The sequence below is a fragment of the Streptomyces sp. NPDC050610 genome, assembly GCF_040654875.1.
Lineage (GTDB): Bacteria > Actinomycetota > Actinomycetes > Streptomycetales > Streptomycetaceae > Streptomyces.
Window position 1 is genome coordinate 112,856 of sequence record NZ_JBFAIV010000015.1, and the last position, 57,671, is coordinate 170,526.

Annotated in this window: 44 protein-coding genes (2 of these 44 running past the window's edge); 34 read left to right on the top strand and 10 right to left on the bottom strand. The window is 72.0% G+C overall.

Annotated features, from left to right (window positions below; genetic code table 11):
• The 5 genes from gdhA to AB0I22_RS20085 form a co-directional block, all read left to right on the top strand.
• A protein-coding gene (gdhA, locus tag AB0I22_RS20065) for an NADP-specific glutamate dehydrogenase (protein WP_363132228.1) crosses the window boundary here: on the top strand, positions 1 to 840 show its 3' portion. It extends 489 nt beyond the left edge of the window; the window shows 840 of its 1,329 coding nt (coding positions 490–1,329); its start codon lies off the left edge, out of view; the stop codon is at positions 838 to 840.
• Between the two features lie 208 nt (positions 841 to 1,048).
• Complete coding sequence (locus AB0I22_RS20070; RefSeq protein WP_363132158.1) at positions 1,049 to 1,588, top strand: TIGR00730 family Rossman fold protein; 540 nt, start codon at positions 1,049 to 1,051, stop codon at positions 1,586 to 1,588.
• 24 nt (positions 1,589 to 1,612) lie between these two features.
• Positions 1,613 to 2,302: an SDR family oxidoreductase gene (locus AB0I22_RS20075; protein ID WP_363132159.1), complete on the top strand. Its 690-nt coding sequence runs from the start codon at positions 1,613 to 1,615 to the stop codon at positions 2,300 to 2,302.
• Positions 2,303 to 2,491: 189 nt separating this feature from the next.
• Positions 2,492 to 2,938, top strand: a complete 447-nt coding sequence (locus AB0I22_RS20080) for a MarR family transcriptional regulator (protein ID WP_363132160.1) — start codon at positions 2,492 to 2,494, stop codon at positions 2,936 to 2,938.
• 97 nt (positions 2,939 to 3,035) lie between these two features.
• A complete protein-coding gene (locus tag AB0I22_RS20085; RefSeq protein WP_363132161.1) occupies positions 3,036 to 4,454 on the top strand; it encodes a DHA2 family efflux MFS transporter permease subunit in 1,419 nt (472 codons plus the stop codon).
• Between the two features lie 144 nt (positions 4,455 to 4,598).
• Here the strand turns inward: AB0I22_RS20085 and AB0I22_RS20090 are convergent, their stop codons facing one another.
• The gene (locus tag AB0I22_RS20090) at positions 4,599 to 5,045 is read right to left on the bottom strand and encodes a DUF3592 domain-containing protein (protein WP_363132162.1); all 447 of its coding nucleotides are present in this window, start codon (positions 5,043 to 5,045) and stop codon (positions 4,599 to 4,601) included.
• Positions 5,046 to 5,130: 85 nt separating this feature from the next.
• On the opposite strand from AB0I22_RS20090, the gene AB0I22_RS20095 reads away from it, so the two are divergent.
• From AB0I22_RS20095 to gatB, 7 genes are all read left to right on the top strand, one after another.
• Entirely contained in the window at positions 5,131 to 6,144 is a 1,014-nt protein-coding gene (locus AB0I22_RS20095) for a methionine synthase (protein WP_363132163.1), read from the top strand.
• A gap of 32 nt (positions 6,145 to 6,176) precedes the next feature.
• Positions 6,177 to 8,366 (top strand): NAD-dependent DNA ligase LigA, encoded by a 2,190-nt coding sequence (gene ligA, locus AB0I22_RS20100; protein WP_363132164.1) that lies wholly within the window; start codon positions 6,177 to 6,179, stop codon positions 8,364 to 8,366.
• Between the two features lie 196 nt (positions 8,367 to 8,562).
• Positions 8,563 to 10,734: a bifunctional diguanylate cyclase/phosphodiesterase gene (locus AB0I22_RS20105; protein ID WP_363132165.1), complete on the top strand. Its 2,172-nt coding sequence runs from the start codon at positions 8,563 to 8,565 to the stop codon at positions 10,732 to 10,734.
• A gap of 320 nt (positions 10,735 to 11,054) precedes the next feature.
• Positions 11,055 to 11,351, top strand: a complete 297-nt coding sequence (gene gatC / locus AB0I22_RS20110; protein ID WP_363132166.1) for an Asp-tRNA(Asn)/Glu-tRNA(Gln) amidotransferase subunit GatC — start codon at positions 11,055 to 11,057, stop codon at positions 11,349 to 11,351.
• Between the two features lies 1 nt (position 11,352).
• On the top strand, positions 11,353 to 12,846 hold the full coding sequence (gene gatA / locus AB0I22_RS20115) for an Asp-tRNA(Asn)/Glu-tRNA(Gln) amidotransferase subunit GatA (protein ID WP_363132167.1): 1,494 nt from the start codon (positions 11,353 to 11,355) through the stop codon (positions 12,844 to 12,846).
• A complete protein-coding gene (locus AB0I22_RS20120; protein ID WP_363132168.1) occupies positions 12,843 to 13,085 on the top strand; it encodes a hypothetical protein in 243 nt (80 codons plus the stop codon). The genes gatA and AB0I22_RS20120 overlap by 4 nt, the downstream gene beginning before the upstream one ends.
• A 14-nt stretch (positions 13,086 to 13,099) precedes the next feature.
• Positions 13,100 to 14,608: an Asp-tRNA(Asn)/Glu-tRNA(Gln) amidotransferase subunit GatB gene (gatB, locus tag AB0I22_RS20125; RefSeq protein ID WP_363132169.1), complete on the top strand. Its 1,509-nt coding sequence runs from the start codon at positions 13,100 to 13,102 to the stop codon at positions 14,606 to 14,608.
• 63 nt (positions 14,609 to 14,671) lie between these two features.
• On the opposite strand, the gene AB0I22_RS20130 is transcribed toward gatB, so the two are convergent.
• Positions 14,672 to 15,907 carry an alpha/beta hydrolase gene (locus tag AB0I22_RS20130; RefSeq protein ID WP_363132170.1) on the bottom strand — a complete coding sequence of 412 codons (1,236 nt, stop codon included), beginning with the start codon at positions 15,905 to 15,907 and terminating at the stop codon, positions 14,672 to 14,674.
• Between the two features lie 188 nt (positions 15,908 to 16,095).
• Here AB0I22_RS20130 and AB0I22_RS20135 point away from each other — a divergent pair, with 188 nt between their 5' ends.
• Entirely contained in the window at positions 16,096 to 17,073 is a 978-nt protein-coding gene (locus AB0I22_RS20135; RefSeq protein WP_363132171.1) for an ArsR family transcriptional regulator, read from the top strand.
• Between the two features lie 7 nt (positions 17,074 to 17,080).
• Here AB0I22_RS20135 and AB0I22_RS20140 read toward each other — a convergent pair whose 3' ends face one another.
• Both AB0I22_RS20140 and AB0I22_RS20145 read right to left on the bottom strand, forming a co-directional pair.
• A complete protein-coding gene (locus AB0I22_RS20140) occupies positions 17,081 to 18,586 on the bottom strand; it encodes a M81 family metallopeptidase (RefSeq protein ID WP_363132172.1) in 1,506 nt (501 codons plus the stop codon).
• Between the two features lie 99 nt (positions 18,587 to 18,685).
• A complete protein-coding gene (locus AB0I22_RS20145) occupies positions 18,686 to 19,852 on the bottom strand; it encodes an ROK family transcriptional regulator (protein ID WP_363132173.1) in 1,167 nt (388 codons plus the stop codon).
• Between the two features lie 233 nt (positions 19,853 to 20,085).
• Here AB0I22_RS20145 and AB0I22_RS20150 point away from each other — a divergent pair, with 233 nt between their 5' ends.
• From AB0I22_RS20150 to AB0I22_RS20180, 7 genes are all read left to right on the top strand, one after another.
• A complete protein-coding gene (locus tag AB0I22_RS20150) occupies positions 20,086 to 21,885 on the top strand; it encodes a peptide ABC transporter substrate-binding protein (RefSeq protein ID WP_363132174.1) in 1,800 nt (599 codons plus the stop codon).
• Positions 21,882 to 22,832: an ABC transporter permease gene (locus tag AB0I22_RS20155; RefSeq protein ID WP_363132175.1), complete on the top strand. Its 951-nt coding sequence runs from the start codon at positions 21,882 to 21,884 to the stop codon at positions 22,830 to 22,832. Before AB0I22_RS20150 ends, AB0I22_RS20155 begins: the two co-directional genes overlap by 4 nt.
• Positions 22,829 to 23,728, top strand: coding sequence for an ABC transporter permease (locus tag AB0I22_RS20160; protein WP_363132176.1), 900 nt, complete (start codon positions 22,829 to 22,831; stop codon positions 23,726 to 23,728). The genes AB0I22_RS20155 and AB0I22_RS20160 overlap by 4 nt, the downstream gene beginning before the upstream one ends.
• Positions 23,729 to 23,738: 10 nt before the next feature.
• Positions 23,739 to 25,769, top strand: coding sequence for an ABC transporter ATP-binding protein (locus tag AB0I22_RS20165; RefSeq protein WP_363132177.1), 2,031 nt, complete (start codon positions 23,739 to 23,741; stop codon positions 25,767 to 25,769).
• A gap of 433 nt (positions 25,770 to 26,202) precedes the next feature.
• Complete coding sequence (locus tag AB0I22_RS20170; protein ID WP_363132178.1) at positions 26,203 to 28,326, top strand: phosphocholine-specific phospholipase C; 2,124 nt, start codon at positions 26,203 to 26,205, stop codon at positions 28,324 to 28,326.
• A gap of 151 nt (positions 28,327 to 28,477) precedes the next feature.
• Entirely contained in the window at positions 28,478 to 29,164 is a 687-nt protein-coding gene (locus AB0I22_RS20175; RefSeq protein WP_363132179.1) for a hypothetical protein, read from the top strand.
• A gap of 419 nt (positions 29,165 to 29,583) precedes the next feature.
• The gene (locus tag AB0I22_RS20180; protein WP_363132229.1) at positions 29,584 to 32,661 is read left to right on the top strand and encodes an AAA family ATPase; all 3,078 of its coding nucleotides are present in this window, start codon (positions 29,584 to 29,586) and stop codon (positions 32,659 to 32,661) included.
• A gap of 64 nt (positions 32,662 to 32,725) precedes the next feature.
• On the opposite strand, the gene AB0I22_RS20185 is transcribed toward AB0I22_RS20180, so the two are convergent.
• The 3 genes from AB0I22_RS20185 to AB0I22_RS20195 form a co-directional block, all read right to left on the bottom strand.
• Positions 32,726 to 32,890: a DUF6191 domain-containing protein gene (locus tag AB0I22_RS20185; protein ID WP_363132180.1), complete on the bottom strand. Its 165-nt coding sequence runs from the start codon at positions 32,888 to 32,890 to the stop codon at positions 32,726 to 32,728.
• A gap of 127 nt (positions 32,891 to 33,017) precedes the next feature.
• Positions 33,018 to 34,190, bottom strand: a complete 1,173-nt coding sequence (locus tag AB0I22_RS20190) for a PQQ-dependent sugar dehydrogenase (RefSeq protein WP_363132181.1) — start codon at positions 34,188 to 34,190, stop codon at positions 33,018 to 33,020.
• A gap of 290 nt (positions 34,191 to 34,480) precedes the next feature.
• On the bottom strand, positions 34,481 to 35,473 hold the full coding sequence (locus AB0I22_RS20195; protein WP_363132182.1) for an aldo/keto reductase: 993 nt from the start codon (positions 35,471 to 35,473) through the stop codon (positions 34,481 to 34,483).
• Between the two features lie 75 nt (positions 35,474 to 35,548).
• Between AB0I22_RS20195 and AB0I22_RS20200 the strand changes: the two genes are divergently transcribed.
• The 9 genes from AB0I22_RS20200 to AB0I22_RS20240 all read left to right on the top strand — a co-directional run bounded on the left by AB0I22_RS20200 (position 35,549) and on the right by AB0I22_RS20240 (position 48,368).
• Positions 35,549 to 36,511 (top strand): 2-hydroxyacid dehydrogenase, encoded by a 963-nt coding sequence (locus tag AB0I22_RS20200; protein ID WP_363132183.1) that lies wholly within the window; start codon positions 35,549 to 35,551, stop codon positions 36,509 to 36,511.
• Between the two features lie 187 nt (positions 36,512 to 36,698).
• Positions 36,699 to 39,683 carry an EAL domain-containing protein gene (locus AB0I22_RS20205; protein ID WP_363132184.1) on the top strand — a complete coding sequence of 995 codons (2,985 nt, stop codon included), beginning with the start codon at positions 36,699 to 36,701 and terminating at the stop codon, positions 39,681 to 39,683.
• A gap of 211 nt (positions 39,684 to 39,894) precedes the next feature.
• Positions 39,895 to 41,787, top strand: a complete 1,893-nt coding sequence (locus AB0I22_RS20210; protein ID WP_363132185.1) for an acetolactate synthase large subunit — start codon at positions 39,895 to 39,897, stop codon at positions 41,785 to 41,787.
• Positions 41,788 to 41,831: 44 nt separating this feature from the next.
• The gene (gene ilvN / locus AB0I22_RS20215) at positions 41,832 to 42,356 is read left to right on the top strand and encodes an acetolactate synthase small subunit (RefSeq protein ID WP_363132186.1); all 525 of its coding nucleotides are present in this window, start codon (positions 41,832 to 41,834) and stop codon (positions 42,354 to 42,356) included.
• A 108-nt stretch (positions 42,357 to 42,464) separates the two neighbouring features.
• Positions 42,465 to 43,463, top strand: a complete 999-nt coding sequence (ilvC, locus tag AB0I22_RS20220; RefSeq protein ID WP_363132187.1) for a ketol-acid reductoisomerase — start codon at positions 42,465 to 42,467, stop codon at positions 43,461 to 43,463.
• A 450-nt stretch (positions 43,464 to 43,913) separates the two neighbouring features.
• Positions 43,914 to 45,506 (top strand): phosphoglycerate dehydrogenase, encoded by a 1,593-nt coding sequence (gene serA, locus AB0I22_RS20225; RefSeq protein WP_363132188.1) that lies wholly within the window; start codon positions 43,914 to 43,916, stop codon positions 45,504 to 45,506.
• Positions 45,507 to 45,781: 275 nt separating this feature from the next.
• Positions 45,782 to 46,714 (top strand): PRC and DUF2382 domain-containing protein, encoded by a 933-nt coding sequence (locus AB0I22_RS20230; RefSeq protein ID WP_363132189.1) that lies wholly within the window; start codon positions 45,782 to 45,784, stop codon positions 46,712 to 46,714.
• Positions 46,715 to 46,917: 203 nt separating this feature from the next.
• Entirely contained in the window at positions 46,918 to 48,135 is a 1,218-nt protein-coding gene (locus AB0I22_RS20235; RefSeq protein ID WP_363132190.1) for a cytochrome P450, read from the top strand.
• Between the two features lie 38 nt (positions 48,136 to 48,173).
• Positions 48,174 to 48,368, top strand: a complete 195-nt coding sequence (locus AB0I22_RS20240) for a ferredoxin (protein ID WP_363132230.1) — start codon at positions 48,174 to 48,176, stop codon at positions 48,366 to 48,368.
• Positions 48,369 to 48,426: 58 nt separating this feature from the next.
• On the opposite strand, the gene AB0I22_RS20245 is transcribed toward AB0I22_RS20240, so the two are convergent.
• On the bottom strand, positions 48,427 to 49,665 hold the full coding sequence (locus tag AB0I22_RS20245) for a helix-turn-helix domain-containing protein (RefSeq protein WP_363132191.1): 1,239 nt from the start codon (positions 49,663 to 49,665) through the stop codon (positions 48,427 to 48,429).
• A 287-nt stretch (positions 49,666 to 49,952) separates the two neighbouring features.
• Between AB0I22_RS20245 and AB0I22_RS20250 the strand changes: the two genes are divergently transcribed.
• Both AB0I22_RS20250 and pruA read left to right on the top strand, forming a co-directional pair.
• Entirely contained in the window at positions 49,953 to 50,879 is a 927-nt protein-coding gene (locus AB0I22_RS20250) for a proline dehydrogenase family protein (protein ID WP_363132192.1), read from the top strand.
• A gap of 68 nt (positions 50,880 to 50,947) precedes the next feature.
• A complete protein-coding gene (gene pruA, locus AB0I22_RS20255) occupies positions 50,948 to 52,579 on the top strand; it encodes an L-glutamate gamma-semialdehyde dehydrogenase (RefSeq protein WP_363132193.1) in 1,632 nt (543 codons plus the stop codon).
• A 69-nt stretch (positions 52,580 to 52,648) separates the two neighbouring features.
• On the opposite strand, the gene AB0I22_RS20260 is transcribed toward pruA, so the two are convergent.
• Positions 52,649 to 53,278: a Uma2 family endonuclease gene (locus AB0I22_RS20260; RefSeq protein ID WP_363132194.1), complete on the bottom strand. Its 630-nt coding sequence runs from the start codon at positions 53,276 to 53,278 to the stop codon at positions 52,649 to 52,651.
• A gap of 348 nt (positions 53,279 to 53,626) precedes the next feature.
• On the opposite strand from AB0I22_RS20260, the gene AB0I22_RS20265 reads away from it, so the two are divergent.
• Entirely contained in the window at positions 53,627 to 53,758 is a 132-nt protein-coding gene (locus AB0I22_RS20265) for a hypothetical protein (protein WP_363132195.1), read from the top strand.
• 73 nt (positions 53,759 to 53,831) lie between these two features.
• Here AB0I22_RS20265 and AB0I22_RS20270 read toward each other — a convergent pair whose 3' ends face one another.
• A complete protein-coding gene (locus AB0I22_RS20270; RefSeq protein ID WP_363132196.1) occupies positions 53,832 to 55,454 on the bottom strand; it encodes a metallophosphoesterase family protein in 1,623 nt (540 codons plus the stop codon).
• A 130-nt stretch (positions 55,455 to 55,584) separates the two neighbouring features.
• On the opposite strand from AB0I22_RS20270, the gene AB0I22_RS20275 reads away from it, so the two are divergent.
• Together AB0I22_RS20275 and AB0I22_RS20280 are read left to right on the top strand one after the other, a co-directional pair.
• Entirely contained in the window at positions 55,585 to 56,625 is a 1,041-nt protein-coding gene (locus AB0I22_RS20275; protein ID WP_363132197.1) for a 3-isopropylmalate dehydrogenase, read from the top strand.
• A gap of 406 nt (positions 56,626 to 57,031) precedes the next feature.
• Positions 57,032 to 57,671: the 5' portion of a branched-chain amino acid aminotransferase gene (locus AB0I22_RS20280; RefSeq protein WP_363132198.1), read on the top strand. It continues 449 nt past the right edge of the window; 640 of the gene's 1,089 nt are visible here — the first part of the coding sequence; the start codon lies at positions 57,032 to 57,034; its stop codon lies beyond the right edge, outside the window.

Below are 57,671 nucleotides of genomic sequence, written 5' to 3' on the forward strand. Positions count from 1 at the left end.
GGCGTTGGCGGCCGGGAGATCGGCTTCATGTTCGGCCAGTACCGCCGCATCACCAACCGCTGGGAGGCCGGCATCCTCACCGGCAAGGGCCTCCAGTGGGGCGGCTCCCACGCCCGCACGGAGGCCACCGGGTACGGGAACGTGCTGTTCACCGCCGAGATGCTCAAGCAGCGCGGCGAGGACCTCGACGGGCAGCAGGTCGTGGTCTCCGGCTCCGGCAATGTGGCGATCTACACGATCGAGAAGGCCCAGGCGCTCGGCGCCAACGTGCTGACCTGCTCGGACTCCGGCGGCTACATCGTGGACGAGAAGGGCATCGACCTCGCCCTGCTCAAGGAGATCAAGGAGGTCGAGCGCGGCCGGATCAGCGAGTACGCGGAGCGGCGCGGGGCCTCGGCCACGTATGTGCCGGGCGGCTCCGTCTGGGACGTGCCCGCCGACGTCGCACTGCCCTCGGCCACCCAGAACGAACTCGACGGCGACGCCGCCCGGACGCTCGTACGCGCCGGGGTGAAGGCCGTCTCCGAGGGCGCCAACATGCCGGCCACGCCGGAGGCGGTCGGGGTGCTGCGGGAGGCCGGGGTCGCGTTCGGGCCGGGCAAGGCGGCCAACGCGGGCGGCGTCGCGACCAGCGCGCTGGAGATGCGGCAGAACTCCGGGCGCGAGTCCTGGACCTTCGAGCGCGCGGAGGGCGAGCTCGCGGAGATCATGCGCGGCATCCACGCCACGTGCTACGAGACCGCCGAGCGGTACGGCGCGCCGGGCGACTACGTCACGGGCGCCAACATCGCCGGGTTCGAGCGGGTCGCCGACGCGATGCTGGAGCAGGGGCTCATCTGACCGGCCCGGCAGAAGGCTGAGCGACGGCGCTCAGCCGGTGAGAACGTGCAGAACTGTGCAGACGCGTATAAACCCATGCAGATATACGCAGGTATACGCAGGCATACGCGACCGTGTGCAGATGTGATGAATTCAGCCAGGGGCCGCAGCCCTTGTCGCCCGCAATGGCGGGGGCGGCAAGGCACGTGCCGCGCGTACCGTGGCACCCATGAATATCTGCGTCTTCTGTTCCGCCGCCGACCTCGACGACCGCTACACCGCCCCCGCTCGTGAATTCGCCGAGCTGATCGGGAAGGGCGGGCACACCATGGTGTGGGGCGGCTCCGAGTCCGGCCTGATGAAGGTCATGGCGGACGGGGTGCAGGACAACGGCGGGAAGCTGGTCGGCGTCTCGGTGGAGTTCCTGGCCGCGAAGGCGCGCACCAACGCGGACGAGATGATCGTCACCAAGGACCTCGCGGAGCGCAAGGCGCTGCTGCTGGCGCGCGCGGACGCGATCGTGATCATGGTGGGCGGCACCGGCACGCTCGACGAGGCGACCGAGATCCTGGAGCTGAAGAAGCACGGGATGCACACCAAGCCGGTGGTGCTGCTCAACGCCGCGGGCTTCTATGACGGGCTGAAGCAGCAGTTCCAGCGGATGGAGGAGGAGGGCTTCCTGCCGGTCCCGCTGACGGAGCTCGTCTTCTTCGCCGAGGACGGCGTGGGGACCATGGCGTATCTCGAAGAGTCGGCCGGAGTCCAGTAAGTCCCGTAAGGCAAGCTGGGTCCCATGAGTACGCACATGATCACTGGGGCCGGCTCGGGCATCGGGGCGGCCGTCGTCGAGAAGCTGCTGGCGCGCGGCGACGAGCTGTTCCTCTTCGCGCGCGACGCCGGGCGGGCCAAGGAACTCGCGGAGCGCTTCCCCGGCGCCCGCACTCTCGTCGCCGACCTGGGCAACCCCGACCGGCTCTCCTGGGCGCTCAGCCAGCAGTCGGTCCCCGACCGTGTCGACACGCTGCTGCACATCGCGGGCGTCGTAGACCTCGGCGGCATCGGCGAGCTGAGCACGAAGGCGTGGAACCGCCAGCTCGCCGCGAACCTCGTCTCCCCGGCCGAGCTGACCCGGCTGTTCCTGCCCCAGCTGCGCATCGCCCAGGGCCACGTCCTCTTCGTCAACTCCGGCGCCGGCCTCAGCGCGGGCCCCCAGTGGGGCGCGTACGCCGCGAGCAAGCACGGCCTCAAGGCGCTCGCCGACTCGCTGCGCGCCGAGGAGCACGGCAACGGGGTGCGCGTCACCTCCGTCTACCCGGGGCGCACCGCCACGGCGATGCAGGAGAAGGTGCACCAGCAGGAGGGCAAGGAGTACGACGCCGAGCGCTGGATCGACCCGGAGTCGATCGCGAAGACGATCCTGCTGTCGATCGACCTGCCGCGGGACGCGGAGATCAACGACATCACGGTGCGGCCGGGGCGCTGACGTCGTACGTGTCGGGGCGGTGACGTCGTACGTGCCGTACCGGGCCCCGATGTCTTACGTGCCGGGGCGGTGGCCTCGTACGCGCCGGGGCCGCGGGGCCGTAGGGTCCGGCCGGTCCGTCGGTTCCGGCCAGGTCGTACGCCCCGGGCGAACCGTACGACCTGGCCGCCTCGGACGTACGCTGGCCGGGTGAGCACCGAACTGAGCGAACCGACGGCCGTGACGGCGACGGCGTGCGGGGTGCGGGAGATCCGTTCGCTCGTCACCGAGCTGACGCACCGGATGGACGCGCACCGCCGCAGCCGCATCGCCGAGCTGGATCTCACGCCGACGCAGGCGAAGGCGCTGGAGGAGCTGGGCGAGCCGAAGACCGCCCGGGAGCTGGCGGCCGTGCTGTGCTGCGAGCCGCCGAATGTCACGTACGTCATCGACAAGATGCAGAAGCAGGGGCTCGTGGAGCGCCGGCCGCATCCGCAGGACCGGCGGGCCAAGCAGCTCGTACTGACCGACGCGGGGCGGGAGTTGCGCCTGGATCTGCTGCGGCGGATGGCCACGAACTCGCCGCTGGACCATATGTCGCACGACGAGCGCGCGGCCCTTCGCGACCAGTTGTTGCGGGCCCTGGACCGGGCCTGACTCTCGCGGGACCGACCGGGGGCGGGACCGTATGCCTTGAGTAAAGTTACAGCTGTAACTATTGTTGGCGGATGTAGATACAGCTTTAACTATCCGCATGCTCACCCCAACCCGCTCTCCCCGGGCCGCGAACGCCCCCGCGCGCCCCTCCGCTCCGGGGCGGCCCGGCCTCCAACTCCTCGCGCTCGCGCTGGGGTTCGTGATGGCCACCCTCGATGTGACGATCGTCAATGTCGCCGGCCCCCGGCTCCGTACGGACATGGGGCTGAGCCTGTCCGGCCTGACCTGGGTCGTCGACGGGTACGTACTCGTCTTCGCCTCCTTCCTGCTGCTGGCCGGCACTCTCGCCAACCGTTTCGGCGCCCGCCGGATCTACCTCGCCGGGCTGGCGCTCTTCACCGCGGCCTCACTGCTGTGCGCGAGCGCGCCCATCCCTGACGTGCTCGTCGCGGGGCGGCTGCTCCAAGGCGCGGGCGCCGCGCTCTTCATGCCCAGCTCGCTGACGTTGCTGCTCAACGCCTTCCCCGAACCGCGGCAGCGCTCCCGGGTCCTCGGGCTCTGGGCCGCGATCGTCTCGACCGCGGCCGGGCTCGGACCGCTCCTCGGCGGGGTGCTCGTCGGCTCCCTCGGCTGGCGCAGCATCTTCCTCGTCAACCTGCCCGTCGGCGCCGTGGGGTTCGTGCTCGCCCGCCGCGTGGTGGCCGTGCTGCCCGGCAGGCCCGCGCCGCTCGGCGCGGTCGGGCACGTGCTGGGGCTGGTCGCGCTCGCCGCCCTCAGCTACGGGCTGATCGAGGGCCCGGAACAGGGGTGGGCGTCGCCCGCCGTGCTGGCCGCCTTCGCCGTGGCGCTGCTGGCCGGGGCCGGTTTCGTCGTGCGGGAGCGGACCGGCGGGGCCGCCGGGCGGGTGCGGGTGCTGCCCGGTGACCTCTTCGCCGACCGGCGCTTCTCGACCGCCAACGCTGTCGGCTTCCTCTTCAACTTCGGCGTCTACGGCGTCATGTTCATGCTCGCGCTCTTCCTCCAGAACGCGCGCGGCGCCGATCCGGTGACCGCGGGCCTGGAACTGCTGCCGACCCAGTTGGTCTGGCCCATCGGCAATGTCCTCTACGCCAGGCTCGGCCTCCGCGTCGGCAATCGCACCGCCCTCGCCGGGGCGCTCGCCTACGCCGCCCTCGGCATGCTGGCGCTCGGCCTGATCCTCTCCCCGGACCTGCCCTACTGGGTGCTGGCCGTCGTGCTCGGCGTCCTCAACATCGGCGTCGGCATCGCCTCCCCGGCCCTGACCGGCGCCCTCATGGACGCCGCGGGTCCGCAGCACGCCAACATCGCCAGCGCCACGCTCAACGCCAACCGCCAGGTCGGCTCCCTCGTCGGCATCGCCGTCATGGGCGCGGTGCTCGCGGGCGCCGGCGACTGGTACACGGGCGCGGCGGTCTCCTTCGGGCTGGCCTTCGCCGCGTACGGGGCGGGGGCGGCCCTCGCCTGGGCGGGGCTGCGGCACGTACCGGCCGCGTGAACACCCTCACGTACCGGCTGCATGAACCGCGAACACCGTCGTGTACCGGCTACATGAACCGAGAACACCGTCCGTACCGACTGCATGAATCATGAATGCCGTCGCGTACCAGCTGCATGAACCATGAGCACCGTCACGTACCGGCTACATGAACACCGCCACGTACACCGCGAGGCAGCACACGAGGACCGCGAGGAGTGCCGTGACGACCGCCATCGACGCCGCCGCCGCGCGCAGCATCCCGGAGTTGTCCGGCTGGAGGGCGGTCGCCTGCTCGGGCTGCTCCGGTAAATAGCGGACGGTGAGCGTGTCGCCCGCCATCACCGTTGCCGGGCTGCCCGTCTCCTCGAAGCGCACCGGGCGGCCGTCGCGCGTCCGGTACTCGTACACGTGGTGCAGGACGGCGGGGCCGCCCTGGCCGCCCCGGGAGGTGGCGTACGCGCGCAGACAGCGCCCCTGGGCGGTGAGTCCCGTACGCCACAGGGTGGTGAGACGGCGGCGCCGTTCGGCGACCCTGCCGATGCCGTAGAGCGCGAGGCAGGCCATCAGCGCGGGGATGGCGAGCACTAGTGCGCTGGACAGAAAAGACATGGCACACACCTCCTGTATCTGGGACGGAGACTCCGCCCGGGGCCGTCGCGGTTCCCGCGTGCTCGTACTCTCGTACCCTTCCGGGGTGACTGAGAAGAGCGAGAAGAGCTGGACCGCGGGCGTGGCGACCGGCGTCGGGTCGATGCCCGGCGGTGACGCGCGGGAGGCCGCGAAGACCGTCACCGGGTCGCTGGAGGCATTCCCCCACCTGCCGGAACTGCCCGCGCGGGGGCCCGGCGCGGACATGATCGGGCGGACCGCGGGGCTGCTCGTGGAGGTGTACGCGCACGTCGAGCCCAGCGGGTGGCGGATCAGCGACCGGCCGGGGCGGGACACCAAGCGGGCAGTGTCGTGGCTGGGCGAAGACCTCGACGCGCTGGAGGAGTTCACCCAGGGGTACGAGGGGCCGCTGAAGGTGTCGGCCGTCGGGCCGTGGACGCTGGCCGCCGCCCTGGAGACGCGCGGCGGCGAAGTGGCGCTGCGCGATCCGGGGGCGTGCCGGGATCTGGCCGCGTCGCTGGCCGAGGGGGTGCGGGCCCACCTCGCGGAGGTGCGGCGCAGGGTGCCCGGGGCCCGCGTGGTGCTCCAGCTCGACGAGCCGTCGCTCACCTCGGTGCTGACCGGCCAGGTCCGTACGGCCAGCGGCTACCGCACCCACCGGGCCGTCGACCGGAGCGTGGTGGAGGGCGCGCTGCGGGACATGGTGGCCGCCGCCGGGGGCGCGCCGGTCGTCGTCCACTCGTGCGCGCCGAACGTGCCGTTCGGCCTGCTGCGGCGGTCCGGGGCCGCGGGCGTGTCGTTCGATTTCGCACTGCTCACCGAGGGTGAGGAGGAGGCGATCGGGGAGGCCGTGGAGGGCGGCACGGCGCTCTTCGCGGGCGTGGTGCCGGGCACCGACGGCCCATTGTCGGACCCTGCCGGTAGCGTCATGGGTGTCAGGACGCTGTGGCGCAGGCTGGGGCTGGCACCGGGGACTCTCGCGGAGTCCGTCGTGCTCACTCCGTCGTGCGGGCTCGCGGGCGCTTCGCCCGCATATGCCCATACGGCCCTCGCACACTGCGTCAAGGCGGCGAGATCGCTCGCGGACAACCCTGAGTGACGGCGCTCTTGGAGCAACGGGAGGACGAGACGGTGGCAGGCGAACAGGACGCAGCGGTACCCGCGGAAGCGCGGGAGAAGCACGCGCGGCTCGCTGAGCAGATCGAGGATCACCGCTTCCGGTACTACGTCCGGGACGCCCCGGTCGTCAGCGACGCCGAGTTCGACAAGCTGCTGCGCTCCCTGGAGGCGCTGGAGGAGGAGCATCCGCAGCTGCGGACCCCGGACTCGCCCACGCAGAAGGTCGCGGGCGCCTACGAGACCGACTTCGCCACCGTCGAGCACCGCGAGCGCATGCTCTCCCTGGACAACGCCTTCGACGACGAGGAACTGGCGGCCTGGGCCGAGCGCGTCGCCAAGGACGTGGGGGAGGGGACCCCGTACCACTTCCTGTGCGAGCTGAAGATCGACGGCCTCGCCGTCAACCTCACCTACGAGCACGGCCGGCTGACCCGCGCCGCCACCCGCGGGGACGGCCGCACCGGCGAGGACATCACGCCCAACGTCCGCACGATCGACGAGATCCCGCACCGGCTGGAGGGGGAGCGGGTCCCGGAGCTGGTCGAGGTGCGCGGCGAGGTCTTCTTCCCGATGGAGAAGTTCGAGGAGCTCAACGCCCGCCTGGTGGAGGCCGGCAAGCCGCCGTTCGCCAACCCGCGCAACGCGGCGGCCGGATCGCTGCGCCAGAAGGACCCGAAGATCACCGCGGCCCGCCCGCTGCACATGGTGGTGCACGGCATCGGCGCGCGCGAGGGCTTCGACATCGACTGCCAGTCGCACGCGTACGACCTGCTGCGCCAGTGGGGGCTGCCGACCGCCAAGCACAACCAGGTGGTCGACTCGCTGGAGGGCGTGCGGAAGTTCATCGCCCGCTTCGGCGACACCGAGACCCGGCACTCCATGGAGCACGAGATCGACGGCGTGGTCGTCAAGCTCGACGAGATCCCCCTCCAGGGGCGGCTCGGCTCCACCTCGCGCGCCCCGCGCTGGGCCATCGCCTGGAAGTACGCGCCGGAGGAGGTCAACACCAAGCTCGTCGACATCCGCGTCGGCGTCGGCCGTACCGGCCGCGTCACGCCCTACGCGGTGGTGGAGCCGGTCACGGTCGCGGGCTCCGAGGTCGAGTTCGCGACCCTGCACAACCAGGACGTGGTCAAGGCCAAGGGCGTCCTGATCGGCGACACGGTGGTGCTGCGCAAGGCCGGCGACGTGATCCCCGAGATCCTGGGGCCCGTCGTGGACCTGCGCGACGGCACCGAGCGGGAGTTCGCGATGCCCGCCGAGTGCCCGGACTGCGGCACGGAGCTGCGCCCCGCCAAGGAGGGCGACATCGACCTCCGCTGCCCCAACGCCCGTTCCTGCCCTGCCCAGTTGCGCGAGCGGATCTTCTATCTGGCGGGCCGCAAGAGCCTGGACATCGAGAACTTCGGCTATGTGGCGGCCACCGCCCTGACCCAGCCGCTGGAGCCCTCGGAGCCGCCCCTGAAGGACGAGGGCGACCTCTTCGACCTCACCGTCGAGGAGCTGCTGCCCATCAAGTCGTACGTGCTCGACCCGGACAGCGGGCTGCCCAAGCGAGACCCGGAGACGGGCGAGGAGAAGATCGTCACCTTCTTCGCCAACCAGAAGGGCGAGCCGAAGAAGAACACCCTGTCCATGCTGGAGAACATCCAGGCCGCGAAGGAGCGGCCGCTGGCCCGGATCATCACGGGGCTGTCGATCCGGCACGTGGGCCCGGTCGCGGCGGAGGCGCTGGCCCGGGCGTTCCGGTCGCTGGAGCGGATCGCGGAGGCGAGCGAGGAGGAGCTGGCGGCCACCGAGGGCGTCGGCCCGACCATCGCGGCGTCCGTGAAGAAGTGGTTCGCGGAGGACTGGCACGGCGCGATTGTGGAGAAGTGGCGCGCCGCGGGGGTACGCATGGAGGAGGAGGCGGGGGAGGATGAGGGTCCGCGGCCGCTGGAAGGCCTGACCGTCGTCGTCACCGGGACGCTCCAGTCGTACACGCGGGACGGCGCTAAGGAGGCGCTTCAGAGCCGGGGGGCGAAGGTGACCGGTTCGGTCTCGAAGAAGACCGACTTCGTGGTCGTCGGCGACAACCCCGGATCTAAATATGACAAAGCGATGCAGGTGAAGGTGCCGGTGCTGGAGGAGGACGGCTTCGCCGTACTCCTCGAACAGGGGCCGGACGCCGCACGCGAAGCGGCCGTGACCCCACCCGAGTAGCCCGATCAGGAGTCCCGGCATAGTCAGCGGGCATCACTCATAGAGGGCCCACCGAAGCGCATTACCAGAGGGTTGCGGATGGCCAGGCCGCAATCGGGAAACCGTAGCCGATCGCGGCCCGCCGCGACCCTCTGCGGCCTACTGTTGAGATGTGCGCCTGCCGTGGCGGGCATCGAAGGCTGTGAGAGGGACGGGCATGAAACCCACCGACAGCGCCGAACCGGCGTCACGGCTGCGCCGGCTGGCCCTGCCGGCGCTGCCGACGTCAGCGGTCGCCCTGGCCGTGATCGCACTCGCCATCGCGGCCTACCGGACACTCGACGCCGGACGGGCGCTCTTCCCCGGCGCCACCGTCGGCTGGGGACTCGCCGCCCTCACCGGCATGATCGTCGGCCACCTGGTCGCGTTAGGCCGCGACCGCTGGTGGGGCGGCACCGGCTCCGGATCCGCCCTCACCCTCGCGGTCCTGCTGCTCTACGGCTGGCTGCCCGCCGTCCTCATCAGCCTCGCCGTGGTCGCGCTGGTCGCCGCCGCCCGCAGACACCGCTGGCGACAGGCGACGCTGCACAGCGCCGTCGACATCCTGGGCATCGGCGCGGCGGCCCTCACACTCGCGGCGTTCTCCACCGTGCCCAGCGTCGAAGCGCCCTGGCGGCCCGACGACTGGACCCTGGCGACCGTCCCGGAGATCGCCCTCGCCGCCTTCGCCTACCTCGCCGTCACCCGCCTCCTGCTCTGGTACTGCATGGCCCCGCGCCGCGCCGGACCGCCCACCGCCGACCGCGCCGCCCTCGTCCGGCAGGTCCTCATCGGCGTCGCACTGCTCGGCCTCGCCCCGCTCATCGCCGTCGTCGCCGTCAGCGAACCGGTCGTGCTCCCGCTCTTCGCCGTCCCCCTCATCGCCCTCGACTCCACCCTGTGGATCGCCCGGGCCCGCGCCGAGGAGCAGCTGCGCGACCCGCTCACCGGGCTCCCCAACCGCCAGCGGCTGCTCCAGCGCACCTGGTCCGCGCTGGACGAGGCCCAGCGCGACGGCACGCGCACCGCCCTCGTCCTCATCGACCTCGACCGCTTCCGCTCCGTCAACGACACCCTCGGCCACCTCGCCGGCGACCGGCTGCTGCTCCAGATCGCCGACCGGCTCCGGCTCGCCCTGCCGCGCGGCGCGGAGGCCGCCCGGCTCGGCGGCGACGAGTTCGCGGTGCTGCTGCCCACCGTCGACTCGCTCACCAGCGCGCAGCGCGTGGCCCGTTCGCTCGTCGCGGGCCTCGGCACACCCCTCGACCTCGACGGGCTCACCCTGGTCCTCGAAGCGAGCGCGGGCGTCGCCGTCTACCCCGACCACGCCCTCGACGCGGAAGGACTGCTCCGCCGCGCCGACGTCGCCATGTACCAGGCCAAGCGGGACCGCAGCGGCGTCGAGGTCTACGAGGCCCGCCGCGACGGCAACACCCCCGACCGGCTCGGCCTGCTGGGCGACCTGCGGCGCGCCCTGGACGCGGGCGACGTCGAACTCCACTACCAGCCCAAGGTCGGGTTCGACGGCCATGTCGCCGGGCTCGAAGCGCTCGTGCGCTGGGTGCACCCCGACCGCGGCCGCGTGCCGCCCGACGAGTTCATCGCCATCGCCGAGTCCTCCGGCCTGATGCCCCGGCTCACCGAGTACGTCCTGGAGACCGCCCTCGGACAGGTCGCCAAGTGGCGGGCCATGGGGCTGGAGGTGCCCGTCGCCGTCAACGTCTCCCCCCGCGACGTCCACTCACCCGGCTTCGCCGGAGCCGTCGCCGCCCGCCTCGCCCGGCACGGGGTGCCGCCGGGGTCGCTGCAACTGGAGATAACCGAACACGTCCTGCTGGAGGACCCGCAGCGGGCCGCCGACACCCTCGAGGGACTCACGGGACACGGCGTGAAGATGTCCCTCGACGACTTCGGCACCGGCTACTCCTCGCTCGTGCACCTGCGCCGGCTGCCGGTGAGCGAGCTGAAGATCGACCGGTCCTTCGTGGCCCGGCTCGTCGTCGACACCGAGGACGCCGAGATCGTCCGCTGCACCCTCGACCTCGCCCACTCCCTCGGCCTCCTGGTGGTCGCCGAGGGCGTCGAGGACGACGAGACCTGGGAGCGGCTGCGCGACCTGGGCTGCGACGCGGTGCAGGGCTGGCTGGTCGCCGCCGCGATGCCGCCCGACGAGACCACGGCCTGGCTGCGGCTGCGCAGCGAGAGCGGCTGGCACCGCGAGAACGAGCCCCCGCTCGCCGCCGCCTCCGCGCCACCGGCCGAGCCCGCGCTGCCCCCGGACCCGGACCCGGCACCGGCCCTGGCCCCGGGCGAGGAGGCGGGAACGGCGTCGCGCCGCCCGATGCTTTAGCGCTGACCCGAGCGGGGGGCGGGGCCGTACGCGGGCGGGGCGCGGCCGGGGACGTACGTGACCGGGCCCGTACCCATGGCGCCCATGACGGGGGCCCGTAGCCGGGGGCGTTCTCGGGGCCGTACTCGACCGGGGCCGTGCCCAGGGCGCGGGCCCGTAGCCGGGGGCCGGGCCCGCGCCCGTATTCGGGCCGGTGAGCGGCCTCCCGCCGCCTCCGCCGACGGCCTCGGACCGGGGTGGGGGAAAGGGTTTCGCGGGCATCGCGTCCGGAGCCATAGGATTGGCCCCGAAACCTACACACCCACCCTGAGGATCGCTGCATGCCTGGCATCACGCGCGAGGAGGTCGCCCACCTCGCCCGGCTGGCGCGTCTGGAGCTCAAGGACGAAGAGCTTGAGCACTTCGCCGGACAGCTCGACGACATCATCGGCGCGGTCGCCCGCGTCTCCGATGTGGCCGACGAGGACGTACCGCCGACGTCCCACCCGCTGCCGCTGACCAACGTCATGCGACCGGACGAGGTCCGTCCGTCGCTGACCCCGCAGGAGGCGCTCTCCGGCGCCCCGGCCCAGGAGCAGCAGCGTTTCAAGGTGCCGCAGATCCTGGGGGAGGACTGACATGACCGATCTCACCAGGCTCACCGCCGCCGAGACCGCAGAGAAGATCGCCTCGGGCGAGGTGACCGCCGTCGCCGTCACCGAGGCCCACCTGGCCCGCATCGAGGCCGTGGACGAGAAGGTGCACGCCTTCCTGCACGTGGACCGGGACGGCGCGCTCGCGCAGGCCCGCCGCGTGGACGAGAAGCGCGCGAACGGCGAGCGGCTCGGCCCGCTGGCCGGTGTGCCGCTCGCGCTCAAGGACATCTTCACCACCAAGGGGATCCCGACCACCGTCGGCTCGAAGATCCTCGAAGGGTGGATTCCGCCGTACGACGCGACGGTCACCCGGCGCCTCAAGGAAGCCGACATCGTCATCCTCGGCAAGACCAACATGGACGAGTTCGCCATGGGGTCCTCCACCGAGAACAGCGCGTACGGCCCGACCGGCAACCCCTGGGACCTCACCCGCATCCCCGGCGGCTCCGGCGGCGGCTCCTCCGCGGCCATCGCCTCGTACGAGGCCCCGCTCGCCATCGGCACCGACACCGGCGGCTCGATCCGCCAGCCGGCCGCCGTCACCGGCACCGTCGGCGTCAAGCCCACCTACGGCGGCGTCTCCCGCTACGGCATGGTCGCCTTCTCGTCCTCCCTCGACCAGGGCGGGCCCTGCGCCCGTACGGTCCTGGACGCGGCCCTCCTGCACGAGGCCATCGCCGGGCACGACCCGCTCGACTCGACGTCCATCGACGCCCCGGTCCCGTCCGTCGTCGAGGCGGCGCGCAACGGCGACGTGAAGGGCATGCGCGTCGGCGTCGTCAAGGAGTTCGCGGGCGAGGGCTACCAGGCCGGCGTCATGCAGCGGTTCAACGAGTCCGTGGAGCTGCTGCGCGAGCTGGGCGCGGAGGTCGTGGAGATCTCCTGCCCGTCCTTCGACAAGGCCCTGGCCGCGTACTACCTGATCGCGCCGTCCGAGTGCTCCTCCAACCTGGCCCGCTTCGACGCCATGCGCTACGGCCTGCGGGTCGGCGACGACGGCACGCGGTCGGCGGAGGACGTCACCGCGCTGACCCGCGAGGCCGGGTTCGGCGACGAGGTCAAGCGCCGCGTCATCCTCGGCACGTACGCGCTCAGCTCCGGCTACTACGACGCGTACTACGGCTCCGCGCAGAAGGTCCGTACGCTCATCACGCGCGACTTCGAGCGGGCCTTCGAGTCCGTGGACGTGCTGGTATCGCCGACGACGCCGACCACGGCCTTCCCGATCGGGGAGCGGTCGGACGACCCCATGGCGATGTACCTCGCCGACCTGTGCACCATCCCGACCAACATGGCGGGCAACGCGGCCATGTCGCTGCCCTGCGGACTGGCGCCCGAGGACGGGCTGCCCGTCGGACTCCAGATCATCGCCCCCGCCATGGCCGATGACCGGCTCTACCGTGTCGGAGCGGCCGTGGAGGCCGCCTTCGAGGCACGTTGGGGACACCCGCTGCTTGAGGAGGCACCGTCGCTATGAGTGGAAAGCTTGAGAAGGCCAAGGGCTTCAAGAAGTCCAAGCCCGGCACGTACCTGTCCATCGGCACCACGCTCTTCGGCGCGATCAGCGTCGCGAAGCAGGCCAAGAAGGCACGCTTCGAGCAGGACACGCTCCAGCTGATCGACGCGGTCGTCTCGGCCGCCGCCATCGCCACCGGCGTCGCCCTGCTCGTCCGCGAGCTGCGCCGCATGGGCGACGACGACGTCCTGCAGGGCTGAGAGGTTAGTTTTCCGTGACTGTCACCGACCTGGTGTCGTACGACGACGCGCTGGCCGCCTACGACCCCGTGATGGGTCTTGAGGTGCACGTCGAGCTCGGCACCAAGACCAAGATGTTCTGCGGCTGCTCCACCGAGCTGGGGCAGGACGCCAACAGCCAGACCTGCCCGACCTGTCTCGGGCTGCCCGGCGCGCTGCCGGTCGTCAACGAGATCGGCGTCGAGTCCGCCATGAAGATCGGCCTCGCGCTGCACTGCGAGATCGCCGAGTGGTGCCGCTTCGCCCGGAAGAACTACTTCTATCCGGACATGCCGAAGAACTTCCAGACCTCCCAGTACGACGAGCCGATCGCCTTCAACGGCTACCTGGACGTCCAACTGGAGGACGGCGAGGTCTTCCGCGTGCAGATCGAGCGCGCCCACATGGAGGAGGACACCGGCAAGTCCACCCACGTGGGCGGCGCCACCGGCCGCATCCAGGGCGCGTCCCACTCGCTGCTGGACTACAACCGGGCCGGCATCCCGCTCATCGAGATCGTCACCAAGCCGATCGAGGGCGCCGGCGAGCGGGCCCCCGAGGTCGCCAAGGCGTACGTGGCCGAGCTGCGCGAGCTCATCAAGGCGCTCGGCGTCTCCGAGGCGCGCATGGAGCAGGGCCAGATGCGCTGCGACGTGAACCTGTCGCTGCGCCCCAAGGGCGTGGAGAAGTTCGGCACGCGCAGCGAGACGAAGAACGTCAACTCGCTGCGCTCCGTCGAGCGCGCCGCCCGCTTCGAGATCCAGCGGCACGCGGCGGTGCTGTCCTCCGGCGGCACCATCGTGCAGGAGACCCGGCACTTCCACGAGGAGGACGGCTCCACCACCGCCGGCCGCATCAAGGACAACGCCGAGGACTACCGGTACTTCCCGGAGCCCGACCTGGTGCCGGTGGCCCCCGCCCGCGAATGGGTGGAGAAGCTGCGGGCCGCGCTCCCCGAACTGCCGCGCGTGCGCCGCAACCGGCTGCGCGAGGAGTGGGGCGTCTCCGAGCACGACATGCAGTCGATCCTCAACGCGGGCGCGGTCGACCCGATCGTCCAGACGATCGACGCGGGCGCACCGGCCGACCAGGCCCGCAAGTGGTGGATGGGCGAGCTCGCCCGCCGTTCCAACGAGGACGGCGTGGACCTCGCCGCCCTGCCGATCACCCCGGCCCAGGTCGCGCGCGTCTGCGCCCTGGTCGCCGAGGGCTCCCTCAACGACAAGCTGGCCCGCCAGGTCATCGAGGGCGTCCTCGCGGGCGAGGGCACGCCGGACGAGGTCGTCGACAAGCGCGGCCTCGCGGTCGTCTCCGACGAGGGCGCGCTGGGCACGGCCGTGGACGAGGCCATCGCCGGCAACGCCGCCATCGCCGACAAGATCCGCGGCGGCAAGGTCGCCGCCGCGGGCGCCCTCGTCGGCGCGGTCATGAAGGCCACCCGAGGCCAGGCGGACGCCGCCCGCGTCCGCGAGCTGATCCTGGAGCGGCTGGGCGTCGAGGGCTGACGCTGTTTCAGGCATACGGACCGGCCGTCCCTTCCTTTTCGGAAAGGGCGGCCGGTCCGTCTGTCACCGGCCCTGGGGAGGGTCCGTCGGCAGGTGCCGGGCGAAGAACGTACGGAGGTAGCCGCGGACCAGCGGGATCGCGCGTTCCGGGGCGGCTGCGCCGATCAGTTCCGTCCGGGCGGCGGCGGTCATCAGGCCCGCGGTCTGCAACTGCGGGGCGAAGGCGGCGTAGTCGGTGAAGATCCAGTGCGCGGCATCGTCGATGTGGGTGTGGTGGGTGTGGCCGTGGGGGTGGGTGAGCATGGCGGTCCAGGAGCGGGAGAGTTCTGGTCGGTGGGGGAAACCGGATGTGCCCAGCAGGAGCAGGGGGCGGCGCATGCCGTGGCGGGCTGCCGGGAAGAGCGGGCCCGGGTGGCCGGGGGGCTGTGGGGCGTAGTCCAGGTAGCCCTCCAGGTTGACGGCTGCGTCGATGCGGCGGTCCTCGTACGTCGCCTCGGTCACGGCCGTGCCGCCCGCCGAGTGGCCGTAGGCGCCTACCCTCCGCAGGTCCAGCGCCCGGTCCAGATCTTTCGGTATGGGGCGGGCCGTCGGGTCCGGGTTGTCTCCCCTCGTCAGGATTTGCAACTGGTCCAGTACGAAGCCGATGTCCGCCACGCGGGTGTCGATCGCCGTGCGCCACACCTTCGGCTGTTCCCGGGGATCGCCGCGGAACACGGTCGGGCGGACCGTACCGGACCTGCCGCGGCATTCGGTGGGGAAGGACACCACGGCGGCGTCGCCGGGGTGGTCGATGGTCACCACCACATAGCCGTGGCTTGCCAGTTCCTCGGCCACGTTCGTGCCCAGGGTGCGCGGGTCGCCGCCGCCGGGGCTGTAGAGCAGGACCGGGCTCCGTACGGGCCGCGCGGGCGCGTCCGTGTGGGAATGGGTGGTGGTGGCCGCCCAGTTCACCCCGGTCTTCGGGAGTTCGGGGTGCGTCAGGTGGGCGATCTGCGTGAACGCGCTCGCGGCTTCCTCGGTCATCTGGCGCGCGATCGGGGAGCCGTGGACGGTACGGGCCGGGTAGAAGACCGTGACCATCACTTCCCGTACGGGGATCTTGGGGTCCCAGGGGTCGGGCCTGCGCCTGTCGACCAGATAGAGGGTGGTGGCGCCCGTACGGTACGGGCCGGTGGGCGGCGGTAGCCGGAGGGTGACGCCGTTCGCGGGCGGCTGTGCCCGGGCGGTGCCGCCGCCGCTCGCGAGTAGCGCTCCGGCCGTCGCCAGTGCCGCCGATCTCACCGCGGTTCGCCGGTTCATCCCGGGTCGGAAGATTTCCTGTCGCTTCGCCATGGTTCGTCTGCCTTTCCCTGCGTGACGCCGGTCCTTGTGCCGGTCCGCCGACCCCTGTGTGAATGAAGGGGCGTGCGCCGAATACTGGGGGCCGGCAGGGAGTGCGGGCGAAGGTTCAGGGCCTGGCCGAAACCATGGCGGGGCGAGGGGGAGCAGTGCTACGGATTCACTTCACGGTCGCGGACTTCGGCCGCGTCCGGTTCGCGCCCCGGCCGGCCCCGTTGCAGGAGCTGAACGCGGCGCTGTCGATGATGGTCCGCCCGGACGGGCGGCTGCTCTTCGGACACTGGCGGCAGCGGGTGATGCGGTCCCTGCCGGCCGCGGCCGTGCCGTTGCGGGACCTCGTGCCGGGGGCGGCGGCCCCGCGGTTCCTCGATGTGTTCAGCGACACTCTTACCGAGGGGCTGGAGACCGTACGGGCCGCGCGCCCGGCGCTCGTACGCTCCGAGATGGAGCGGGTGTACGCCGGGCATCCGTCCCCGGCGCCGGAGTGGGTCCGGGGTCTGCACCGGGGCGACGACGACTCCTGGCGGCTCCTGCGGCGCGCTCAGCTCTCGGCCTTCGAGGCCGTGCTGCGGCCCGCCTGGGATCTGGTGCGGGACCTGCATCGGGAGGAGTTCGCCCGGTACGCGCTGGCCGTCGCCGAACACGGCGTCGGCGCCGCGCTCACCGCGCTCGTTCCCGGAGCGCGGCTCGGCGACGACGGCGTCTGGGAGTTCGCGGGCCCCTCGGAGCGGGAGGTCCGGCTGGGCGGCCGGGGCGTGGTGCTCGTGCCCACTTTCCACTGGGCGGGCCGTCCGCTCGTCGCCGACCTGCCCGGCCGCCCGCTGTACGTGACCTATCCGGTCGGCGCCGTCCTGCCGCCCGCGCTGACCGGCGCGGACGGCGCGCGCGCCCCCGGCGACGCGCTCGCCGGGGTGCTGGGGCGGACCCGGCTCGACGCGCTGCTCGTGCTCGCCGACGAGCACACCACGACCGGCCTCGCCCGCCGGCTGAACGTCAGCAACGCCACGGCCTCCGCCCACGCCGCGGCGCTGCGCGGCGCGGGCCTGATCACCACGGTCCGCGCCGGGCGCGCGGTCCTGCACCGGCGGACGGCCCTGGGGACGCTGCTGGTACGGGGCCGGGGCTGAGCCGGTCCTACAGCAGGGTGACCGTCAGGTCCGGGTCCTCGAAGCCCTCGTCGTCGAAGGGGTACAGCGGGCGCTCCACGCGGTGGTGGCCCAGCCGCAGGAGGTCCTGGTCGACGCCGCCGGGGGTCAGCGCGAGGAGCCAGTCGGCGGCCATGTCGTACAGCTCCGGCTCCAGGTAGCCGATCTTGACGACCACCAGGTCGTACGTGCGCGGGTCCAGCTCACCGAAGTCGGCGAGGGTGTGGAAGGGCTTCCGGCGCTCGGTGAGCACGGCGGTCACGCCGCCGCAGGTGACGGCGGCGGTCCGGCCGCCCTCGTCGTAGGCCGGGTTGCCGCGCGGGCCGTCCCCGTCGGCCGCGGTCGCGCCTTGGAGGGCGGTGACCGTGCCGGTCAGGGCGTACGGCTCGCACTTGCTGATGTGGCCGCCGACCGACAGGTTCACGGTCGCGCCGACGCCCGCCTCGAAGCAGGCCGCCACCGCCGCCGGGTCCATGATGCCGGGGTGGATCGCGGTGCTGCGGCCGGACGCCAGCTCGTCGTCGGCGAGGAGGCGCTCCAGCATGTGGGGCAGGTCGCCCGCGCCGCCCGCGGTGGGGTTGTCGCCGGAGTCGCTGATCAGGAACGGGCGGGCGTCGGAGGCGACGGCCTGGGCGATGGCGGTGTCCGCGTCGGCGGTCGGGCCGACGAAGACGAACTCGCGGCGCACCCGCCAGTACTCCTCGGCCAGCGAGCGCGCCTGCGCGACGGCCAGTTCGGCGTCGTCGCCGGTGACGACCACGGCCGCCTTGCAGCGCGGCTCGTCCGCCCAGGCGTAGCCCACCCAGATCGCGGCGTCCACGATGCCGTCCATCGCCTCGATGCCGGCCAGCCGCCCGTACAGGGACTTGGCGGGCTCCAGCCGGGTGCTGGTCTTCTCGCCGGGGAGCAGCACGGGGATCTGCACCCACGCGACGCTCGGGCGGCCCTTGCCGGAGGTGAGGCGCTCCACGAGCTTGCGGGCCGCGCGCTCGCGGGTGTCCCAGGCGTCCTCGTGCGGGGCGAGGCGGTGGGCGGTGATGAGGTCGAGCTGGTCGGCGAAGCGGCGGGAGACGTTGCCGTGCAGGTCCATGGCGGCGGAGACCAGCGCGTCGGGGCCGATGGCGGACCGTACGGCGTCGGTGAGGTCGCCCTCGGCGTCCTCCAGACCGACCACGCTCATCGCGCCGTGGATGTCGTAGACGAGGCCGTCGAGGGGGCCCGCCGCCCGGATGCGGTCGGCCAGCTCGACCTTGATCCGGTCGTACGTCTCCCGCTCGACCGCCCCGCCGGGCAGGGACACGGCGTGCACGAGCGGAACCCACTCCACCAGGTCGTCGAGGTCGCTGCCGGGGCCGGTCCACGTGTAGCGGGCGAGCAGGTCCGCGTCGCGGGTGACGCGGAAGTCGTCGTATGTGGAGCGGTGCGGGCAGAAGGTGCTGGACTCGATGGACATGCCGCCGATGGCTATGCGGAGGCGGCCGGTGGGGGTGGTCATGGTTGCTCACTTTCCGTGGGGTGGCGGACCGTCTGATCAGTTCTCAAGCGGGGTTTCCTCGGACGCCGGGCCGGTCGAGGGGGCTCCTCACGCGTCGGCTCACGGCCCCGGCGGGCCCGTCACGCCGGCCGCGCACTCGCGCAGCGCCGCGTGGCCCGCGCCCAGCAGCCCCGCGTCCGGGCCGCAGCTCGCCGCCGCTATCGTCAGCGCGCTCGTGGCCATCGGCAGGCACCGCTCGTACAGGACGCCCCGGACGGCGGCGACCAGCGGCTCGGCCTGGGAGAGGGCGCCGCCGAGGACGACCGCCTCGGGGTTGAAGAAGTTGACGACCACGGAGAGCACGCCGCCTATGTGCCGTCCCGCCTGGCGGACCAGTGTCGTGGCGAGCGGTTCGCCGTCGGCGACCAGGCGCAGTATGTCGGCGGCGCCGTCCGCGTCGATGCCGCCTTCGCGCAGCGCCGCCGAGATGGCCGCGCCGCTGGCGACGGTCTCCAGGCAGCCGATGTTCCCGCAGGAGCAGGGGCGGTCCGCCGCCGCGTCCACCCGGACGTGGCTGATGTCGCCCGCGCTGCCGCCCGCGCCGCGGTAGAGCCGGCCGCCGCTGATGACGCCGGAGCCGATGCCGCGCCCGGCCTTGACGACCACGAGGTGGCGGAGCGCCGGGTGGGCGGCGCGGTGTTCGCCGGCGGCCATGAGGTTGGCGTCGTTGTCGACGAGCACGGGCAGGCCGAGCCGGTCGCGGAGGCGGTCGCCGAGTTCGTACAGGTGCCAGCCGGGCATCCGGGAGGGCGCGATGACCCGGCCGGTGGCGGTGTCGACGGGGCCGGGGAAGCCGATGCCCACGGCCCGGACCGCGCGGCCGGCCGCGCGCTGCTGGTCGGCGAGCTCGCCGAGCCGCGCGGCGAGCAGGTCGAGGGCGGGGCCGGGCCCGGCGGTGAGGTCGAAGCCGTGCTCGGAGGTGTCGAAGACGGCGTCGGTCAGGCCGACCGCGCCGATTCTGGCGTGGTGGCTGCCGAGGTCGGCGGCGAGGGCGACGGCTCCGCTGTCCGGTACGCGCAGCAGCCGGGGGCGGCGCCCGCCGCGCGAGGCGCCCTCGCCGCCCTCGGTCAGCAGCCCCGCGTCGACGAGCTCCTGGACGCGGGCGGAGACGGTGGAGGCGGCGAGCCCCAGCTCCCGTACGAGATCGGCGCGCGAGGTGGCGGCGCCGCTCGCGACGAGGTCGAGGACGTGTGCGGCGGAGCCGGACTGCTCGTCCGCTGCCGTCATGTTGGCGGCCCTTCTGTTGGCGGCTTCTGCTGAGGGTTTCGTTGCGGGTTTCCGTTGCGGGTGTCCGTTACGGGGCTTCGTTACGGGTCTTTGTTCGGTGAACGAAGCAAGTTCGGCCTTTGGTTCGCTGACAGTAGACATCAATCGAAGGCTTGTGCGCTAGACCCTTGACTTCTTTTCGTATTCGTCCGTACTTTGCTCGCAATCTTCGATCGGTTGACTATGGAGGCGGCATGGGGCTGCGCAAGAACCGAATACGCGGGCCCGTCGCCGCTCTTCTCGCGGCGGTGCTGGGCGTGGGGCTGCTCAGCGGCTGCGGCCCGAAGAGCGCCGCCGTCACCGAACTCGGCGCGAGCGGCGGCGTGAAGGTCGAGGGCGGCACGGCCACCATGGCGCTGCCGCCCGCCGCCACCCCCAACTGGATCTTCCCGATCGGCGCGCCCGGCTACCTGGCCACGTACAACAGCTCCATCCAGAACCTGCTGTACCCGCTGCTCTTCAACCCGGAGCAGAAGGGCGACAAGCTGACGATGGACAGCCGGAGCAACCTCGCCGACGGCATGCCGGCCTACAGCGACGGCAACAAGGAAGTGACGGTCAAGGTCAAGCCGGGCTACGACTGGTCCGACGGGAAGCCCGTCACCGCCTCCGACGTCAAGTTCTGGTTCGACCTGATCAAGGCCAACAAGAAGGACTGGGGCGGCTATTCGCCCGGCCTGCTGCCGGACAACGTCAAGAGCTTCGACGTCCTGGACGCGCACACCTTCCGGCTGCGGCTCGACCGCTCGTACAACCCGGACTGGTTCACCAACAACACGCTTCAGTACTTCAAGCCGCTGCCCGAACACGCCTGGAACCCGAAGCATGAGGACCCCAAGAAGGTCTTCGCCCGGCTGACCGCGCACGGCAAGCAGCTCTCCAAGTTCTCCACCGACCCGCTGTGGAAGACCGTCGCCGGTCCCTGGCGGATCGAGAAGTGGACCACCAACGGCGAGGTCGCGCTCGTACCCAACAAGAAGTACAGCGGCCCCGACAAGGCGCACCTGGACCGCGTCGTCTTCAAGCCCTTCACCACCGCCGACTCCGAGTTCAACGTGTTGCGCGCGGGCGGCGTCGACTACGGCTACATCCCGCCGTCGGTGATGGCCCAGTCGAAGAAGTTCAAGGAGATGGGCTACCGCGTCAACCCGTGGGAGGGCTGGGCGATCACCTACATCGTCCTGAACTTCAACAGCCCCACGGCCGGCCCCATGCTGCGCCAGCTCTACATCCGCCAGGCGCTCCAGCACCTCATCGACCAGAAGGAGATCTCCAAGGTCGTCTGGCAGGGCTCCGCGGCCCCCACCCGCGGCCCCGTCCCCGCCAGCCTGCTCCCCAAGGACCCCTACCCGTTCGACCCGGCGGCGGCCGAGAAGCTGCTCACGGACCACGGCTGGGTCAAGCGGGACGGCGACATGCGGTGCGCGAAGCCCGGCGATGGCGACGGCGAGTGCGGCAAGGGGATCAAGAAGGGGCAGCGGCTCAAGCTGGAGCTCCTCTCCCAGTCCGGTTCCACCGAGACCTCCAACACCATGCAGGTGATGAAGTCGGCGATGAGCAAGGTCGGCATCGACTTCGAGATCCGCCAGCAGCCGCTCAACACCGTGCTCGGCACCACCGTCCCCTGCGAGGCGACCGAAACCGCCTGCAAGAGCTGGCAGATGGGGTTCTTCGGCTCCCAGGGCAGCTGGTACTTCCCGCCCGCCCCCAGCGGCGAGACGCTCTTCGCGACCCACGCGCCCTCCAACATGGGCAACTGGACCGACCCGAAGACCGACCAGCTCGTCAAGGCCACCGAGTACTCCGGCGACCCGGCCGCCATGCGCGAGTACGCCCAGTACGTCGCCGACCAAGTGCCCGTCCTGTGGACACCCAACCCCGCTTACCAGGTATCCGTCATCCGCAACGACCTGCGCGGCGTCGACCAGAACCCGACGCTCTCCCTCGCGCCCCAGGACTGGTACTTCGTGAAGAAGGGCGGCGAGGGCAAGTGACCCGCTTCCTCATCAAACGCGTCGGGCAGGCCGTCATCGTCCTGTTCCTCGTCTCCCTCATCGTCTTCGTCCTGCTGCACCTGCTGCCCGGCGGCCCGGCCCGCGCGATCCTCGGACCGCAGGCCACCCCGGACTCCATCGCGCACTTCAACCACCAGCAGGGGTACGACCGTTCGCTGCCCGTCCAGTACGTGCAGTACCTCGGCCGGCTGCTGACCGGCGACCTCGGCGAGTCGTACAAGCTCAACCAGTCCGTCGCCTCGCTGATCGGCGAGCGGCTGCCCAAGACGCTCGTCCTGACCGGCCTCGCCATCGTGCTCGCCGCGATCCTCGCCATCCCGCTCGGCATCATCCAGGCCGTGCGCCGCGGCAAGGCCGCCGACTACGCGCTGACCGGCGCCGCCTTCCTCGCCTACGCCACGCCCGTCTTCTTCCTCGGCCTCGTCCTCATCCTGGTCTTCAGCCAGCAGCTCCAGCTGTTCCCCGCCGAGGCGCCACAGGCCGAGACGATCGGCGGCATCCTCTCCGAACTGCCCGCCCTGGTGCTGCCCGTGGTCACGATGGCGCTCGGCATCATCGCCGCCTTCAGCCGCTATATGCGCTCGGCGGTGCTGGACAACCTCAGCGAGGAATACGTCCGCACCGCGCGCGCCAAGGGGCAGTCCGAGGCCCGCATCATGGCCCGGCACGTGCTGCGCAACGCGCTCATCCCGCTCGCCACCCTCCTCGGCCTCTACCTCCCCACCCTCATCAGCGGCGCCCTCGTCGTCGAGTCGATGTTCAACTACCCGGGGATGGGGCTGCTGTTCTGGAACTCGGCGCAGGGCTCCGACTTCCCCGTACTGCTCGGCGTCACCCTCGTCGTCGGCGTCGCCACCGTCATCGGCTCGCTGATCACCGACATCGCGTACGCCGTCCTCGACCCCCGGATCAGGAGCGTCTCGTGACCGCCGCAGCCGTCGAGGCGACGCAGCCGGAAGCCGCCGTCGCCACCCCCAGCCTCGCCCGCCGCACGCTGACCGTCTTCGCCCGCAACAAGCTCGCGCTGCTCGGCGCGGTGCTGCTCGTCGGCCTGATCGCGTTCTGCTTCCTCGGCCCCCTGATCCACCACACCGACCAGGTGCACACCGACCTGAGCCAGGCCAACCTGGCCCCCGGCAGCCCCGGCCACCTCCTGGGCACCACCGACCTCGGCTACGACATGCTCGGCCGGCTGATGTACGGCGGCCAGACCTCCCTGGAGGTCGGCCTCGCCGCCGGCCTGCTGGCCACCCTCTTCGGCACCGTCTACGGGGCCGTCGCCGGATACTTCGGCGGCTGGGTCGACGCCACGATGATGCGCATCACCGACGCCGCCCTCGCCATCCCCGCGCTCTTCCTGCTCGTCGTCGTCGCCGCGATCATCACCCCCAGCAAGCCGGTGCTCATCCTGATCATCGCCTCGGTGGCCTGGCTCTCCCCGGCCCGCCTCATCCGCGGCGAGGCCCTCGCCCTGCGCAGCCGCGACTACATCCACGCCATGCGGCTGATGGGCGGCGGCGGCAGCCGGGCCGTCTTCAAGCACATCGTCCCGAACGCCATCGGCACGGTCATCGTCAACGCCACCTTCCAGATCGCCGATGCCATCCTCTACGTCGCCTACCTGTCCTTCCTTGGCCTGTCGATCCCGCCGCCCGCCGCCGACTGGGGCTCCATGCTCTCCTCCGGCATCACCTACACGCAGGTCGGCTACTGGTGGCTGATCTTCCCGCCCGGCATCGCGATCGTCCTCGTCGTCGCCGCCTTCAACTTCATCGGCGACGGCCTGCGCGACGCCTTCGACGTGCGGCTCCAGAAGAACTGAGGCAACCACCATGACCGACAAACTCCTCGCCATCGAAGACCTGCACGTCGAGATCGCCTCCCGCGCCCGCACCGTGCACGCCCTCGACGGCGTCAACCTCGACCTCGCGCCGGGCGAGGCCCTCGGCATCGTCGGGGAGTCCGGCTGCGGCAAGACCATGACCGCGCTGTCCGTCCTCGGACTCCTCCCCAACGGCGGGCGCGTCACCGGCGGCCGCATCCTCTTCGACGGCGCCGACCTGGCGACCGCCGCCCAGCCCGTCCTGCGCGACGTGCGCGGCAACACCATCGGCATGGTCTTCCAGGACCCGCTCACCTCCCTCAACCCCACCATGACCATCGGCGCCCAGGTCGCCGAACCCCTCCTGCTGCACACCGGCGCCACCAAGGCCGAGGCGTGGCGGAAGGCCGAGGAGACCCTGCGGCTGGTGGGCATGCCGCAGCCCGGCGAGCGGATGAAGAACTACCCGCACCAGCTCAGCGGCGGCATGCGGCAGCGCGTCGCCATCGCCATGGCCCTGGTCTGCGAACCCAAGCTGCTCATCGCCGACGAGCCGACCACCGCCCTGGACGTCACCACCCAGCACCAGATCCTGGAGCTCATCGACGAACTCCGGGAACGGCTGGGCATGGCGATGATCCTCGTCACGCACGACCTCGGCGTGATCGCCAAGCGGGTCGACAAGGTCGCCGTGATGTACGCGGGCAAGGTCGCCGAACGGGCGGGCGTACGCCCCCTGTTCGCGACGCCCCGGCACCGCTACACCCAGGCCCTGTTCGCCGCCCTGCCCGAACGCGCCGCCGACGAGTCGCAGCCGCTCGCCACCATCCCCGGCCTGCCGCCGTCCCTGGTCGTACGGCCCACCGGATGCCGCTTCGCGCCGCGCTGCGCCTTCGCCACGGACGAGTGCCGGACGGCGGAGCCGGAGCTGACGGAGACCGGTGATGGTGCGGCGGAGCACGCCTTCGCCTGCTTCCACCCCGTCGACCCGGACACCGACCCCGTCGCCGAGGTCGTGCCGCCCGCGCCGGACGCCGCGCCCGTACGCACCGACGAGACGCTCCTCGCGCTGCGCGAGGTCGCCAAGGAGTACCCGCTGAACAGCGGGCCGTTCGCCCGCCGCAAGGGCGCCTCCGCCGTCAGCGCGGTGGCCGGGGTCTCGCTGACCGTCAAACGCGGCGAGACGTTCGGCATCGTCGGCGAGTCCGGCTGCGGCAAGTCCACCCTCGGCCGGATGGTCGTCGGACTGGAGTCGCCGACCGGCGGCGAGATCCGCTTCGAGGGCCAGGACATCACCGCCCTCGGCCGCAAGGAACTGCGCGCGCACCGCAGGGAGGTGCAGCTGATGTTCCAGGACTCGTACGCCTCCATGGACCCGCGCGCCCGCGTCGGCGCCATCCTGCGCGAGCCGCTCGTCATCCAGGGCATCGGCGACCGGGCCGCGCAGGACGCGCGCATCGCCGAACTCCTCGACGAGGTCGGCCTGCCGCGCGGAGCCGTGGACCGCTACCCGCACGAGTTCTCCGGCGGCCAGCGCCAGCGCCTGGGCCTCGCACGGGCGCTGGCCCTCAGCCCCGCCCTCGTCGTCGCCGACGAACCCGTCTCCGCGCTCGACGTCTCCGTACAGGCGCAGATCCTCAACCTGATGCGCGACCTGCAACGGGACAAGGGCCTGACCTACCTGTTCATCTCGCACGACCTCGCCGTGGTGCGCTACCTGGCCGACACGGTCGGGGTGATGTACCTCGGCAAACTCGTGGAGACCGGCCCCGCCGAGGCGGTCTTCGGCTCCCCGCTGCACCCCTATACCCGCGGGCTGCTCGACACGGTCAACGAGCCCGACCCGACGGCCGAGGCCACCGGCTCCCCGCTCGGCGGCGAGACCCCCTCGGCCGCCGCGCCACCGTCCGGCTGCCGCTTCCGCACCCGCTGCCCGATCGCCCAGGACGTCTGCGCGACGACGGAACCGCCGCCCGCGGAGCCGACGGCGGTGGGGCACCGGGTGGCCTGCCACTTCCCGCTGGTGCCGGCGGGGGCGTAGAGAGACGAGGGGCGGCCTGCGGAGGGCCGCCCCTCGGTTGTACGGTCCTGCGGTCGTACGGTCTTGCTCGTGCCTTACGGTCCCGCCTCGTCCGTACGGTCCCGCCGTGGCCGTACGAGCGTCCGCGCGCCGCTGCCCGTACGGCTGGTCCGGCCCGTACGGGCGTTTCGGTTCGCAGGAGTGCGCCCCCGGGGCCGCCCTGCTGCCCGTACGGCTGGGCGCTGCCGCCCGTACAGCCTTACCCGCCGCGTCACGTACCGCTTGGCCCGCATGGCCCGCGCGCAGGTGCGCGCGTCGGCCTGGAGCGCCGAGGTCCACTTCGTAACCGCCGCGTCGGTGCGAAGTCTTCCCCTGTCCACCTCCCGTCGCTACCGTCCCCCCGAGTCTCCAATGGCACAGCACTGGACCATTGGCCATCGACTGGGAGGTCGGCTTGTCATCCGAGATAACGCGTAGACGCGCACTGGCACTCGGCGCGGGCGCCGCCACCGTGGCCGCGGCCGGGTCGCTCCTTCCGCCGTCGCTCCAGCAGGCCCTGGCGGCGGAGCCGGCGGCGGCCGGACACAAGGGCGGCACGCCCGGCGGCCTCGGCGACATCCGGCATGTGGTCGTCCTCATGCAGGAGAATCGTTCCTTCGACCACTACTTCGGCGCGCTGAGAGGCGTACGCGGCTACGCCGACCGCAACGCCGTCAAACTCCCCAGCGGCAAGAGCGTCTTCGAGCAGCCCGGCCCGCTCGGCATCGGGACCGTACTGCCCTTCGCCGTCCGCGACGCCGCCGCCGCGCAGAAGAAGGACCTCCAGTACATCGGGGCGCTCGACCACAGCTGGGAGGGCGGCGGCAAGGCGTGGCGCGGCGGCTGGATGGACGGCTGGGTCACCGCCAAGACCGCCGCCACCATGGCGCACTACGACCGCGCCGACATGCCCCTGCACTACGAACTCGCCGACACCTTCACCGTCTGCGACGCCTACCACTCCGCCATCCACTCCTCCACCAGCCCCAACCGCAACCACCTGGTCAGCGGCTGGACCGGCTTCGAGCCGGGCGGCGGCGCGCGGGCCGTCGGCAACGACGCGTACAACGAGGACACCCACCCCGGCTACGCCTGGACCACCTACGCCGAGCGGCTCCAGCGGGCCGGCCACAGCTGGCAGGTCTACCAGGAGTGGGACAACTTCACCGACAACAACCTGGAGTTCTACGCGAGCTTCAAGGCCATCGCCCGCAAGGCGCTGGCCAAGGTCGACGGCGCGCACAACATGACCGCCTACTACGGCAAGCTGTCCACCGCCGACACCGCCGGCCGGGCGAAGCTGGAGAAGCTGCTCGCCGAGGGCGTCGCCGCCCTGACCGCCGACGAGCGCAGCCTCTACCGGCGCGCCCTGCACCGCGGCGAACCCGGCTCCACCGCCACGGCCTTCGCCGCCGACGTCGCCTCCGGCAAGCTCCCGCAGGTCTCCTACATCGTGCCGTCGGCCGCCGAATCCGAGCACCCCGGCTCGTCCTCGCCGGTCGCCAGCGCCACCATCGTCTACAAGGTCCTCGACGCGCTCGGCAAGAACCCGGACGTCTGGCGGCACACCGCGCTCTTCCTCACCTACGACGAGAACGACGGTTTCTTCGACCATGTGCCGCCGCCCGTTCCGCCGGACGGAACGAAGGACGAGTTCTGGAAGAACCGCCCCGTGGGGCTGGGCATCCGCGTCCCCATGGTCGTCATCTCGCCCTGGACGGTCGGCGGCTACGCCTGCTCGCAGCTGTTCGACCACACCTCCATCACCCGCTTCCTGGAGCGCTGGCTGGGCGTGCGCGAGCCCAACATCAGCGAGTGGCGGCGCACCGTGTGCGGCGACCTGACGGGCGCCTTCGACTTCTCGCGCGGTCGCCCCCGGCCGGCCGTCGACGGGCCCGGCCCGATCCCCCCGTTCACCGGCCGCTGGAGCCCCAAACCTCCCGCCGACCAGAAGATGCCGCACCAGGAGGAGGGCGTCCGCCCGGCCCGGCCGCTGCCTTACCAGCCTGACGCGCACGGCACGTACGACCGGGAGGCGGGCACGTTCCGCCTCGCGCTGCGCAACACCGGCGCGGCGAGCGCGCACTTCGCGCTCTACCCGTACGCGGGGGAGTACGCCACCCCGCAACACCGCGACGTGCTGGGGACGGCCACCTGGGACGTACCGGTCAAGAAGGGCGCGTACGACTTCACGCTCACCGGCCCCAACGGCTTCCGCCGCGAGTACGCCGGAGCCGACCGGGGCGCCGCCGCCGGGCTGCACGTCAGCACCACCGTCAACACCCGGCGGCGCGAGCTGCACCTGACCCTGGACAACCGGGGGAGCGAGCGGCTGACGCTCACGCTGGGCGTCGAGGGGTACGGCCGCGCCCGCCCCCGGACCGTCACCCTCGCGCCCGGCCGCAGCCGCACCCTGCCCTACGAGGCGGCACAGGCGCACGGCTGGTACGACCTCCGGCTGACCGTGGAGGAGGACGCCGCGTTCCGGCGGCGGCTGATGGGCCACATCGAGAACGGAAAGGAATCCATCACCGGCTGACGCGCGGCGGCTGCCGCGCTGGTCAGAGGGGTGTGCGGGGGATCCCCCGGAATGCGCGGGGGCATCCGGGGGACGCGTTCGCGCCGCCTGCGGGCCATCTGGGGGCGGACGCTCAGACGGCTCTCAGAAAGTACCCCTACGGTGTGCGGCCATGGACACGGACAGCACCAAGACGAAGACAGCCAAGACCGACGCCGAGACGGGCGGCCCGGCCGATGAGACGCCCCTGGCCTCGAAGAAGGGCGGCGCCGAGGACGCCGCGAAGGAGAAGGGTGCTGACGGGGGAAGCATCTCCGAGGTCACGGAGACCGGCTTCGACGCCGACACGGACGCCGACGGGCAGGACGCCGATGGGAAGGGCGCCGACGGGCAGGACAGCGCGGAGTCGGAGGAGGACGCGCTCGCGGAGGAGACCGCCGCGCGGCCGGCCTCCTCCGGCGTGTTCGCCGGTGCCGCGGCCGTCGTCTCCGCCGCGCTCGGCTTCGCCGCCCTGAGCGGCACCTGGCTCGGCACCCTGCTTGCCGAACGCAAGACCCTCACCGGCCAGATCAAGGTCCAGTCAGGCGGCTCCACCGACCAGATCGGCGCCGTCTACGGCGCCCCCTGGCACACCACGGCCCTGGTCAACGGCGGCTTCGCCCTCATCGCACTGCTCCTGGCGGCCGCCGTGCTCGCTTCCCGCCCCCGTACCTCCCCGGCCGGCCCCCTCGCACCGTGGGTCCGGGCCGTCGCCTGGGGCGGCGTGGCGCTCGGCGTGATCGGCGTACTGATCTCCGCGGGCATGTACTTCGACCTCTTCGGCGCGCTTCCCAAGGTGCCTGCCACGAGCGGGCGCTGAACCGCGCTTTCCGAGGCCCCTTCAGACGGGCTTCATAAGGCACCTTCCGGCGCGCTTCCTAAGGCCCCTCCGGGGCGGAAGATGCGGCACTTTCCCGATGCGCCGGGTCTCCCTGGGGGACGAGGCTTCTCGTACCGCGAGAAACCGTCCCACCAGGGAGACCACGATGCTCCACTACGAAACGCACCAGTGCCGCGCCGCCGAACTCCACCGTGAGGCCGCCCGACGGCGCCTTCTTAAAGAGGCCCGCCGGGTCCGCGCTGCCGTCCGCCGCGCTCGCCGCGACGCGGGAGAGGAGCGCGGCGGGGGAGAGAGGCGGGTGAGCCGTACGGTCCGACGGGACGACGGCGCCCGCTCGCGCCGGGCGACCGCGTGAGCGCCCGGGAAATCGGCCGGCCGGGATGTCAGTGGGCTGTGCGATGCTCGGCGATGTGCGGATCACCTCTGTCAGCCCGGTGTTCGTCGGCCGCGCCGCGGAACTCACGGCGCTCACCGGCACGCTCGACCGCGCCGCCGCGGGCGAGCCCCAGGCGCTGCTGGTCGGCGGCGAGGCCGGCGTCGGCAAGACCCGCCTCGTCGAGGAGTTCCTGACCGCCGCCCGCGCGGACGGCGCCGTCACCGCGGTCGGCGGCTGCGTGGAGATCGGCGCCGACGGCCTGCCGTTCGCCCCCGTCTCCACCGCCCTGCGGGCCCTGCGTCGGCAGCTCGGGGACGCCCTCGCCGAAGCCGCCGCCGGGCAGGAGGGCGAGCTGGCCCGGCTGCTGCCCGAGCTGGGCGAGACGGCCCGCGAATCGCGCGGCGAGGACGGCCGGGCCCGGCTCTTCGAGCTCACCGCACGGCTGCTGGAGCGGCTCGCCGCCGACCGGACCCTCGTCGTCGCCCTCGAAGACCTGCACTGGGCCGACCGCTCCACCCGCGAACTGCTCGGCTACCTCCTCCGCTCCCTGGACCGGGCCCGCCTGGTCATCGTCGCCACCTACCGCTCCGACGACATCCACCGCCGCCACCCGCTGCGGCCCTTCCTCGCCGAGCTGGACCGGATGCGCACCGTCCACCGCGTCGAGCTGCCGCGCTTCACCCGCGCCGAGGTGGGCGACCAGCTCGCCGGGATCACCGGCTCCCGGCCCGGCCGCCCGCTGCTCGACCGCGTCTTCGAGCGCTCCGACGGCAACGCCTTCTTCGTGGAGGAGCTGGCCCGCTCCCTCGCCGACGGAGTCCGCGCCGGGCTCAGCGAATCGCTCCGCGACCTGCTGCTCGTCCGCGTCGAAGCGCTGCCGGAGGACGTCCAGCGCGTGGTGCGCGCCGCCGCGGAGGGCGGCTCCGCCGTCGAGTACGACCTGCTGCGCGCGGTCGCCGGGCTCGACGAGGACGCCCTCATCGAAGCGCTGCGGACAGCCGTCGGCGCCGGCATCCTGCTGCCCACACCCGACGGCGACGGCTACCGCTTCCGGCACTCCCTGGTCCGCGAGGCCGTGGGCGAGGACCTGCTGCCCGGCGAGCGCTCCCGCCTCAACCGGCGCTACGCGCGGGCCCTGGAGTCCGACCCCGCGGCCGTACGGGCGGAGGAGCGCCCCGCCCGCCTCGCCAGCTACTGGTACCACGCGCACGATGCGGCGAAGGCGCTGCCCGCCGCCCTCGAAGCGGCCGTGCACTCCCGGCGCAGATACGCCTACGCCGAACAACTGCGGCTGCTGGAACGGGCGCTGGAGCTGTGGGAGATCGCCCCGGCCGACGTCCGCGAGGCGCAGCGGCCCATCGACCACGCCGACGGCTACCCCGCCCGCGGCCGCGACGGCGAAGCACTGCGCCACCTCGACCTGCTGGCCGAGGCCGTCGTCGCCGCCTATCTGTCGGGGGACGAGGAGCGCGCGCTGGCCGTCATCAAGTGGGCGTTGCGCGAGCTGGACGAGGAGCGTGCCCCGCTGCGGGCCGCCTGGTTCTGGAACCAGCGGGCCAAGCTGATGGAGGGGCTGGCCCGCGGCGACGGGCGGGCCGAGCTGGACCGGGCCCGGGAGCTGGTGCGCGGGATGCCGCCGTCCTCCGTGCACGCCGACGTGCTGGCGCTGACCGCCGCCCTGGACGCGACCCACACCCCCGGCCCGGAGACCTTCGGCATGGCGGAGCGCGCCATCGAGCTCGCCCGGCTCGTCGGCGCCGAGGGCATCGAGCTGAACGCGCGCCTCACGCTGGGCGGGCTCACGGTCGAGGCCGGGGACGTGGCGGGCGGCCTCGCCGAAATGCGCGCCGTCCACGACCGGGTCGTCGAGCTCGGGCGGGCCGGCGTGCTGAGCCACATCGGCGTGCTCGGCCGCTGCTACACCAACCTGGCCTCCGCGCTGGAGGGCGTGGGCCGGTCGGCGGAGGCCGTCGAGGTGACGGCCGAGGGCATCGAGGTGCTGGCCGGCTTCGGACTGTCGGACGCCCAGGCCTGGGCGTACGGCAATCAGGCCGACTCGCTGTACTCCCTGGGGCGTTGGGACGAGGTGGAGCGGGCCGCGCTGAAGGTCCGCCGTCTCGCGCGGAGCGCCAAGCCGCGCGCGACCGCCGCCAGCAGGCTCACCAGGATCGCGCTGGCCCGCGGCGACTGGGCGACGGCCGAGCGCGAGCTCGCCCGCGCCCGCGAGCACTACGGCAGCCACGACCTGCAACCGCAGCACACCCTCGTCCTCGCGCGCTTCACGCTCGAACTCGCCGCGGCGCGAGGCCGGATCGACGACGTCCGCGCCACGCTGGACGAGGTGCTGGCGACGGGGATCCCGCCCACCGCGGGACGCTATGCCTGGCCGCTGCTGCTCGCCGCGGCCACCGCCGAGGCCGACGCGCGCGGACTGCCGCGCGCCGAGGAGGGCCGGGCGGAGGCGCTGCGCCGGATCGGCCGGGCGGCGAAGGGGATCGCCCAGCCGGTGCCGCTCTGGCGGGCCTACGCACTGCTGCTGGAGGCCGAGATCCGGCGCGCGGAGGGCACCGGCGACGCCGGGCGCTGGATGGCGGCGGCCACCGCCTTGGAGCCGCTGGAGCGGCCGTACGAACTGGCGCGGGCCCGCCACCGGTGGGCCGAAGCGCTCCTCGCCGGGGGCGGCGGCGCGGCCCGTGAGCAGGCGGCGGGGCTGCTGGCGCGGGCCCACGACGTCGCTGTCGGGCTCGGGGCCAGGCCGCTGTGCGAGGACCTGGAGCAGCTGGCCGCCCGCGCCCGGCTGCCGCTCGACGGGCCGCCCGCCGGGAAGTCTGTCGGGAAGTCCGCTGGGAAGCCCGCCGCTTCGAGCCGCCCCGCCGATCCGGCCGAATCGCTCGGTCTGACCCGGCGCGAGCGCGATGTGCTGCGGCTCGTCGCGGCCGGGCGCAGCAACCGGCAGATAGCCGAGGAGCTGTTCATCTCGCCGAAGACGGCGAGCGTGCATGTCTCCAACATCCTGGCGAAGCTGGGGGTGTCGGGGCGTGGTGAGGCGGGTGCGCTGGCGCACCGGCTGCGGCTGTTCAGCGCTCCGGAGAGCGCCTGATCCGATGGCGCTCCGGCCGGCGTTCGCGCGGGTCATCGCTCCCGCGGGCCGCCGCTCCCGCGAATCAGTTCTCCTGCGGCCGTATGACGACCTGGCCCGAGTCGAGGTCTATCGGGCCGTGGCCCGACGAGCCGTCGCCGACGTCCTCGCGGGTCAGCTCCAAGCGGTTCCGCTCCTCCTCGGTGTGCTTGCGACCAGGAGCGAAGATCGCCTCGAAGATGTTGAACATCTGAACCCCCGTTGGAGTGGTGGTCCCCTCGTACATTGTACGGCGGGGGCCGTCAAAGGGGCCGGGGCGAGCGCCCGGGGCCGTGGGGAGCGCACGTCTGCCCAGGTCGCGGGTGCGGCTGCCGGAGTCAGCTCACCTTCAGGCGGAGGAGGCGGTCGTCCTCGCCCGTGGGGTCGCCGCGGCCGTCGGTGTTGCTCGTCGTGAGCCACAGGCCTCCGTCGTCCGTGGGGACGACGGTGCGCAGCCGCCCGTACTTCTTCTCCAGGAACGACTGCGGCTCGGCCACCGGCCGCGCGCCCTTCAGCGGTACGCGCCACAGCCGCTCGCCGCGCAGCCCCGCCATCCACAGGGAGCCCTTGGCGTAGGCGAGGCCGCTGGGAGACGCCTCCGAGGTCTTCCACTGCTCGACCGGGGCCGCGTAGCCGCTCTTGCCGTCCCCGCCGCCCTTGCCCTCGACCACCGGCCAGCCGTAGTTCTTGCCCGGCTCGATGAGGTTGAGCTCGTCCCAGGTGTCCTGGCCGAATTCACTGGCCCACAGCCGCTTGTCCGCGTCCCAGGCGAGGCCCTGCACATTGCGGTGGCCCAGGGTGTAGACCACCGAGCCGGGGCGGGGATTGCCCGGCGCGGGCTGTCCGTCGGGCGTCATCCGCAGGATCTTCCCGCCGAAGGACTTCTCGTCCTGCGCGAGATCGCGCTGACCGCTCTCGCCCGTACCGGCGTAGAGCATCTTGTCCGGGCCGAAGGCGATCCGCCCGCCGTTGTGGTTGGAGCCCTTCGGGATACCGCGGAACACCGTGTTCGGGGCCCCGAGCCGGCGGCCGGCCGGCTTCTTCTCGTCATAGGACATGCGGGCGATGCGGTTGTCGGAGTCGGTGGTGAAGTAGGCGTACACCATGTGGTCCGAGGCGTAGTCCGGGGACAGCGCGATGCCGAGGAGGCCGCCCTCGCCCGCCGCGGCGACGCCCGGCACCGTGCCCAGCTCCGTCTGCCCGCCGTCCTCGGCGCCCACCCGGACGATCTTGCCGGTGTCGCGGGAGGAGACCAGCAGATCCCCGCCGGGCAGCGGCGCGAGCCCCCAGGGCGACGTGAGCTTGGTGGCGACCGTACGTTCCACCCGGACCGAGCCCTTGGCGGGCGCGGCGGCCGCCGGGCCCGAAGAGCCGTTCGCCGACGGGCTGTCGCCGTCCGCGGCGCCGGTGGCCTTCCGCTCGCCGGGGAAGCCGTCGCCGCCCGATGAGCAGCCCGCGACGAGCAGCAGGGAGGCGGCGGCCAGCACGGCGGTGACGGTGGGACGTCGCACGGTGGGATCCTCTCGCCGGGGGCGGTGCGCGGTCCTGTTCCTTATACACCGGGGCTCCGACACGCATCCCACACCGCCCGCGCCGTACGGGCCGAAACTCACGCGGCTGTGCGGCACACTCCGGCGTGCGCCCCTCTTATATAAGACGCTCTGCGAGCCGGCCGCGTAGAACCGCAAGACGCTTCGTGCGCCGGCCCCGTAGAACCGCAAGGCGCTTCGTGCGCCGGACGCGTAGGACCGCGAGTCACTCCGTGAGCCGGGCAACGCGGACCCGCCCGTCGGACGCCCCGTCAGACCCAGGAGTCCCGCACCGGCGGCAGCGCCGCGATCTCCGCGAAGTCCTCCCGCGTCAGCCGCAGTCCGGCGGCGCCCGCGTTCTGCACCGCCCACCGCTCCTTCTTCGTCCCCGGCACCGGCACCACATGCGGGCCCTGCGCCAGCACCCACGCCAGCGCCACCTGCGCCGCCGTCGCCCCGTGCCGCTCGGCGACCCGGCGCAGCCCCGCCACGATCGGCTGGTTCGCGGCCATCATCTCGGCCGTGAAGCGCGGATGCCGGGCCCGTACGTCGTCCGGCTCGAACCCCTGGCCCGGCGTGAGCGTGCCGCTGAGGAAGCCGTTGCCCAGCGGCATCGCCGCCAGCACGCCGACGCCCCGCGCCCCGCACCACGGCACCAGCGCGTCCAGCGCCTCCGGCGACCACACCGACAGTTCCGCCTGCACACAGCTGACCGGGAAGATCTGCTGGAGGCGCGCCAACTGCCGGATCGTGGTGTCGTACAGGCCGCCGCCCGACCGTCGGTGCGCCCGCGCACCGACGGCGCACAGCCCCAGCGAACGGACCTTGCCGGCCGCGACCAGCTCCGCCATCGCCCCCCAGGTCTCTTCGATCGGCACCTCGGGGTCGGGCCGGTGCAGCTGGTACAGGTCGATGGCGTCGGTCTGGAGCCGCCGCAGCGAGGCGTCGCAGGCGCGTTTCACATAGCCGGGGCGGCCGTTGGCCACGATGTGCTGCTCGCCGACCAGCAGCCCGCACTTGGTGGAGACGTAGACGTCCGAGCGGCGCTGCCGCAGCACCCGGCCCAGCAGCAGTTCATTGGTGAACGGCCCGTACATGTCGGCGGTGTCCAGCAGGTTCACGCCCGCGTCCAGTGCGGCGTGCACGGCGCGCAGCGCGCTCTCGCCGCTCTGCTGCGAGGCGGTGTACGCCCAGTGCATGGGCATGCAGCCGAGGCCGATCGCGCCCACTTCGAGCGCCGACGCGCCGATTCTCCTCCGCTCCACCTGGCCTTACCCCTCCCGTTCCCGGCCACCCAAACTAACCTCTGCCGACCGGGCCGTTTCGCATAGCCTCGGGTCATGAGTGCAGATGACAACGGCTTTGCCCGCCCGCTGGCCTGGCTTCCCCTGCCCGCCGCGGAGATCGACGGACTCCCCGAGGGACTGGACTACGCGCAGTGGGACGGCGAGGCGGAGTACCCCACCGACCCGGCGCGCTGCGCGTTCTACGCCGTCCCGTATCTCAAGACCCCCGACGTGTGCCTGCGGCCGCTGCCGGAGATGACGGGCGTACAGGTGGTGCAGACCCTCACCGCGGGCGTCGACCACATGCTGCCCGCCGTCCCCGCCCTCCCGCCGGGCGCGCGGCTGTGCAACGCCCGCGGCCTGCACGACACGAGCACCGCGGAACTCGCGCTGACGCTGATCCTCGCCTCCCTCCGCGGCGTTCCGGACTTCGTGCGCGCCCAGGACGCGGGGGAGTGGCGGCAGGGATTCCGGCCGGCCCTCGCCGACCGGACCGTGCTCATCGTCGGCTACGGCGCGATCGGCAGCGCCATCGAGGACCGGCTCGCGCCCTTCGAGTGCGAGCGGGTGACGCGCGTCGCGCGCTCCGCCCGTACCACCGCGCGCGGGCCGGTGCACGCACTCTCCGACCTGCCCGAACTCCTCCCCGAAGCCGACGTGGTGGTCCTCGCGACGCCCCTGACCGACGAGACCCGCCACCTCGCCGGCGCGGCCTTCCTGGCGCGGATGAAGGACGGCGCGCTCCTGGTGAACATCGCGCGCGGCAAGGTCGTCGACACCAAGGCGCTGCTGGCCGAGACGGACAGCGGCCGGCTGCGCGCCGCGCTGGACGTCACCGACCCCGAACCGCTGCCCGCCGGGCACCCGCTGTGGAGCTCGCCCGGGGTGCTCATCACGCCGCACGTGGGCGGCCCGTCGTCGGCCTTCGGGCCGCGGGCGAAGAAGATCCTGCGCGAGCAGCTCCGGCGGTTCGCGGACGGCGATCCGGTGCTAAACGTCGTGGCGACCGCCACGTGAGGCCACGCACAGGTACCGTCCGGATGCACCCGGTATCCGTAACCCCGCTGGTAGTTACGCTGTGTAGATAAGCTATGTCCCTGAGTGACGAGTCTGGTGTATCGTCCCGAGCGGGGGCTGCGCCGGGCACCGTACGGCGGCAGCGAAGGACCGGAACTCAAGGGGGGCGACGGGCGATGCACGGCCTATGGACGAACCACCCGACGCACAGCAATCACCCATCACGACACTGTCGCGCGGCGGATCGGATGGCGCGACACGGGACGGCGGCGCGGTGAGCGCCGCCTCGGGCGTGGCGCTGTCCCGGCAGCCGGCGCGCGGCGGCCCCGGGCTGCTGCCGCAGCTCCTCCTCGCCCTCGTCTGCGGCGGCTACGCCACGGGCGCGGCGTTCGGCTGGGGTTCGCCCGAAGCCGCCCTGTTCATGGGCGACTTCGGGCTCAGCGGCGCGGCCGTGCTCGCCTCCGCCTCCTGCTTCTGGTACTGGCGCAGGCGCAGCAGCCGCTTTCGACCCGCCTGGCTCCTGTTCGCGGCCTCCTCCGGCATGGCCGGCTTCGGCAACGCCGTCTGGGGCTGGTACGAGGTCGTGCTCAGGGAGCCCGTGCCGAGCCCGTCCGTCGCCGACTTCTGCTTCCTGCTCTTCGCGCCGCCCGCCATCGTCGGGCTGCTGGTGCTCGCCAAGCGGCCGGTCACCCGCGCGGGCTGGGTCTGCCTGGCCCTGGACGCCTGGCTCATCGGCGGCTCGCTGCTCACGCTCTCCTGGAGCCTCGCGCTCGCCCACACCGCGCACTTCCGGGGCGAGAGCGTGGCCCAGGCGGCGCTCTCGCTCTCCTACCCGCTGCTGGACATCGTGCTGGTCTCCATGGTGCTGGCGCTGCACTTCCGGCGATCGTCCGCCAACCGCTCGGCCGTCAACACGGCCATCGCCGCGCTCGCCCTCACCGTGCTGTGCGACGCGCTGTTCACCTCGCCGCTGCTGCGGGAGCACTACCGCTCCGGGCAGATCCTCGACGCCGGCTGGTTCGCCGGCTCCATGCTGATGGCGTACGCGCCGTGGGTGGCCCGCGACGAGGCCGCGCAGCCCCCGTCGCCGAGCCGCGTGACCCACCACTCCGGGCGGCCCATCTCGGGCTCCCTGGCGGCCCTCACGCCCTATCTCGCCGCCGCCGTCTGCACCTTGGGGATCCTCTACAACGTCCTCGACGGCCGCCGCATCGACCGCGTCGTGCTCTTCACGGGCTGCACGGTCGTGCTGGCCCTCGTCGTCCGGCAGGGCATCATGCTGCTGGACAACATCTCCCTCACCCAGGAGCTGGCCCACAAGGAGAACCACTTCCGCTCCCTGGTGCAGGGCTCCAGCGACGTCATCATGATCGCCGCGCCCACCGGGATACTGCGCTACGTCAGCCCCGCCGCCGCGGGCGTCTACGGCCGCGACGCGGACGAACTCATCGGCTCCGAGCTGGCCTCGCTCATACACCCCGAGGACCTCGGCCGGGTGGTCCATGAAGTGCGCCGGTTCCTCGCCGCGCCGCCGGCCGAGGAGCCCACCACCCGGATCGAGTGCCGCTTCCGCTCGGGGACCGGCGACTGGCTCAACGTCGAGTCCACGATCAACCGCCACCACGGCGGCCTCATCTTCAACAGCCGCGATGTCACCGAACGGGTGCGTCTCCAGGCGCAGTTACAGCACAACGCCGAGCACGACCCGCTGACCGACCTGCCCAACCGGGCGCTGTTCACCAGGAAGGTCAAGCAGGCGCTGAGCGGCCGCCGCGCCACCGACGCGGGCACCGCCGTGCTCTTCATCGACCTCGACGGCTTCAAGGCGGTGAACGACACCGTCGGGCACCAGGCCGGCGACGAGCTGCTGGTCAGCGCGGCCCGTCGCCTTCAGGAGTCCGTACGGGCCGGGGACAGCACGGCCCGGTTCGGAGGCGACGAGTTCGCCGCGCTCATCCTGGGCGACGGCACCCGCGACCTCGCTGCGCGCGAGTACCGCATGTACGAGATCGCCGACCGGCTGCGGCTGCGCCTCTCCCAGCCCTACAAGGTCGAGGGGGGCACGGAGGTCCGCGTCGCCGCCAGCATCGGCGTCGCCTTCGCCGAGCCGGGGACCACGCCCGGCGAGCTGATGCGCAACGCCGACCTCGCGATGTACCGCGCCAAACAGGCCGGAAAGGGCCGCGTCGAGATGTACGCGCCGCAGATGCAGGCCGACGTGGTGCGCCGCGCCGAGCTGGCCACCCGGCTGCGCACGGCGCTGCACGACGGCGAGTTCGCGCTGCTGCACCAGCCCGTCGTGGAGCTGGACAGCGGACGCGTCACCGCGGTGGGCGCCCAGGCCCGCTGGCGCTCGTCCCAGGGCATCCTCTTCACCCCGGCCGAGTTCATGCGGGCGGCCGACGACGGCCGGGGCGGGGGCGGCGGCGCGCGCATCGCGGAGCTGGGCCGCTGGATGCTGGAGGAGGCGGTGGAGCAGGCCGCGCAGCGGTACCGCGCGGGGCACAGCGTGCCCGTGTTCGTACGGCTGTCCGCGAGCCGGCTGATGGACAAGGCGCTGCCGCCCAAGAGCGTCGAGGCGCTGCTGACCCGGCACCGGCTGCCGTCCGGCGCGCTGATCCTGGAGCTGACCGGGGGCGACCCGCGGGTGCCGCTGGACGAGCTGGAGCACCGCCTGGTGGCGCTGCGCCGGCTCGGCATGCGGATCGCCCTGGACGGCTTCGGCAGCGGTTACGCGGCCATCAGCGCGCTGCGGCGGCTGCCCATCGACGTGGTCAAGCTGGACCGCGGGCTGGTCGACGGCGTCGTCGAGTCCGCCCGGCTGCACAAGATCACCTCCGGGCTGCTGCGGATCGCCGCCGACCTCGGCCTCCAGTCGGTGGCGGACGGCGTCGACCGGCCCGAACAGGTCTGCGCGCTGCGCGCCATGGGGTGCACGCACGGCCTGGGCATGGCCTTCTCCGGGCCGCTCGACGAGCACCGGCTGCGGCGCGCCCTGGAGCGCGGCGACTACCCGGTGCCGGGCGGGCTGTGGGCCGAGCTTCCCGGTGAGCGCAACCACGCGCTGGTCGGTGCTCCGCTGCCGGTCAGGGCCGGTGCCTCGCGGGGCGCGGGGTCACTCGCGCACCCGCCGTTGCGCTCACATAATGAGACCCCCGTCCCACCCACTTGACACTTTCGGGGCGACAGGGAGAGGGTCAGTCCCATGCGCACCCGAATTCTCGTACTTGGAAAGCGCGTCGGCTGAGCAGGGCCAACCACGAAGGCCCTGCGGACTCCTCCCGACGCGCTCCCCTCGCTTGCCTCACGGCACGAGGGGTTTTTTGTTGCACTGACACCTCGCAGATCACCCCAAATCCCTCATCTTCGAGAAGAGAATGTCGATGACCGAGCAGGCCACCGGGGCCCACCATCCGCAGCCGCGGGCCCGTTCCGGCGGGGCACAGCCCGCCGCCGTCGAGCACGTCACGGGCGCGCAGTCCCTCATTCGCTCGCTTGAGGAGGTCGGGGCCGACACCGTGTTCGGCATCCCCGGGGGCGCGATCCTCCCCGCGTACGACCCGATGATGGACTCGGCGACGGTCCGCCACGTCCTCGTCCGCCACGAGCAGGGCGCGGGCCACGCCGCCACCGGATACGCGCAGGCCACGGGGAAGGTCGGCGTCTGCATGGCCACCTCGGGCCCCGGCGCCACCAACCTCGTCACCCCGATCGCCGACGCCCACATGGACTCGGTGCCGCTCGTCGCCATCACCGGCCAGGTCGCCTCCGCCTCGATCGGCACGGACGCCTTCCAGGAGGCGGACATCTGCGGCATCACCATGCCGATCACCAAGCACAACTGGCTGGTCACGGACGCCGCCGAGATCCCCAGGACCATCGCGGAGGCGTTCCACGTCGCCTCCACCGGCCGCCCCGGCCCGGTCCTCGTCGACATCGCCAAGGACGCCCTCCAGGCCCGTACGACCTTCGTCTGGCCGCCCCAGACCGACCTGCCCGGCTACCGCCCCACCACCAAGCCGCACGCCAAGCAGATCCGCGAGGCCGCCCGGCTGATCAGCGAGGCCAGGCGCCCGGTGCTCTACGTCGGCGGCGGCGTCCTGAAGGCGGGGGCCACGGCCGAGCTGAAGGTGCTGGCCGAGCTGACCGGCGCGCCCGTCACCACCACCCTGATGGCGCTGGGCGCGTTCCCCGACAGCCACCCGCAGCACGTCGGGATGCCCGGCATGCACGGCTCCGTCACCGCCGTCACCGCGCTCCAGAAGGCCGACCTGATCGTGGCGCTCGGCGCGCGCTTCGACGACCGGGTCACCGGCAAGCTCGACTCGTTCGCCCCGTTCGCCAAGATCGTGCACGCGGACATCGACCCCGCCGAGATCGGCAAGAACCGCGCCGCCGACGTCCCGATCGTCGGGGACGCCCGCGAGGTCATCGCCGACCTGGTCGTCGCCGTCCAGGCCGAGCACGAGGAGGACCACCTCGGCCCGGCCGCCCAGGACCGCTACGGGGCCTGGTGGAGCGACCTGAACCGGTGGCGCGAGACCTACCCGCTCGGCTACGACCTGCCCGACGACGGCAGCCTCTCCCCGCAGCAGGTCATCCAGCGCGTCGGCGAACTGGCCCCGGAGGGCACCATCTACGCGGCCGGCGTCGGCCAGCACCAGATGTGGGCCTCCCACTTCATCGACTACGAGCACCCCTCGACCTGGCTCAACTCCGGCGGCGCCGGGACCATGGGGTACGCGGTGCCGGCCGCCATGGGCGCCAAGGCCGGCCGGCCGGACCGCACGGTCTGGGCCATCGACGGCGACGGCTGCTTCCAGATGACCAACCAGGAGCTGGTCACCTGCGCGCTGAACAACATCCCGATCAAGGTCGCGATCATCAACAACGGCGCGCTCGGGATGGTCCGCCAGTGGCAGACCCTGTTCTACAACCAGCGCTACTCCAACACCGTGCTGCACAACGGCAAGACCAACGCCGGCCTCAGCTGCAACGTGGGCAGCAGCTCCGCCGAGACCCAGGGCACCCGCGTCCCGGACTTCGTGAAGCTCGCCGAGGCCATGGGGTGCGTGGGGCTGCGCTGCGAGAGCCCCGACCAGCTCGACGCGGTCATCGAGAAGGCCAACGCCATCAACGACCGCCCCGTCGTCGTGGACTTCATCGTCCACGAGGACGCGATGGTCTGGCCGATGGTCGCCGCCGGGACCTCCAACGACGAGGTCATGGCCGCCCGGGGCATCCGCCCGGACTTCGGCGACAACGAAGACGACTGAACCGCCGGGACAGCCGAAGAGGCCGAAGAAGGAAGACCGAGCCCATGACCAAGCACACACTCTCCGTCCTGGTGGAGAACACCCCCGGAATCCTCGCCCGGATCGCCGCCCTGTTCTCCCGCCGCGGCTTCAATATCGACTCCCTCGCCGTCGGCGTCACCGAGCACCCCGACATCTCCCGCATCACCATCGTGGTCAATGTCGAGTCGCTGCCGCTGGAGCAGGTCACCAAGCAGCTCAACAAGCTCGTCAACGTGCTCAAGATCGTCGAGCTGGAGGACCACGCGGCGATCCAGCGCGAACTCGTGCTGGTGAAGGTCCGCGCCGACAACGAGACCCGCTCCCAGGTCGTCGAGATCGTCCAGCTCTTCCGCGCCAAGACCGTGGACGTCTCCCCGGAGGCCGTCACCATCGAGGCCACCGGCGGCGCCGACAAGCTCTCCGCCATGCTCAAGATGCTGGAGCCGTTCGGCATCAAGGAGTTGGTGCAGTCCGGCACCATCGCCATAGGGCGCGGCGCCCGTTCCATCACCGACCGGAGCCTGCGCTCCCTGGACCGCAGCGCCTGACCGGTCCGCTCCCGCGGTGCGCCGACCGCATCGCGAGACCCCCGGACTTTCCACCCCCGGCCCGACGTACTGTGTGGGCAACCAGCTAGTTCCAAGGAGATACCCGAAGTGGCCGAGCTGTTCTACGACGACGACGCCGACCTGTCCATCATCCAGGGCCGCAAGGTCGCGGTTCTGGGATTCGGCAGCCAGGGCCACGCCCACGCGCTGTCGCTGCGCGACTCGGGCGTCGACGTCCGCGTCGGGCTGCACGAGGGCTCCAAGTCCAAGGTGAAGGCCGAGGAGCAGGGGCTGCGCGTGGTCCCCGTCGCCGAGGCCGCCGCCGAGGCCGACGTGATCATGATCCTGGTGCCGGACCCGATCCAGGCCAAGGTCTACGAGGAGTCCGTCAAGGACAACCTCAAGGAGGGCGACGCCCTCTTCTTCGGCCACGGCCTCAACATCCGCTACGGCTTCATCAAGCCGCCCGCCGACGTCACCGTCGCCATGGTCGCCCCGAAGGGCCCGGGCCACCTGGTCCGCCGCCAGTACGAGGAGGGCCGCGGCGTGCCGTGCATCGTGGCCGTCGAGCAGGACCCGGCCGACGAGGGCCTGGCGCTCGCCCTCTCGTACGCGAAGGGCATCGGCGGCACCCGCGCCGGCGTCATCAAGACGACGTTCACGGAGGAGGCCGAGACCGACCTCTTCGGCGAGCAGGCCGTGCTGTGCGGCGGCGCGTCCGCGCTGGTCAAGGCGGGCTTCGAGACCCTGGTCGAGGCGGGCTACCAGCCCGAGATCGCGTACTTCGAGTGCCTCCACGAGCTGAAGCTGATCGTGGACCTCATGTACGAGGGCGGCCTGGAGAAGATGCGCTGGTCGATCTCCGAGACCGCCGAGTGGGGCGACTACATCAGCGGCCCGCGGATCGTGAACGACCAGACCAAGGCCGAGATGAAGAAGATCCTCGGCGAGATCCAGGACGGCACCTTCGCCAAGAACTGGATGGCGGAGTACAACGCCGGTCTGCCGAAGTACAACGAGTACAAGAAGGCCGACGAGGACCACCTGCTGGAGACCACCGGCAAGAAGCTCCGCAAGCTCATGAGCTGGGTCGACGACGAGGCGTGAGGCCACTCGGCGCGGGTCCGGCGGACCGGTCGCGCACGGCGCTCGACGCCGCGCCGGTCCGCCGGGCCCACGCCGTCGTACCGCGCCGTCGCGGCGGGGCCTCCCGCGGCGACGGCGCGGGCCCATGGGGCGGGGAACCGGCGCGGCGTCGAGCGCCGGAGCCGGCGCGTACGGCGTGCGGCCGAGTCCCGGTGCGTTCGCGTGATGCCCCGGAGCCGGTACGGAACGCGCGTGCGCCCCGGAGCGCACGCGCGTTTCGCACGGCGTACAGCTACAGCGGAGTGATTTGGCCGGGTAGGCCAATCGCATCCCGTACCGCCGATACACTGCTCTGCAACAAGCGCGTCAGGCTCACAGCGTCGTGCGTCTTCCACGCGGCTGCGCCCCCCTTCACCGCCTTCGGCCGTCGGGACGGCCGTCCGCAAAGGACCAGTGAGGACTGATGACCACGTGAGCACGAAACCTGTCGTACTGATCGCCGAAGAGCTGTCGCCCGCCACTGTCGACGCCCTTGGACCGGACTTCGAGATCCGGCACTGCAACGGCGCGGACCGCGCCGAACTCCTCCCCGCCATCGCCGATGTCGACGCGATCCTGGTGCGCAGCGCGACCAAGGTCGACGCCGAGGCCATCGCCGCCGCCCGCAAGTTGCGGGTCGTCGCCCGGGCCGGCGTCGGTCTGGACAATGTGGACGTCTCCGCCGCCACCAAGGCCGGCGTGATGGTCGTGAACGCCCCGACCTCCAACATCGTCACCGCCGCGGAGCTGGCCTGCGGCCTGCTCGTGGCCACCGCCCGCAATATCCCGCAGGCCAACTCCGCGTTGAAGAACGGCGAGTGGAAGCGCAGCAAGTACACCGGCGTCGAGCTGTCCGAGAAGACGCTGGGCGTCGTCGGCCTCGGCCGGATCGGGGTGCTGGTCGCGCAGCGGATGTCCGCGTTCGGCATGAAGATCGTCGCGTACGACCCGTACGTGCAGCCCGCGCGCGCCGCGCAGATGGGCGTCAAGCTGCTGACGCTGGACGAGCTGCTGGAGGTCGCGGACTTCATCACCGTGCACCTGCCCAAGACCCCCGAGACGCTCGGCCTGATCGGCGACGACGCGCTGCACAAGGTCCAGCCGCACGTGCGGATCGTGAACGCCGCGCGCGGCGGGATCGTCGACGAGGCGGCGCTGGCGACGGCCCTCAAGGAGGGCCGGGTCGCGGGCGCGGGCCTGGACGTCTACGCCTCCGAGCCGTGCACCGACTCGCCGCTTTTCGACTTCGACCAGGTCGTGGCCACCCCGCACCTGGGCGCCTCGACCGGTGAGGCGCAGGAGAAGGCGGGCATCGCCGTCGCCAAGTCCGTACGCCTCGCGCTCGCGGGCGAGCTGGTGCCGGACGCGGTCAACGTGCAGGGCGGGGTCATCGCCGAGGACGTGAAGCCGGGGCTGCCGCTCGCCGAGAAGCTCGGCCGGATCTTCACCGCGCTCGCGGGCGAGGTCGCGGTCCGCCTCGACGTCGAGGTATACGGCGAGATCACCCAGCACGATGTGAAGGTGCTCGAACTCTCCGCGCTCAAGGGCGTGTTCGAGGACGTCGTGGACGAGACCGTCTCGTACGTCAACGCGCCGCTCTTCGCGCAGGAGCGCGGCGTCGAGGTCCGCCTGACGACCAGCAGCGAGTCCACCGAGCACCGCAATGTGGTGATCGTGCGCGGCACGCTCGCGGACGGCGACGAGGTCTCCATCTCCGGCACGCTGGCCGGCCCCAAGAACCTCCAGAAGATCGTCGCGGTCGGCGAGCACGGTGTGGATCTGGCCCTCGCCGACCACATGGCCTTCCTGCGGTACGGGGACCGGCCGGGCGTCGTCGGCACCGTCGGCCGCATCCTCGGCGAGGCCGGCATCAACATCGCGGGCATGCAGGTCTCGCGGTCGGGCGAGGGCGGCGAGGCGCTGGTCGCCCTCACCGTCGACGAGTCGATCCCGGCTCCGGTGCTCGCCGAGATCGCCGTGGAGATCGGCGCGACGTCGGCCCGTACGGTCAATCTGAACGACTGATCTCCGCGGGCCGGCGCCGTCGCGCCGGTGCGCTGCGACAGGACTGGGCCCGGCCCCCGCTTTCCGGCGGGGACCGGGCCCAGTTGCATGACCGGTCAACCATTCACCCGAATGGAGGTACTGGGCGGTTTTCCGGACTCCCCCTCAAAGGAGCCGCTGTGCGGCCGGCGGGCGGCGCCGCACGGGGTGCAGCAGTCGCCGCCCGGGTGGCGGCGGCGCGCAATGGGGAGAGCGCGCCCATAACTGTCGGAGCGTGCGGAAGGAGAAGAGTCGCCATGACCGCACCCCACGGCGAAACGCAACGAGACCTGTCCGGCATGAGCGTCGTCGACGCCGACGGCCACCGAGTGGGTTCCGTGCAGCAGGTCTACCGAGACGACAGGACCGGCGACCCGGAGTGGATCACCGTGCGCACCGGCCTGTTCGGGACGAAGGAGACGTTCGTGCCCCTCGCCGGGGCGCGACAAGAGGACGGCGAACTGCGCGTCCCCCACAGCAAGGACACGATCAAGGACGCGCCGCGGATCGACGCCGACGGGCACCTCGATCCGGCGGAGGAGGACCACCTCTATCAGCACTACGGGCTGACGCCGGGCGGCCGCGGCAAGGGCCGGGCGGACGAGGCGGGGCAGGGCAGGAACGCCGCGCCGGCCGCCGGGACCGCGGGCGCCGCCGGGATGGCCGGGGCCGCGGGCCGCGGTACGGGCGAGAGCGCCCGCAACCGTACCGACTCCGCGCAACTCGCCGGCGCCGGAGCCCCCTCCAGGGGTCGCGACGCCGGGGACGCGGTCGGCGCCAAGGGCCAGGGCGAGGAGATGATCCTCTCCGAGGAGCGCGTGACCTGGGGCACCGAGGAACGCGAGAGCGGCCGCGCGCATCTGCGCAAGCACGTGGTCACCGAGGACGTCTCGCAGAGCGTGCCGGTGAGCCACGAGGAGGTCACCGTCCACCGCGAGGCGATCAAGCCCGGCGACCGCACCACCGGCCGCGCGGCGAACCTCTCCAACGGCGAGGTGGAGGTCGTCCTCCACGAGGAGGTCGCCGTCGTCCGCAAGGAGACCGTCCCCGTGGAGCGGGTGCGGATGGACACCAAGAAGGTGAGCGGGCAGCAGGAGGTGCGCGCCCAGGTCCGCAAGGAGGAGGTCGAGTACGACGACGGCCTGAAGTCCAAGCACCAGGAGCCGGGCGACTCCGGCCGCCGCCGCTGAACCGCCGCTGACGGGCGACCGGTTCGGTGACGGGTTCCGGAGCCGGGGCATGGGCCCCGGCTCCGGAACCGTTCTGTTCGGGCCGCCCCGGCGCGCGACATCCCAGGCAGCCGTCCGCAACATGGCCGATCTACGCATAGCCGATCTCGGCCACGGGGCATCGACTGGAGACGGACACCACGTCGCACCGCCTGGGAGGTCCCATGACCGAGGCCGCAACCCGACCGATCGAGCCGCATACGCCCCCGTTCCCCGCCGACCGTACGTGCCCCTACCACCCGCCTGTTGACTACGGACCGTTGAAGACCGCGGGGGACATGCACCGCGCCACGCTCTACGACGGGCGTGAAGTATGGATGGTCACCGGCCACGCCCAGGCCCGCGCCCTGCTCACCGACAAGCGCCTCTCCACCGACCGGCGGAATCCGGGCTTTCCCGTGATCGCGCCCCGTGCCGAGTCCCAGAGCACGGTCGTCATCCCGCTCCTCGGGGTCGACGACCCCCTGCACGCCACGCAGCGCCGGATGCTCATCCCGAGCTTCACCGTGAAGCGCGTGGCCGCCATGCGGCCGCACATCCAGCGCATCGTGGACGGGCTGCTGGACACGATGGCCGAGCGGGGCGGGCCCACCGACCTCGTCGCCTCGTTCTCGCTGCCCGTGCCGTCCATGGTCATCTGCTCGCTGCTCGGCATCCCCTACGACGACCACGAGTTCTTCGAGGAGTGCTCCCGCAAGTTGCTCACCGCCGAGACGGCCCGCGAGGCCGACGCGTTCCGCCACGATCTGGAGAGCTACCTCCTCGACCTGGTGGTGAAGAAGGAGGCCGAACCGGGCGACGGGCTCCTCGACGAACTGATCGCCGATCGGCTCGCCGAAGGCGAGTTGGAGCGCGACGAAGTGGTCATGATGGCCCTGCTCCTGCTCATCGCCGGCCATGAGACCACCTCCAACATGATCGCCCTCGGCACCTACACCCTCCTCGAACACCCGGAGGAGCTCGACGCGTTGCGCGGCGACCCGGCGCTGATACCCGGCGCCGTGGAAGAGCTGCTGCGCTTCCTGTCCATCGCCGACGGGATGGTGCGCGTCGCCCTTGAGGACATCGAACTCGACGGCGGCGGCGTCATCAGGACCGGCGAGGGCGTCATCCTCAGCACCTCGATGATCAACCGCGACGACGCCACGTACCAGGACCCCGACGGGCTCGACGTGCGCCGCTCCGCGCGCCACCATGTGGCGTTCGGCTTCGGCGTCCACCAGTGCCTCGGGCAGAACCTCGCCCGCGCCGAACTGGAGATCGCGCTCACCGCCCTGCTGGCCCGCTTCCCGACCCTGCGGCTCGCCGTCCCCGCGGACCAGGTGCCCGTCAAGCCGGGAAACACCCTCCAGGGGCTCTTCGCACTACCCGTGACCTGGTAAGGAGGTCCAGCGGGATGACCGACGAAGCACCGCCCACGCTGCGCATCACCATCGACACCGATATCTGCATCGGCTCCGGCCAGTGCGCCCTCACCGCGCCCGGCGTCTTCACCCAGGACGACGACGGGTTCAGCGCCCTGCTCCCCGGCAAGGAGGACGGGGCGGGCGACCCGCTGGTGCGGGAGGCGGCGCGCGCCTGCCCAGTTCAAGCCATTTCTCTGACAGAGGTGTGAAAGACACTGATCCGGGGCAGCGGCCGACGCAGTGCCGTAGCCGGCAGCCCGCCGGGCCCTAGAGTCTCGCCGCCTTGAGCGACATGTGGAGCAGCAGCCGGTCCTCGCCCTCGTCCAGGTCGAGGCCGGTGAGCTGCTCCACCTTCGACAACCGGTAATAGAGCGTCTGCCGGTGGATGCCCAACTGCGCCGCCGTACGCCCCGCCTGCCCCGCGCAGTCCAGGAACACCTCGGCCGTACGCGCCAGTTCGGCGTGCGAGCGCTCCAGCAGCGGCCGGACCACCCGGTCCGCCGCCCCGTCGGCCGGCAGCTCCGCCAGCACCCGGTACGGACCCACACCACCCCACTCCGCGACCGGCCCGAACCGCGCCTCCGCGCGCGCCGCGCGCGCCGCGGCGAGCGCCTCGCGCCAGGCCGCGGGCGCGTCGGCCAGCCCCCGGCGCGGATCGCTGACCCCCGCGCCCGAACCGTGCGCCCGCGGCGAGCGCAGCAGCTGTTCGGCCGCCGCGCGCGCCGGGTCCAGCGCGGTCGGCGCACGCAGCCGGACCAGCGCCGCCAGCCCCGCGGCCGGGCCCGGCGCACCGTCCCGCTCCTTGCCGCCCCGACCCGCGCCCCCGCCCCGCCGCCCCCCGGACTCCGTGACGGCGCACGTGGCGAGAACCCCCGGCAGGCTGGGCAGGGGCGCCGCGTCGAGGTCCTCCCGGTCCCACGGCGTGACGGCCACCAGCGCGAGCGGCCCCTCGGCCGTATCCGGCAGCGCGCCCCGCAGGGCGTCGCGCGCCGCGTCCCGTCCGGTCGGGGCGCTGGTGAGCAACTCGCGCAGCAGCTCCCCGAGTTCGCGCCCGGCCCGCGCCTCCGCCGCGAGGAGCGCGCCGATGCGGGCGGCCGTCTCCATCGCCTGGGCGAGCCGCGGGTCCGGCGGGACGCCGGGGCCGCCGAATTCGAGGTCGGCGAGGTGGCCGTCGTCCAGCAGCCAGGCGTAACCGTGCACGACGCCCCGGTGGCGCACCGGCAGGCAGATGCGGCCGCGGAACACCCCGGCCGCCGGGTCCGGCGGAATCCGCAGCGGGGCCTGCGCGCGCGAGATGCCGAACGCCTCGAACCAGGCCCGTACCGCGGCCGTCGACCGGCGCTGGAGGATCGAACGGGTGCGGACCGGGTCCATGACCAGGTCGAGATCGCCGTCACTGTCGTGGGCGCCGAAGGCGATCAGCGCGAAGTCCCGGTCCTCCAGCGTCGCGGGCGCGCCCAGCGCCGCCGAGATCTCGTCCACGAACTGCTGATAGTCCCCGCGCATCCCGCCATGACTCCTCTCCTGTGACCCGTTGTGACCTGCTGTGCCCCAGTGCGACGTCCCGCCTCGTCCGCCCCACGACGCCGCCTCCCATTCTCATACATCTGTCTGAGATCCCGGACACGAAGGCGTGACAGCTGTCGATGGTCGCGGCCCCGTATGAAACTTAAATTTCACGGTGGCTCACCTTGCCGTCGCGACGCGTTGCCGCGGCATTCGTCAACACCTGTCTTCCAGCGGAAACGGCCGTCCGGCCGGGCCCCGGAAGCGCACATAACGTGGAGGTGCCCGTGCTGGGTCCTGTGCTCCTTGCCGCCGCACGCAGCGACAGCATTCGACGTCTCGTCTCGGCCGCGCCGGTCACCCGCCCCGTGGTGGACCGATTCGTCGCCGGCGAGCGGCTGGACGAATCGATGGCCGTGGTCCGCTCGCTCAACGAGCGCGGCCTGGAAGTCACCCTCGACCACCTCGGTGAGGACATCACCGACCCGACCGAGGCGCTCCGCAACCGCGACGCCTACCTGGCGCTGACCGAGGCCCTGGCCGGCCAGGGCCTCGGCGCCCGCGCCGAGATGTCCGTCAAGCTCTCCGCCTTCGGCCAGGCGCTCTCCGGCGGCCACGACCTCGCGCTCGCCAACGTCACCCCGGTCGTCGAGGCCGCCGCCGAGGCCGGCACCACGGTGACCCTGGACATGGAGGACCACACCACGGTCGACTCCACCCTCGCGATCCTCGCCGAACTGCGGAAGCGCTTCCCCAAGACGGGCGCCGTCGTCCAGTCGTACCTCTTCCGCACCGAGGAGGACTGCCACGCGCTCGCCGGGGAAGGCTCGCGGGTGCGCCTGGTCAAGGGCGCGTACAAGGAGCCCGCCTCCGTCGCCTTCCAGGACAAGCGGGAGGTGGACCGCTCGTACGTCCGCTGCCTCAAGGTCCTGATGGCGGGCAAGGGCTACCCGATGGTCGGCTCGCACGACCCGCGGATGGTCGCCATCGCGCAGGAGCTCGGCCGCCGCTACGGGCGCAAGCTGGACGAGTACGAGTTCCAGATGCTCTACGGCATCCGGGCGGCGGAACAGGAGCGGCTGGTATCAGAGGGGCACCGGATGCGGGTGTACATCCCGTACGGCACCGACTGGTACGGATACTTCATGCGGCGCCTCGCCGAGCGACCGGCCAACCTGACGTTCTTCCTGCGCTCGCTGGCCACGCGCGGCTGAGCCCCACAGACCCGATACACCCGCTTCACACACCCGCCTCACACCCCCGATCGAAGGAGACGGCCACCATGGACGCCGTGACCCAGGTCCCCGCCCCGTACAACGAGCCGGTGCACGGCTACGCCCCGGGCTCCCCGGAGCGCGCCCGCCTCGAAGCCAAGCTCAAGGAGCTGGCCGAGAACCCCATCGACCTGCCGATGACCATCGACGGCGAGCGGCGGATGGGCGGCGGCGAGCGGTTCGACGTCGTACAGCCGCACAACCACAAGGCCGTGCTCGGCTCGTACAACAACGCCACCCGCCAGGACGCCCAGGACGCGATCGACGCGGCCCTGGCCGCCGCCCCGGCCTGGCGCGCGCTGTCCTTCGACGACCGCGCCGCGATCATCCTCAAGGCCGCCGAGCTGCTCTCCGGCCCCTGGCGCGAGACGATCGCCGCCTCCACGATGCTGGGCCAGTCCAAGACGGCGCAGCAGGCGGAGATCGACGCGCCCTGCGAGCTCGTCGACTTCTGGCGCTTCAACGTGCACTTCGCGCGTGAGCTCCTCAACGAGCAGCCGCTCGTCCAGCCGAACGGCGTGTGGAACCGGATGGACCACCGCCCGCTGGAGGGCTTCGTCTACGCGATCACGCCCTTCAACTTCACCGCCATCGCGGGCAACCTGCCCACCGCGCCCGCGCTGATGGGCAACGTGGTGGTCTGGAAGCCGTCCCCGACCCAGACGCACTCCGCGATCCTGCTCATGCAGCTCCTGGAGGAGGCGGGCCTCCCCAAGGGCGTCATCAACCTCGTCACGGGCGACGGCAAGGAGGTCTCCGAGGTCGCGCTGCCGCACCCCGACCTCGCGGGCGTCCACTTCACCGGCTCGACCGCGACGTTCCAGCACCTGTGGAAGTCCGTCGGCGAGAACATCACCGGCTACAAGTCCTACCCGCGCCTGGTCGGCGAGACCGGCGGCAAGGACTTCATCGTCGCCCACCCGAGCGCCGACCCCAAGATCCTCAAGACCGCCGTCACCCGCGGCGCCTTCGAGTACCAGGGCCAGAAGTGCTCGGCCGCCTCGCGCGCGTACATCCCGCGTTCCATTTGGGAGAACGGCTTCAAGGAGGAGCTGGCGGCCGAGGTCGACGGCCTCACGATGGGCGACGTCACCGACCTGTCCAACTTCATCGGCGCCGTCATCGACGACCGCGCCTTCGCGAAGAACAAGGCCGCGATCGACCGCGCCAAGTCCGACGCGACCTGCGAGATCGTGGCCGGCGGCACGTACGACGACTCGGTCGGCTACTTCGTCCGCCCGACCGTGATCGCCTGCTCCGACCCGGAGAACGAGGTCTTCAAGACCGAGTACTTCGGCCCGGTCATCGGGGTCCACGTCTACGAGGACGCCGACTTCGACGCCATGCTGGAGCAGATGGAGTCGGCCTCGTCCTACGCCCTGACCGGCGCCGTCCTCGCCAAGGACCGGCACGTCCTGGCCGCCGCCTCCGAGAAGCTGCGCTTCGCGGCCGGCAACTTCTACATCAACGACCGCCCCACCGGCTCGATCGTCGGCCAGCAGCCCTTCGGCGGCGGCCGCGCCTCGGGTACGAACGACAAGGCGGGCTCCAAGTTCAACCTGCTGCGCTGGTCCTCCCCGCGCGCCATCAAGGAGACCCAGGTGGCCCCGACGGACTACCGCTACCCGCACATGGGCTGACCCAGCCTGTAGGGACAGCGACGGCCCGGCGCCCCCGTTGTGGGGGGTGCCGGGCCGTCGGCATGTCGGCTATCCCTTGCGCGGCGGTCCGGTGATCTCCTCGCCGATGACGAAGCCCTTGGCGGGGCCTTCGGGAATGGCCACCTCGGTGCCGTAGGGGACGCGGGTCTCGGCGGCGTAGACCGCTTCGGCGGGGGAGGGCGACGAGAGCACGGTGACGGTGCCGTGACCGTCGTGGTCGTCGATGAGGACGTAAACGGGAATGCCGGCACGGGCGTAGGCCCGGCGTTTACGGACCCGGTCGCGCTGGACGCTGTCGTAACCGGGTGAGACGACTTCGACGACGAGTTGTACGGCGGAAGCCTTGACGGCGACGCCGTCGTCGGTCTCGACCTCGCCGATGTCCTCGGGGGCGATGAGGACGTCGGGAATCCAGACCTTGCGGTGGTGCACCACATTCGTGTCCTGGTGGGCCGCGTACTCGTCCTCGCCGAGGTACTTGTCCATGGCGCGGCGAAGCCGGTTGGTGATCTGACTGTGAGAAACGCGGCCCGTGGGCGACACCTCGATGAACCCCTCAACGATCTCGGCGCGGAAGCCCTCGGGGAGTTCCATGGTCTTCCATGCCTGCCACAGGGCCTCGTCCAGATCAGGTCCGGGCATCGCGGCCTCGGGCGCCTCGTATGCGAGAGCGGTCATGGTGCAGCACCTCCTCCTCAAGTGTGGGCGTCGGCGGCCTGGCGGCACAAGCGACACCGCCACGGTGCGGGGGGCGACGGTCCGGCGGCCGGTGATCGGCGGCAGATCATCTGATCGGGTGACCGATCCGTCTCAGATAGTAGGAAGCCCAAGTAATTGTGCAGACAGGACGGTGATCCTGTCCTAACTTTGTAGGAGCCGACGTCTCGTCCCATCGGGCGATGGCGGTTGCGGCCCGGTGCGCGCGTGCAGGTGACCCCTGTTGCACCCAGGCCCCCGCCCCTCCGGCGTTCATCCGACCTTCGACCGACCTTTTCCCTCGGGGTTCAGTAAGAGGAGACGTGAATCATGGCCGACACCGCTGTCCGCAGGACCCGTCGTATCGCCCGTGCCGCCGATGACGCCGACCGCAAGAACGCCGCCGCCGCGCTTCAGCGCGCGCTCGACCGCCGTGACAACGGCGGGGTCACCGGGCACTGAGGCGCGCTGAAAGGGGCCGGGCCCTCCGGACGGAGGTGGCCCAGCCCCTGGCGCGCGTACGTACCGGTACCGCTCAGTGGCCCCGGCCGTGCCCGTGGCCGCGCACCACGTCGAAGTGGTCCAGCCGGCCGCCGCTCTCCGCCAGCGTCGTCACGCGCATGCGCGGCCGGTGGCCCGGTTCGACCTCGACGGCGATGAAGGAGTAGCCGGTGTAGCGGACGCGCGACCACTCCACCGTCTCCTTGTCCTTCCCGCCGCCCTTCGCCCAGTGGTAGGTGGGGACGCTGTCGAGGTCCGCGACGTGGCCCTCGTAGCTGTCCGCCACCGGGAAGTCGTAGAGCGACTTGCCCGCGCCGCCCGCCGTGACGTACACGATGCCGTCGCGCGTGGAGTCGACCGTCTCGCCGATCGGCACCTGCTTCGAAACCTTGCCGCGGTGGATGGCGTCGGTGCGCTCGTACACGTGGTTGTGGCCGTTGATGACCAGGTCCACCTGGTGCTTCTCGAACAGCGGCACCCACGCGTCGCGCACCCCGCCGTCGGACGCGTGCGAGTTGGTCGTGGAGAAGGCGCAGTGGTGGAAGAAGACCACGATGAAGTCGATGCCGCGCTGCGCCCGCAGCTGGCCGAGGCGCCGGTCGAGCCACTTGGTCTGGCGGCCCGCCGTGTAGCCGGTGTTGGCGGTGATCTCGTACGAGACGTCGTTGGCGTCCAGGGCGACGAAGGCGACGTTGCCGTACGCGAAGGAGTAGACGCCCGGGGCGTTCACCGCGTCGACGCCGTTGTCCGGCAGCGTCCAGCGGGCGTTCTGGCCGCCGTAGCCGTGCGGGGAGTACCAGGCCTCCATGTCGTGGTTGCCGGTGGTCACCATCCACGGGACGCGCGCCGCCACCGTCTCGGTCTGCGCCAGGAACTGGTCCCACGTGCGGGCGTCGTAGACGTCGCTGGTGCGGCCCGAGCCGGACGGGTCGGCGTAGCAGATGTCGCCCGCGTGCAGGTGGAACGCCGGGTTCTGGCCGAGGATCAGCTGGTCGTTGGCGAGCGCGTCGTAGGTGACGCCCTGGTCGCCGAAGGCGGTGAAGGTGAACTTCTCCGCGCGGGCCGGGGCGGTGGTGAAGGTGCCGATGGAGGAGAAGTTCCGCGGGTGCGCCGGGTCGAAGCCGTCGTGGCCGACGCCGTAGTAATAGGTGCGGCCGGGGCGCAGGTGGTCCAGCGCCGCGTGCAGATAGACCTGGTCGACGGCGGGCTGCTTCTTCGACAGGGCGGGCGTGTGCAGGTCCCGCACCTCGGCGTGGATCTTGTGGCTGAGGTCCCAGGGCTTGAGCCCGATCCGGATGAACGGGCGCTTGACCGCGAACGGCACCTGCCAGGAGACGCGCATCTGCGTCCTGGGGTCGGCGCCGAAGGCGAGGTGCCGGCCGAAGGGCGCGACGAGGTGGCCGCTCACCTTGGTGGTGGCGTGCGAGGTGAGGAGGGTAGGCGAGGGGGCCGAGGCGGCGGGGGCGGCGGCCGGCTGCGCGGCGTAGGCGTTGGCGCCGCCGGTCAGCAGGCCCGCGCCCGCGACGGCCCCGGCGCTCGCGGCGCCCGCGCGCAGCATCCCGCGCCGGGTGAGCTTCGTCCGCAGGTACTCGTGCTGTTCGGGCATCGTCATACGCGCCGCGAGGTGGTCGGGTATGCCGAACCGTGGTGTCTCCATGCATCACAACGTGTCAGGGGAGCCCGACCCCCACGCGTCCTGCGGGTGAACGACAGTCGACCGGCCGACGGCGTGTCCGGATAGTGGACGACCGGTGTCAACCGGCGGGACGCGGGAGTAGGGTCCCGGTATGTCTCGCAGCATTCGCCTCGCAGTGATCCCCGGTGACGGTATCGGCCAGGAAGTCGTGGCCCAGGGCCTCAAGGTCCTCACCGCCGCCCTCCCCTCCGACGTGAAGCTGGAGACCGAGGAGTACGACCTCGGCGCCAAGCGGTGGCACGCTACCGGCGAGACCCTGCCGGACGCCGACCTGGAGTCGCTGAAGAACCACGACGCGATCCTGCTCGGCGCCATCGGCGACCCGTCCGTCCCCTCCGGCGTGCTGGAGCGCGGGCTCCTCCTGAAGCTCCGTTTCGCCTTCGACCACTACGTCAACCTGCGTCCGTCGAAGCTGCTGCCCAACACGGCCACCCCGCTGGCCGGCCGCCCCGAGATCGACTTCGTCGTGGTGCGGGAGGGCACGGAGGGTCCGTACACGGGCAACGGCGGCTCCCTGCGCACCGGGACCCCCGCCGAGGTGGCCACCGAGGTCAGCGTCAATACGGCCTACGGCGTGGAGCGCGTCGTGCGCGACGCGTACGAGCGGGCCAAGGCCCGTCCGCGCAAGAAGCTGACGCTGGTCCACAAGAACAACGTCCTCGTGCACGCCGGCCACATGTGGAAGAAGATCTTCGACGCGGTGGGCGAGGAGTACCCCGAGGTCACCACCGACTATCTGCACGTCGACGCCGCGACGATCTTCTTTGTCACACAGCCCGAGCGGTTCGACGTCATCGTCACCGACAACCTCTTCGGCGACATCCTCACCGACCTCGCGGCCGCCGTGACCGGCGGCATCGGGCTCGCCGCGTCCGGGAACATCAACCCCAGCGGCTCCTTCCCGTCGATGTTCGAGCCGGTGCACGGCTCCGCCCCGGACATCGCGGGCACCGGCAAGGCCGACCCCACGGCCACCGTCCTGTCCACGGCCCTGCTGCTGCGGCACCTCGGCTTCGAGGCCGAGGCCGCCCGGATCGAGACCGCCGTCGCGGACGACCTCGCGGCGCGGGACGGCTCCGCCCGTACGACGGAGGAGATCGGCGACGCGCTCAGCGCGCGAGTAGCGGGCTGACGCCCGCCGCACACACCACACAGCGACGGGCAAGGCCCTGTCGTCGAACCCGCGCCTGCCCCGCGCCGCCTGGCACGCACTCTCGCCGCGTTGTCGGGTTCATCCCGGTACGCCCAGTACAGGGATGACCCTCCGCCTTGCGAGAGCACGCACCAGACGACGCGGGGCCCGCCCTCCGGGCGAACGGCGGGGGTTCGACGACGGGGCCTGGCTCCCGCCGCTGTGCTACCACGCGGTTGGGTGCGACCATCGACCCCAGGCCGCGCACGCGTTTCCGTCCACGGCCCCACCCGAGCGATAATCGGACGTGGGGCCGCGGCAATGAGGGGAAGCTCGGACGTCCTAGCAGTGCCGGGACGGAGTGAGCGCGGTCCACCACATCTGAAACTGTGAAGGACTACCACTCATGACGACGCCCACGATCGAGCTCAAGCCCTCCTCCTCGCACTCGCTGTCCGACGCCGAGCGGGAGCGCATCCTGGCGGCACCGGGATTCGGCCGCTTCTTCACCGATCACATGGTGACGGTCCGCTGGACCGAGGGCCGGGGATGGCATGACGGACAGCTCGTGCCGTACGCGCCGCTGTCCATGGACCCCGCCAACATGACGCTGCACTACGCGCAGACGATCTTCGAGGGGCTCAAGGCGTACCGTCAGCCGGACGGGACCGTGGCCACCTTCCGCCCGCACGCCAACGCCGAGCGTTTCCAGTCGTCCGCCCGCCGCCTCGGCATGCCGGAACTGCCCGTCGAGACCTTCATCGAGGCGTGCGACGCGCTCGTCAAGCAGGACAAGGACTGGGTGCCCGGCAGCGGCGAGGCCTCGCTCTACCTGCGTCCCTTCATGATCGCTACGGAGGTCGGGCTGGGCGTGCGGCCGGCCAACGAATACCTCTTCATCGTCATCGCCTCGCCGGCCGGCGCCTACTTCTCCGGCGGTGTGAAGCCGGTCTCGGTGTGGCTCTCCGAGGAGTACGTGCGGGCCACCCCCGGCGGCACCGGCGCCGCGAAGACCGGGGGCAACTACGCCGCCTCGCTGGTCGCGC

Excerpts from the sequence above, each read along its gene's own strand:
- AB0I22_RS20070 (WP_363132158.1), top strand. The coding sequence starts at position 1,049 with ATGAATATCTGCGTCTTCTGTTCCGCCGCCGACCTCGACGACCGCTAC.
- AB0I22_RS20075 (WP_363132159.1), top strand. The coding sequence starts at position 1,613 with ATGAGTACGCACATGATCACTGGGGCCGGCTCGGGCATCGGGGCGGCC.
- AB0I22_RS20085 (WP_363132161.1), top strand. The coding sequence starts at position 3,036 with ATGCTCACCCCAACCCGCTCTCCCCGGGCCGCGAACGCCCCCGCGCGC.
- AB0I22_RS20090 (WP_363132162.1), bottom strand. The coding sequence starts at position 5,045 with ATGTCTTTTCTGTCCAGCGCACTAGTGCTCGCCATCCCCGCGCTGATG.
- AB0I22_RS20105 (WP_363132165.1), top strand. The coding sequence starts at position 8,563 with ATGAAACCCACCGACAGCGCCGAACCGGCGTCACGGCTGCGCCGGCTG.
- gatC (WP_363132166.1), top strand. The coding sequence starts at position 11,055 with ATGCCTGGCATCACGCGCGAGGAGGTCGCCCACCTCGCCCGGCTGGCG.
- gatA (WP_363132167.1), top strand. The coding sequence starts at position 11,353 with ATGACCGATCTCACCAGGCTCACCGCCGCCGAGACCGCAGAGAAGATC.
- AB0I22_RS20120 (WP_363132168.1), top strand. The coding sequence starts at position 12,843 with ATGAGTGGAAAGCTTGAGAAGGCCAAGGGCTTCAAGAAGTCCAAGCCC.
- AB0I22_RS20130 (WP_363132170.1), bottom strand. The coding sequence starts at position 15,907 with ATGAACCGGCGAACCGCGGTGAGATCGGCGGCACTGGCGACGGCCGGA.
- AB0I22_RS20140 (WP_363132172.1), bottom strand. The coding sequence starts at position 18,586 with ATGACCACCCCCACCGGCCGCCTCCGCATAGCCATCGGCGGCATGTCC.
- AB0I22_RS20145 (WP_363132173.1), bottom strand. The coding sequence starts at position 19,852 with ATGACGGCAGCGGACGAGCAGTCCGGCTCCGCCGCACACGTCCTCGAC.
- AB0I22_RS20150 (WP_363132174.1), top strand. The coding sequence starts at position 20,086 with ATGGGGCTGCGCAAGAACCGAATACGCGGGCCCGTCGCCGCTCTTCTC.
- AB0I22_RS20165 (WP_363132177.1), top strand. The coding sequence starts at position 23,739 with ATGACCGACAAACTCCTCGCCATCGAAGACCTGCACGTCGAGATCGCC.
- AB0I22_RS20175 (WP_363132179.1), top strand. The coding sequence starts at position 28,478 with ATGGACACGGACAGCACCAAGACGAAGACAGCCAAGACCGACGCCGAG.
- AB0I22_RS20180 (WP_363132229.1), top strand. The coding sequence starts at position 29,584 with ATGCTCGGCGATGTGCGGATCACCTCTGTCAGCCCGGTGTTCGTCGGC.
- AB0I22_RS20185 (WP_363132180.1), bottom strand. The coding sequence starts at position 32,890 with ATGTTCAACATCTTCGAGGCGATCTTCGCTCCTGGTCGCAAGCACACC.
- AB0I22_RS20200 (WP_363132183.1), top strand. The coding sequence starts at position 35,549 with ATGAGTGCAGATGACAACGGCTTTGCCCGCCCGCTGGCCTGGCTTCCC.
- AB0I22_RS20205 (WP_363132184.1), top strand. The coding sequence starts at position 36,699 with ATGGACGAACCACCCGACGCACAGCAATCACCCATCACGACACTGTCG.
- AB0I22_RS20210 (WP_363132185.1), top strand. The coding sequence starts at position 39,895 with ATGACCGAGCAGGCCACCGGGGCCCACCATCCGCAGCCGCGGGCCCGT.
- ilvN (WP_363132186.1), top strand. The coding sequence starts at position 41,832 with ATGACCAAGCACACACTCTCCGTCCTGGTGGAGAACACCCCCGGAATC.
- AB0I22_RS20230 (WP_363132189.1), top strand. The coding sequence starts at position 45,782 with ATGACCGCACCCCACGGCGAAACGCAACGAGACCTGTCCGGCATGAGC.
- AB0I22_RS20235 (WP_363132190.1), top strand. The coding sequence starts at position 46,918 with ATGACCGAGGCCGCAACCCGACCGATCGAGCCGCATACGCCCCCGTTC.
- AB0I22_RS20245 (WP_363132191.1), bottom strand. The coding sequence starts at position 49,665 with ATGCGCGGGGACTATCAGCAGTTCGTGGACGAGATCTCGGCGGCGCTG.
- pruA (WP_363132193.1), top strand. The coding sequence starts at position 50,948 with ATGGACGCCGTGACCCAGGTCCCCGCCCCGTACAACGAGCCGGTGCAC.
- AB0I22_RS20260 (WP_363132194.1), bottom strand. The coding sequence starts at position 53,278 with ATGACCGCTCTCGCATACGAGGCGCCCGAGGCCGCGATGCCCGGACCT.
- AB0I22_RS20265 (WP_363132195.1), top strand. The coding sequence starts at position 53,627 with ATGGCCGACACCGCTGTCCGCAGGACCCGTCGTATCGCCCGTGCCGCC.
- AB0I22_RS20270 (WP_363132196.1), bottom strand. The coding sequence starts at position 55,454 with ATGGAGACACCACGGTTCGGCATACCCGACCACCTCGCGGCGCGTATG.
- AB0I22_RS20275 (WP_363132197.1), top strand. The coding sequence starts at position 55,585 with ATGTCTCGCAGCATTCGCCTCGCAGTGATCCCCGGTGACGGTATCGGC.